The sequence below is a fragment of the Bacillus sp. NEAU-CP5 genome (assembly GCF_026420705.1).
In the GTDB taxonomy this organism is placed as follows: domain Bacteria; phylum Bacillota; class Bacilli; order Bacillales; family Bacillaceae; genus Bacillus; species Bacillus velezensis.
The window spans coordinates 115,343-172,551 of record NZ_JAPMOV010000006.1 but is presented as its reverse complement, the minus strand read 5'-3'; the positions used below and the strand labels follow the sequence as shown (position 1 = coordinate 172,551).

Annotated in this window: 60 protein-coding genes, 7 tRNA genes and 5 pseudogenes (2 of these 72 running past the window's edge); 17 read left to right on the top strand and 55 right to left on the bottom strand. The window is 41.2% G+C overall.

Features of this window, described 5'->3' with window-relative positions; all coding sequences use genetic code 11:
* Positions 1-154, top strand: partial view of a hypothetical protein gene (locus OTK50_RS17830; RefSeq protein ID WP_039062688.1) — the 3' portion only. Its footprint begins 209 nt before the window's first position; only the last 154 of its 363 coding nucleotides appear in the window; the start codon falls outside the window, past its left edge; its stop codon occupies positions 152-154.
* Between the two features lie 47 nt (positions 155-201).
* Here OTK50_RS17830 and OTK50_RS17825 read toward each other — a convergent pair whose 3' ends face one another.
* Positions 202-822: an FMN-binding negative transcriptional regulator gene (locus tag OTK50_RS17825; protein WP_038457067.1), complete on the bottom strand. Its 621-nt coding sequence runs from the start codon at positions 820-822 to the stop codon at positions 202-204.
* Between the two features lie 117 nt (positions 823-939).
* Here OTK50_RS17825 and OTK50_RS17820 point away from each other — a divergent pair, with 117 nt between their 5' ends.
* Complete coding sequence (locus OTK50_RS17820) at positions 940-2,322, top strand: PLP-dependent aminotransferase family protein (RefSeq protein WP_266121993.1); 1,383 nt, start codon at positions 940-942, stop codon at positions 2,320-2,322.
* Between the two features lie 30 nt (positions 2,323-2,352).
* Here OTK50_RS17820 and OTK50_RS17815 read toward each other — a convergent pair whose 3' ends face one another.
* Both OTK50_RS17815 and OTK50_RS17810 read right to left on the bottom strand, forming a co-directional pair.
* Positions 2,353-3,642, bottom strand: coding sequence for a Na+/H+ antiporter NhaC family protein (locus tag OTK50_RS17815; protein ID WP_266121992.1), 1,290 nt, complete (start codon positions 3,640-3,642; stop codon positions 2,353-2,355).
* Positions 3,643-3,866: 224 nt separating this feature from the next.
* A pseudogene (locus OTK50_RS17810) lies at positions 3,867-4,271 on the bottom strand (MerR family transcriptional regulator).
* A gap of 159 nt (positions 4,272-4,430) precedes the next feature.
* Here OTK50_RS17810 and OTK50_RS17805 point away from each other — a divergent pair.
* Positions 4,431-5,480, top strand: coding sequence for an NAD(P)-dependent alcohol dehydrogenase (locus OTK50_RS17805; protein ID WP_007609682.1), 1,050 nt, complete (start codon positions 4,431-4,433; stop codon positions 5,478-5,480).
* 58 nt (positions 5,481-5,538) lie between these two features.
* On the opposite strand, the gene OTK50_RS17800 is transcribed toward OTK50_RS17805, so the two are convergent.
* The 5 genes from OTK50_RS17800 to OTK50_RS17780 all read right to left on the bottom strand — a co-directional run bounded on the left by OTK50_RS17800 (position 5,539) and on the right by OTK50_RS17780 (position 9,450).
* Entirely contained in the window at positions 5,539-6,501 is a 963-nt protein-coding gene (locus tag OTK50_RS17800) for an arsenic resistance protein (protein ID WP_094031535.1), read from the bottom strand.
* A gap of 114 nt (positions 6,502-6,615) precedes the next feature.
* Positions 6,616-6,999 (bottom strand): hypothetical protein, encoded by a 384-nt coding sequence (locus OTK50_RS17795; RefSeq protein ID WP_029326203.1) that lies wholly within the window; start codon positions 6,997-6,999, stop codon positions 6,616-6,618.
* A gap of 109 nt (positions 7,000-7,108) precedes the next feature.
* A complete protein-coding gene (locus OTK50_RS17790; RefSeq protein ID WP_015239246.1) occupies positions 7,109-8,158 on the bottom strand; it encodes a Cfr family 23S rRNA (adenine(2503)-C(8))-methyltransferase in 1,050 nt (349 codons plus the stop codon).
* Between the two features lie 150 nt (positions 8,159-8,308).
* Entirely contained in the window at positions 8,309-8,512 is a 204-nt protein-coding gene (locus OTK50_RS17785) for a hypothetical protein (protein WP_266121991.1), read from the bottom strand.
* A 143-nt stretch (positions 8,513-8,655) separates the two neighbouring features.
* On the bottom strand, positions 8,656-9,450 hold the full coding sequence (locus OTK50_RS17780) for a dihydrodipicolinate synthase family protein (protein ID WP_094031910.1): 795 nt from the start codon (positions 9,448-9,450) through the stop codon (positions 8,656-8,658).
* A 240-nt stretch (positions 9,451-9,690) separates the two neighbouring features.
* Between OTK50_RS17780 and OTK50_RS17775 the strand changes: the two genes are divergently transcribed.
* Positions 9,691-10,170, top strand: coding sequence for a DinB family protein (locus OTK50_RS17775; RefSeq protein ID WP_043021450.1), 480 nt, complete (start codon positions 9,691-9,693; stop codon positions 10,168-10,170).
* A 273-nt stretch (positions 10,171-10,443) separates the two neighbouring features.
* On the opposite strand, the gene OTK50_RS17770 is transcribed toward OTK50_RS17775, so the two are convergent.
* Positions 10,444-10,986 (bottom strand): cupin domain-containing protein, encoded by a 543-nt coding sequence (locus OTK50_RS17770; protein ID WP_224224054.1) that lies wholly within the window; start codon positions 10,984-10,986, stop codon positions 10,444-10,446.
* Between the two features lie 473 nt (positions 10,987-11,459).
* Here OTK50_RS17770 and OTK50_RS17765 point away from each other — a divergent pair, with 473 nt between their 5' ends.
* The gene (locus tag OTK50_RS17765; protein WP_224224053.1) at positions 11,460-12,092 is read left to right on the top strand and encodes a hypothetical protein; all 633 of its coding nucleotides are present in this window, start codon (positions 11,460-11,462) and stop codon (positions 12,090-12,092) included.
* 98 nt (positions 12,093-12,190) lie between these two features.
* Here OTK50_RS17765 and OTK50_RS17760 read toward each other — a convergent pair whose 3' ends face one another.
* Both OTK50_RS17760 and OTK50_RS17755 read right to left on the bottom strand, forming a co-directional pair.
* Entirely contained in the window at positions 12,191-13,228 is a 1,038-nt protein-coding gene (locus OTK50_RS17760; RefSeq protein WP_224224052.1) for a flavin-containing monooxygenase, read from the bottom strand.
* A gap of 63 nt (positions 13,229-13,291) precedes the next feature.
* On the bottom strand, positions 13,292-14,233 hold the full coding sequence (locus OTK50_RS17755; RefSeq protein WP_224224051.1) for a cation diffusion facilitator family transporter: 942 nt from the start codon (positions 14,231-14,233) through the stop codon (positions 13,292-13,294).
* A gap of 191 nt (positions 14,234-14,424) precedes the next feature.
* On the opposite strand from OTK50_RS17755, the pseudogene OTK50_RS17750 reads away from it, so the two are divergent.
* A pseudogene (locus tag OTK50_RS17750) lies at positions 14,425-14,835 on the top strand (VOC family protein).
* A 96-nt stretch (positions 14,836-14,931) separates the two neighbouring features.
* Here the strand turns inward: OTK50_RS17750 and OTK50_RS17745 are convergent.
* From OTK50_RS17745 to OTK50_RS17725, 5 genes are all read right to left on the bottom strand, one after another.
* Positions 14,932-16,278 carry an FAD-binding oxidoreductase gene (locus OTK50_RS17745; RefSeq protein WP_007609656.1) on the bottom strand — a complete coding sequence of 449 codons (1,347 nt, stop codon included), beginning with the start codon at positions 16,276-16,278 and terminating at the stop codon, positions 14,932-14,934.
* Positions 16,279-16,665: 387 nt separating this feature from the next.
* Positions 16,666-16,965 carry a hypothetical protein gene (locus OTK50_RS17740; protein WP_032873045.1) on the bottom strand — a complete coding sequence of 100 codons (300 nt, stop codon included), beginning with the start codon at positions 16,963-16,965 and terminating at the stop codon, positions 16,666-16,668.
* A gap of 242 nt (positions 16,966-17,207) precedes the next feature.
* Positions 17,208-17,393 (bottom strand): hypothetical protein, encoded by a 186-nt coding sequence (locus OTK50_RS17735; protein WP_017419203.1) that lies wholly within the window; start codon positions 17,391-17,393, stop codon positions 17,208-17,210.
* 163 nt (positions 17,394-17,556) lie between these two features.
* A complete protein-coding gene (locus OTK50_RS17730; RefSeq protein WP_044802983.1) occupies positions 17,557-17,922 on the bottom strand; it encodes a cupin domain-containing protein in 366 nt (121 codons plus the stop codon).
* A 35-nt stretch (positions 17,923-17,957) separates the two neighbouring features.
* Positions 17,958-18,434, bottom strand: coding sequence for a DinB family protein (locus tag OTK50_RS17725; protein WP_082999017.1), 477 nt, complete (start codon positions 18,432-18,434; stop codon positions 17,958-17,960).
* Positions 18,435-18,624: 190 nt separating this feature from the next.
* On the opposite strand from OTK50_RS17725, the gene cotR reads away from it, so the two are divergent.
* The 3 genes from cotR to OTK50_RS17710 all read left to right on the top strand — a co-directional run bounded on the left by cotR (position 18,625) and on the right by OTK50_RS17710 (position 20,819).
* Positions 18,625-19,590, top strand: a complete 966-nt coding sequence (cotR, locus tag OTK50_RS17720; protein ID WP_174738360.1) for a sporulation hydrolase CotR — start codon at positions 18,625-18,627, stop codon at positions 19,588-19,590.
* A 355-nt stretch (positions 19,591-19,945) separates the two neighbouring features.
* On the top strand, positions 19,946-20,263 hold the full coding sequence (locus OTK50_RS17715; RefSeq protein WP_012116900.1) for a PadR family transcriptional regulator: 318 nt from the start codon (positions 19,946-19,948) through the stop codon (positions 20,261-20,263).
* Positions 20,250-20,819, top strand: coding sequence for a DUF2812 domain-containing protein (locus tag OTK50_RS17710; protein WP_045206862.1), 570 nt, complete (start codon positions 20,250-20,252; stop codon positions 20,817-20,819). Before OTK50_RS17715 ends, OTK50_RS17710 begins: the two co-directional genes overlap by 14 nt.
* 104 nt (positions 20,820-20,923) lie before the next feature.
* Here OTK50_RS17710 and OTK50_RS17705 read toward each other — a convergent pair whose 3' ends face one another.
* The gene (locus OTK50_RS17705) at positions 20,924-21,604 is read right to left on the bottom strand and encodes an aspartate/glutamate racemase family protein (protein ID WP_224224050.1); all 681 of its coding nucleotides are present in this window, start codon (positions 21,602-21,604) and stop codon (positions 20,924-20,926) included.
* 450 nt (positions 21,605-22,054) lie between these two features.
* On the opposite strand from OTK50_RS17705, the gene OTK50_RS17700 reads away from it, so the two are divergent.
* A complete protein-coding gene (locus OTK50_RS17700) occupies positions 22,055-22,516 on the top strand; it encodes a CarD family transcriptional regulator (RefSeq protein ID WP_032873030.1) in 462 nt (153 codons plus the stop codon).
* Between the two features lie 663 nt (positions 22,517-23,179).
* Here the strand turns inward: OTK50_RS17700 and cspC are convergent.
* Positions 23,180-23,383 carry a cold shock protein CspC gene (cspC, locus tag OTK50_RS17695; protein ID WP_020955377.1) on the bottom strand — a complete coding sequence of 68 codons (204 nt, stop codon included), beginning with the start codon at positions 23,381-23,383 and terminating at the stop codon, positions 23,180-23,182.
* Between the two features lie 772 nt (positions 23,384-24,155).
* Here cspC and OTK50_RS17690 point away from each other — a divergent pair.
* Positions 24,156-25,184, top strand: coding sequence for a fatty acid desaturase (locus tag OTK50_RS17690; RefSeq protein WP_045206901.1), 1,029 nt, complete (start codon positions 24,156-24,158; stop codon positions 25,182-25,184).
* A gap of 574 nt (positions 25,185-25,758) precedes the next feature.
* Here OTK50_RS17690 and OTK50_RS17685 read toward each other — a convergent pair.
* Positions 25,759-26,397 (bottom strand): NAD(P)-dependent oxidoreductase, encoded by a 639-nt coding sequence (locus OTK50_RS17685; RefSeq protein WP_045206857.1) that lies wholly within the window; start codon positions 26,395-26,397, stop codon positions 25,759-25,761.
* A 197-nt stretch (positions 26,398-26,594) separates the two neighbouring features.
* Between OTK50_RS17685 and OTK50_RS17680 the strand changes: the two genes are divergently transcribed.
* The gene (locus tag OTK50_RS17680; protein ID WP_224224049.1) at positions 26,595-27,038 is read left to right on the top strand and encodes an Rrf2 family transcriptional regulator; all 444 of its coding nucleotides are present in this window, start codon (positions 26,595-26,597) and stop codon (positions 27,036-27,038) included.
* Between the two features lie 418 nt (positions 27,039-27,456).
* A complete protein-coding gene (locus OTK50_RS17675; RefSeq protein WP_015239219.1) occupies positions 27,457-27,798 on the top strand; it encodes an MmcQ/YjbR family DNA-binding protein in 342 nt (113 codons plus the stop codon).
* Positions 27,799-28,060: 262 nt separating this feature from the next.
* On the opposite strand, the gene OTK50_RS17670 is transcribed toward OTK50_RS17675, so the two are convergent.
* From OTK50_RS17670 to OTK50_RS17640, 7 genes and pseudogenes are all read right to left on the bottom strand, one after another.
* Complete coding sequence (locus OTK50_RS17670) at positions 28,061-28,486, bottom strand: MaoC family dehydratase (RefSeq protein WP_015239218.1); 426 nt, start codon at positions 28,484-28,486, stop codon at positions 28,061-28,063.
* Between the two features lie 125 nt (positions 28,487-28,611).
* Positions 28,612-28,963: pseudogene (locus tag OTK50_RS17665) on the bottom strand (cystatin-like fold lipoprotein); the annotation flags it as partial.
* A gap of 160 nt (positions 28,964-29,123) precedes the next feature.
* The gene (locus tag OTK50_RS17660) at positions 29,124-29,438 is read right to left on the bottom strand and encodes a MarR family winged helix-turn-helix transcriptional regulator (protein WP_072588824.1); all 315 of its coding nucleotides are present in this window, start codon (positions 29,436-29,438) and stop codon (positions 29,124-29,126) included.
* Positions 29,439-29,776: 338 nt separating this feature from the next.
* Entirely contained in the window at positions 29,777-31,180 is a 1,404-nt protein-coding gene (locus OTK50_RS17655) for an MFS transporter (protein ID WP_082999010.1), read from the bottom strand.
* Positions 31,181-31,218: 38 nt separating this feature from the next.
* Positions 31,219-31,620 (bottom strand): annotated as a pseudogene (locus OTK50_RS17650) (BCCT family transporter); the annotation flags it as partial.
* 907 nt (positions 31,621-32,527) lie between these two features.
* Positions 32,528-33,052: an NAD(P)H-dependent oxidoreductase gene (locus OTK50_RS17645; RefSeq protein WP_224224048.1), complete on the bottom strand. Its 525-nt coding sequence runs from the start codon at positions 33,050-33,052 to the stop codon at positions 32,528-32,530.
* 211 nt (positions 33,053-33,263) lie between these two features.
* Positions 33,264-33,350, bottom strand: a pseudogene (locus tag OTK50_RS17640) (hypothetical protein); the annotation flags it as partial.
* Positions 33,351-33,823: 473 nt separating this feature from the next.
* Between OTK50_RS17640 and OTK50_RS17635 the strand changes: the two are divergent.
* Both OTK50_RS17635 and OTK50_RS17630 read left to right on the top strand, forming a co-directional pair.
* On the top strand, positions 33,824-35,545 hold the full coding sequence (locus tag OTK50_RS17635) for a ribonuclease YeeF family protein (RefSeq protein ID WP_032873017.1): 1,722 nt from the start codon (positions 33,824-33,826) through the stop codon (positions 35,543-35,545).
* Between the two features lie 11 nt (positions 35,546-35,556).
* Complete coding sequence (locus OTK50_RS17630; protein WP_032873014.1) at positions 35,557-36,075, top strand: hypothetical protein; 519 nt, start codon at positions 35,557-35,559, stop codon at positions 36,073-36,075.
* Between the two features lie 329 nt (positions 36,076-36,404).
* Here OTK50_RS17630 and OTK50_RS17625 read toward each other — a convergent pair whose 3' ends face one another.
* From OTK50_RS17625 to OTK50_RS17580, 10 genes are all read right to left on the bottom strand, one after another.
* Complete coding sequence (locus OTK50_RS17625; RefSeq protein ID WP_032873009.1) at positions 36,405-37,910, bottom strand: ATP-binding protein; 1,506 nt, start codon at positions 37,908-37,910, stop codon at positions 36,405-36,407.
* Entirely contained in the window at positions 37,903-38,661 is a 759-nt protein-coding gene (locus tag OTK50_RS17620; RefSeq protein ID WP_032873007.1) for a hypothetical protein, read from the bottom strand. The genes OTK50_RS17625 and OTK50_RS17620 overlap by 8 nt, the downstream gene beginning before the upstream one ends.
* Before the next feature lie 230 nt (positions 38,662-38,891).
* A tRNA-Leu gene (locus OTK50_RS17615) sits at positions 38,892-38,975 on the bottom strand.
* Positions 38,976-39,037: 62 nt separating this feature from the next.
* A tRNA-Leu gene (locus OTK50_RS17610) sits at positions 39,038-39,119 on the bottom strand.
* Positions 39,120-39,127: 8 nt separating this feature from the next.
* Positions 39,128-39,203: transfer RNA gene (locus OTK50_RS17605), tRNA-Lys, on the bottom strand.
* A gap of 33 nt (positions 39,204-39,236) precedes the next feature.
* Positions 39,237-39,311, bottom strand: a tRNA-Gln gene (locus OTK50_RS17600).
* An 11-nt stretch (positions 39,312-39,322) separates the two neighbouring features.
* Positions 39,323-39,397: transfer RNA gene (locus OTK50_RS17595), tRNA-Glu, on the bottom strand.
* A 19-nt stretch (positions 39,398-39,416) separates the two neighbouring features.
* Positions 39,417-39,507, bottom strand: a tRNA-Ser gene (locus OTK50_RS17590).
* 3 nt (positions 39,508-39,510) lie between these two features.
* A tRNA-Asn gene (locus OTK50_RS17585) sits at positions 39,511-39,585 on the bottom strand.
* 135 nt (positions 39,586-39,720) lie between these two features.
* Entirely contained in the window at positions 39,721-40,170 is a 450-nt protein-coding gene (locus OTK50_RS17580; protein ID WP_029326211.1) for a SprT family protein, read from the bottom strand.
* A 99-nt stretch (positions 40,171-40,269) separates the two neighbouring features.
* On the opposite strand from OTK50_RS17580, the gene cmpA reads away from it, so the two are divergent.
* A complete protein-coding gene (cmpA, locus tag OTK50_RS17575; protein ID WP_003156164.1) occupies positions 40,270-40,383 on the top strand; it encodes a cortex morphogenetic protein CmpA in 114 nt (37 codons plus the stop codon).
* Positions 40,384-40,392: 9 nt separating this feature from the next.
* On the opposite strand, the gene OTK50_RS17570 is transcribed toward cmpA, so the two are convergent.
* From OTK50_RS17570 to acpS, 14 genes are all read right to left on the bottom strand, one after another.
* Positions 40,393-42,552, bottom strand: coding sequence for a Tex family protein (locus tag OTK50_RS17570; RefSeq protein WP_224224047.1), 2,160 nt, complete (start codon positions 42,550-42,552; stop codon positions 40,393-40,395).
* Between the two features lie 72 nt (positions 42,553-42,624).
* Complete coding sequence (locus OTK50_RS17565) at positions 42,625-43,227, bottom strand: PP2C family serine/threonine-protein phosphatase (RefSeq protein WP_082999005.1); 603 nt, start codon at positions 43,225-43,227, stop codon at positions 42,625-42,627.
* Positions 43,227-44,015 carry an RNA polymerase sigma factor SigB gene (sigB, locus tag OTK50_RS17560; protein WP_003156171.1) on the bottom strand — a complete coding sequence of 263 codons (789 nt, stop codon included), beginning with the start codon at positions 44,013-44,015 and terminating at the stop codon, positions 43,227-43,229. The genes OTK50_RS17565 and sigB overlap by 1 nt, the downstream gene beginning before the upstream one ends.
* Positions 43,981-44,463: an anti-sigma B factor RsbW gene (rsbW, locus tag OTK50_RS17555; protein ID WP_007609591.1), complete on the bottom strand. Its 483-nt coding sequence runs from the start codon at positions 44,461-44,463 to the stop codon at positions 43,981-43,983. The genes sigB and rsbW overlap by 35 nt, the downstream gene beginning before the upstream one ends.
* Entirely contained in the window at positions 44,460-44,789 is a 330-nt protein-coding gene (gene rsbV, locus OTK50_RS17550; RefSeq protein WP_003156176.1) for an anti-sigma factor antagonist RsbV, read from the bottom strand. Before rsbV ends, rsbW begins: the two co-directional genes overlap by 4 nt.
* A 63-nt stretch (positions 44,790-44,852) precedes the next feature.
* A complete protein-coding gene (locus OTK50_RS17545) occupies positions 44,853-45,860 on the bottom strand; it encodes a PP2C family protein-serine/threonine phosphatase (protein WP_044802655.1) in 1,008 nt (335 codons plus the stop codon).
* Positions 45,861-45,871: 11 nt separating this feature from the next.
* The gene (locus OTK50_RS17540; RefSeq protein WP_003156178.1) at positions 45,872-46,273 is read right to left on the bottom strand and encodes an anti-sigma regulatory factor; all 402 of its coding nucleotides are present in this window, start codon (positions 46,271-46,273) and stop codon (positions 45,872-45,874) included.
* Between the two features lie 2 nt (positions 46,274-46,275).
* Positions 46,276-46,641 carry an RsbT antagonist protein RsbS gene (gene rsbS, locus OTK50_RS17535; RefSeq protein ID WP_007609584.1) on the bottom strand — a complete coding sequence of 122 codons (366 nt, stop codon included), beginning with the start codon at positions 46,639-46,641 and terminating at the stop codon, positions 46,276-46,278.
* A 4-nt stretch (positions 46,642-46,645) separates the two neighbouring features.
* A complete protein-coding gene (locus tag OTK50_RS17530) occupies positions 46,646-47,467 on the bottom strand; it encodes an STAS domain-containing protein (RefSeq protein ID WP_003156182.1) in 822 nt (273 codons plus the stop codon).
* Positions 47,468-47,584: 117 nt separating this feature from the next.
* Positions 47,585-47,935: a type II toxin-antitoxin system endoribonuclease NdoA gene (ndoA, locus tag OTK50_RS17525; protein WP_003156187.1), complete on the bottom strand. Its 351-nt coding sequence runs from the start codon at positions 47,933-47,935 to the stop codon at positions 47,585-47,587.
* A gap of 5 nt (positions 47,936-47,940) precedes the next feature.
* Complete coding sequence (gene endB / locus OTK50_RS17520; RefSeq protein ID WP_003156188.1) at positions 47,941-48,222, bottom strand: type II toxin-antitoxin system antitoxin EndoAI; 282 nt, start codon at positions 48,220-48,222, stop codon at positions 47,941-47,943.
* Positions 48,223-48,341: 119 nt separating this feature from the next.
* Positions 48,342-49,511 carry an alanine racemase gene (gene alr, locus OTK50_RS17515; protein WP_038457028.1) on the bottom strand — a complete coding sequence of 390 codons (1,170 nt, stop codon included), beginning with the start codon at positions 49,509-49,511 and terminating at the stop codon, positions 48,342-48,344.
* A 116-nt stretch (positions 49,512-49,627) separates the two neighbouring features.
* On the bottom strand, positions 49,628-50,635 hold the full coding sequence (locus OTK50_RS17510; protein WP_007410230.1) for a LolA family protein: 1,008 nt from the start codon (positions 50,633-50,635) through the stop codon (positions 49,628-49,630).
* 164 nt (positions 50,636-50,799) lie between these two features.
* Positions 50,800-51,165 (bottom strand): holo-ACP synthase, encoded by a 366-nt coding sequence (gene acpS, locus OTK50_RS17505; RefSeq protein ID WP_007609580.1) that lies wholly within the window; start codon positions 51,163-51,165, stop codon positions 50,800-50,802.
* Between the two features lie 92 nt (positions 51,166-51,257).
* Here acpS and OTK50_RS17500 point away from each other — a divergent pair, with 92 nt between their 5' ends.
* On the top strand, positions 51,258-51,857 hold the full coding sequence (locus tag OTK50_RS17500) for a rhomboid family intramembrane serine protease (protein ID WP_003156193.1): 600 nt from the start codon (positions 51,258-51,260) through the stop codon (positions 51,855-51,857).
* On the opposite strand, the gene OTK50_RS17495 is transcribed toward OTK50_RS17500, so the two are convergent.
* From OTK50_RS17495 to OTK50_RS17475, 5 genes are all read right to left on the bottom strand, one after another.
* Entirely contained in the window at positions 51,854-53,320 is a 1,467-nt protein-coding gene (locus OTK50_RS17495; RefSeq protein ID WP_045206845.1) for a PH domain-containing protein, read from the bottom strand. The genes OTK50_RS17500 and OTK50_RS17495 overlap by 4 nt on opposite strands.
* Positions 53,310-53,789: a PH domain-containing protein gene (locus OTK50_RS17490; protein ID WP_224224046.1), complete on the bottom strand. Its 480-nt coding sequence runs from the start codon at positions 53,787-53,789 to the stop codon at positions 53,310-53,312. Before OTK50_RS17490 ends, OTK50_RS17495 begins: the two co-directional genes overlap by 11 nt.
* A gap of 116 nt (positions 53,790-53,905) precedes the next feature.
* Positions 53,906-55,390 carry a degradosome RNA helicase CshA gene (gene cshA, locus OTK50_RS17485; RefSeq protein ID WP_032872993.1) on the bottom strand — a complete coding sequence of 495 codons (1,485 nt, stop codon included), beginning with the start codon at positions 55,388-55,390 and terminating at the stop codon, positions 53,906-53,908.
* Positions 55,391-55,720: 330 nt separating this feature from the next.
* Complete coding sequence (locus OTK50_RS17480) at positions 55,721-57,091, bottom strand: UDP-N-acetylmuramoyl-tripeptide--D-alanyl-D-alanine ligase (RefSeq protein ID WP_105938069.1); 1,371 nt, start codon at positions 57,089-57,091, stop codon at positions 55,721-55,723.
* Positions 57,092-57,167: 76 nt separating this feature from the next.
* Positions 57,168-57,209: the final stretch of a D-alanine--D-alanine ligase gene (locus OTK50_RS17475; protein ID WP_003156199.1), read on the bottom strand. It continues 1,044 nt past the right edge of the window; only the last 42 of its 1,086 coding nucleotides appear in the window; its start codon lies off the right edge, out of view; the stop codon is at positions 57,168-57,170.

Here is a 57,209-nt window from a genome sequence, read left to right as displayed (position 1 = left end):
CCGCTGGACATTCAATAAACCGTCTACCATTCTATTGAAACTTATCGTTTACTTACTCATACCGTATGCTATTTTTCATTCTTTCTTCATTTTAATGGCGCCGTTGATTTATGTGCTGTTTGAGTCGTTATTCATCCTGAGAAAAGCTTCATAACCTGAAAAAACATACCGCATGCTGCCGGTATGTTTTTAACATGCTTGTCAGTTGTTCGCAGTGATCCGTTTGATGTTTTCTTCCATCAAGCCGGAAATGAGCTGTTCGTTTGTATGAGGAATCTGTTTGAGCTGTTGTACGACCAGCCCTTGTCTTGCAGCTGAATGATTTTGACTCAGCTTTGCTTTCCCCTCTATTTTGCTGATTTTGATTTTAAAGCCTTTTACCCCTTTGTTCATGCCTGCCAGCAATTTCGCATCGACATCCTCTAATTTGTACGGGCTGTCGGGGCTTTCGTATTTCAATACGAGATCACTCATCGACTGCACGGTTTCTTCCTCATCCAAAAGCTCCGCCTCTCCGTAAACATGAACCGCCACATAATTCCATGTGGGAACAGCCTGATTCGTCTCATACCATTTAGGCGAGATATAACAATGAGGCCCTTGAAAAACGGCTAACACGTTTTGGCCATCAATCTCTTTCCATTGGGGGTTCGGCAATGCAAAATGACCGTATAAGCATTCGTTATCCTTACTCATCATCAATGGCAGGTGGGTTGCATACGGCATGCCTTCCGCCGTTGAAAACAATGCTGCGAAACCATACTCTTTGATGACATCGCACGCTTGAGCTTCACTCAGCTGAAATGGAGCCGGAATATACATACAAAACTCTCCTCTCGAACATGGATTGATAAAGCGCTTTCCGCTATAATAAGATATCACCTGACATTTAAAAAGGTACAGTTAGGAATAAATACACATGTCAGAGGAGGACATCTGATGAAAAATATGATTTTCGCTTTCGAAAGCGACACCCCGAAATACAAACAAATTTACGAGCAATTTAAAACATTGATTGAGCAGGGAAATATTCAGGCAGATGAGCGGCTGCCTTCGATTCGGGAGCTGGCAGATTCCCTGCGGGTAAGCCGTAATACAACGCTGATGGCTTATGATCTTCTTTTAGCGGAGGGATACATTCGCGGAGAAACACGCAAAGGTTATTTTGTAAATGAAGTAGAACCTTCTATATTTCAAAAAGAAAACGATGTTGTTTACGCTGAGAAAACCGAATCAACTCAGCCCGTCCTGATTGATTTTCGCGCCGGAGCCGTCGATCAAAAGCATTTTCCTCTGAAAACATGGAGAAAATTATACAATCAAGTTTTGACATCAGAGAAAAGCTTCCTGTACGGTGAACCGTTCGGCGAGAGAGACCTGCGTGAACAAATTGCCGCTTATCTCTTGGAATCCCGCGGAGTGAAAACAGATGCGGATTCCATTATCATCGGCAGCAGCACGCAGCAGATGCTGATATATCTCAGCCGGATTCTGAAAGAGGATTTTTCGGGAATGATCGTTGAAGACCCGGGATTTGACGGTGCCAGAGCGGCTTTTCAATTTCACGGGCTATCTCTGGAAACGATGCCTGTCTATGAAAACGGAGCTGATTTTTCTCAATTACATGCAATGAAAGAAAAATTAATCTATGTGACCCCATCCCATCACAGCCCTTACGGCGTAAGCATGTCCATTCAGCAGCGCCAAACTCTGATCAATTGGGTGAATCATAGAGAGGGTTATATTCTTGAGGATGATTATGACAGTGAATTCCGTTATACACAGCAGCCGTTTCCCGCTCTTGCTTCCATTCAATCAGACCGGGTGATTTATTTAGGGAATTTCTCAAAATCCTTTCTTCCGGGCATCCGCATAAGCTATATGGTTTTGCCGCAGCGCCTTTTGCACCGGTATAAAGAACGGTTTATTCATTTCGAAAGCACCGCTTCTTCGCTTAACCAGCTGACCATGGCTGAATTGATGAAGGCCGGTGAATGGACCCGCCATATTAAGCGCATGCGCATTGTTTACAGGCGAAAAATGCAGCACTTGATTTCACATGTAAAGCAGCAGTTCGGCGGTCATGTGACGATCATCGGCGACCAGTCGGGTTTGTATATATTGATGAGAGTTCACCTGAACTATACAGAAGAAACATTAATCGAACGCGCTTTTCAGTACGGAGTGAAGGTATATCCTACCGCCGTTTATTTCGTTGCCGAAAAACCCGAACCGCCGATCATAAAGCTGGGTTTCGCCCATCTCGATACGGATCAGATCACACATGGCGTACAGCTTTTGAGAAATGCTTGGCTGTCATGAAAGAAAAAAGACGCCGAACGGCGCCTTTTTTTATTTCGTATTTCTTGTGAATTTCGGCAGTCCAAATATGATGGCGGCGATGCCGCAGATTCCGATTAAAACGGGATAGAAAGAGTATGGCAGGATGCTGACTGGTGAAATATTCCCGAATTTCCCGGCTGATAACAGCTGCGCGCCGTAAGGAATCAATCCTTGAATCATGCACGAAAAGATATCCAGAATACTTGCCGATTTTCTGTTGTCGATGTTGAATTTATCAGCGATATTCTTTGCAATCGGCCCGGCTGCGATAATCGAGATCGTATTATTGGCCGCAGCCAGATTCGTCACGCTGACCAGTCCGGCAATGCCGGCTTCGGCGCCTTTTTTCGAACGGATTCGTTTCGTGATGAACTCCAGTAAAAAGTCGATCCCGCCGTTTTGTTTCATCACGCCGACCATCCCGCCGATCAGCATGGACAGGATGATCAGATCGCTCATTCCGGCAATTCCATCCGTAATCGCCTTAAAATAAGAGTCAAGCGTCAGGCTGCCGCCCGCTAATCCGATGATCCCCGTCAAAACCAATCCGCCGAAGATGACAGCCATTACATTAATACCGATTAACGCAAAAACCAACACGGCGACATAAGGAAGCACCTTAATCCAGCTGTAAGATTCAGCACCCGTATGGCCGGCGTGGCCTGCCGGAATAAAAAATAAGATAATAACAGTCACAATGGCAGCAGGCAAAACAATCAGAAAGTTCGTTTTGAATTTATCCCTCATTTGTGTTTTTTGCGTCCGGACTGCCGCGATGGTCGTATCGGAAATAAAAGAAAGATTATCTCCGAACATAGCTCCGCCGACCACAGCCGCAATCGGAATCGCGGCGGAGATGCCAAGCTCGCCGCTCAAACCCGCGCTGATCGGCGCAACCGCCGCAATCGTGCCCATTGATGTTCCCATCGATATAGAAATAAAACAGGCAATGATAAACAGCCCCGGCAGCAAAAACTGCTGCGGAATAACGCTCAAAGCAAGATTGACAGTTGAATGCACCGCTCCCATCGCTTCAGCCGCTGAAGCAAAGGCACCTGCCAATATAAAAATCAAAACCATAATGATAATATCAGGATGTCCCGCACCGGAAGCGAACCATTCTATTTTTTGATTGAGCGATTTCTTCCGGTTAAATAACAGCGCAAAAGCTGACGCAATGATCGCGGCAATCAAGATCGGCAATTTATAAAAATCTCCGGTCACCAGACCAGAGCCGACAAAAAGCCCTACGAATAAGACTAAAGGCAATAACGCCCAAGGATTCTTATGATTGTTCATCTGGGTAAACCACCTCTTTTCAGCATTAAAGTCGCTAATCACAGTCTAAGCAACATTTCACACTTTAAAAGTCTGCAGTAAAAAAGTCAAGCTGAAAAAAGGATAAGTAATGATTGATAAGATAGAAAAGGCTGTTTTCTTTCCACTCTTTAGAAAATAAAAAAAACCAAGGCTCGTTTCCCTTGGTACATTTCATGCGGCCCGGCGCCCGGGACACCTTCTCTTCATTCAGAAATACATTCAGCTTTCAATCTGTTTTTAAGTTTCGCTTCATTTTCAAGGATATCTTCGTAATCCTCAATCTTCCTGTTTAATCGTTATATGGTTTCATCAATTTCCCTCTGTTTCTCCGTCAGCCTTTTCCTTTCATTTATAAGGATGTTTTTTCGGGGTTCAATCGTATGATCGGCTCCTTCAATAAATAAAGCGGTATATTCAATCAGCGCCTCAATCGACAGCCCGGCACTTCTCATGCATTTTATAAATTGAATCCAATTCACATCATCTTCGTCATAATCGCGGATGCCGCTTTCATCGCGTTGTACCGGAGGAATCAGTCCTATACTTTCATAATACCTAAGCGTTGCGGCTGATAACTCAACCTGCTTTGCAGCCTGCGCAATCTTCATATTTTTACCACCCGTCCTTCATACCTTTCATAAGCGTGCCATTATAGAATATCATTTCATAAAAAAATAAACCAAACTCCTTGACTTAAAGTCCGCTTTAACATTTAAAGTAAAATCGAACAGAGGATTCATCACTTTATCTTGGAAAGGAAGATAACCATGTGCAATAATCATCCGACTCGTGTATTAAGCGCTCCGCATGCAAAAGCTAAATTTGAGCGGACAACGATTGAGAGAAGAGCATTACGGCCGCACGATATCCTGATTGATATTAAGTACAGCGGGATTTGTCACTCAGACATCCACAGTGCATTCGATGAATGGGGCGGCGGAATCTTTCCGATGGTTCCCGGGCACGAAATTGCCGGAGTTGTGGAAGCCGTGGGTGAAGAAGTCACCACATTTGCCGTCGGCGACCGTGTGGGTGTCGGCTGTTTTGTAGACTCCTGCGGGGAATGTGAATACTGCCTTAACGGAGACGAACAATATTGCACAAAAGGCGTTGTTCAGACTTATAATAACCTGGACTACGACGGAAACCCTACGTACGGCGGCTACAGCCAAAAAATAGTTGTCACTGACAGATTCGTTGTCCGGATTCCGGATCAGCTGGATTTGGATGCTGCCAGCCCGCTATTGTGCGCGGGCATTACCACCTATTCTCCGCTGAAACACTGGAATGCCGGCCCCGGCAAAAAAGTGGCGATTGTCGGAATGGGCGGGCTCGGACATTTAGCCGTTCAATTCGCGCACGCTTTAGGCGCAGAGGTCACCGTCCTCAGCCGCTCAATGAACAAAAAAGACGAAGCGCTTGAATTTGGAGCCGATCATTACTTTGCAACAAGCGATCCGGATACATTTACTGAGCTGGCCGGACGATTTGATCTTATTTTAAATACAGTATCCGCGAACCTTGACGTAGATGCCTACTTATCCCTGCTTCGCATTGACGGTACATTGGTAAATGTGGGAGCGCCCGCTAAGCCGGACTCATACAGTGTGTTCTCCTTAATCACGGGCCGCCGCAGCATTGCGGGTTCACTCGTCGGCGGTATTCCGCAGACTCAGGAAATGCTTGATTTCGCCGCCGAGCACGGCATTGCTCCTAAAATTGAAGTGATACCGGCCAATCAAGTTGACGAAGCGTACGAACGGGTTCTCCAAAGCGATGTCCGCTACCGTTTCGTCATTGATATTTCAACTTTATAATCGACATAAAAAACATACCAATATTTGTTGGTATGTTTTTTTCAGTTCAAATTATTTTTTATTTCAGCAGCCAACCGGGCACCGCTTTTATATAAACCAATTCGCCTATCAGTTCAACAATCGTCTGTGTGACGATTACAGCGGCGGCTAATGAGGCCCAAGCATCCGGCAAAGCCAGCGCTAACGGAAGGACTGCGAGAGAATTTCTTGTGCCCGTGCTGAAGATCAATGCTCTTCCTTCACCTGTATCCAGACGGAACGCATATGCGATAAACCGGGAGACAAACGGCATAATGAGCAGGAATAACAGATAGATCGGAATCACACATATAATGATGCCAGCATCACTGATGACCTTTCCGATTTGTGTGGCGACGACCGCCAATAAGACCAGAGCCATAAAAGGAACAGGCAGCCACGCCGTCCATTCCAGCACCTTTTCTCCCGCCGGCTTCTTATCAGCCCATAATTGAGTCATCACCGCCGCCAGCAGCGGCACTGCTATTAACAATAAGAATGCTTCCAGAAACGGTCCCGCATGAACAGCCCCTATCACTTCTTTCCCGATAAACAGCCACAGGTATAACGGAAGCAATACCATCTGAACGGCGAACAAAACCGGCGTGGAAGCCAGTATTAATCTCTCATTTCCTTTGCCGAGCTGAGTAAAGACGATGACGTAATCAATACAAGGTGTAAGCAATACCAAACAAACCCCTAATAATATAGGAGGAGATTGAGGAAAAATGGCGGTTAACACCCATACAACGACAGGTACAGCTAAGAAATTACCGATCAATAAAGCCGCCATAAACTTGAGGTTTGACATGGCTTCCCTCAGCTTCAAGAATGGGATTTGGGCAAACATGGCATACATGAGAACAGCGATAAGCGGTGATATCGTCCATCCCCAGCGAAGTCCTGAATCTTTCCCGGCGATCCCCGCTATTCCGCCGATTACAAGAGTCACACCATATATCCAAGTTTGCTGTTTTTCTAATGTCTCTCTGGTTATTTTCATTGGCTGACACCTCTTCTCCGCCCATTATACCTTCTTTTCTGCCGGAATTAAAAAACACCAAGGGTCTGTGACACTTGGTGTTTTTGGAACGCGTGTTATTGTTGTCAAAACCGCTTATGAAAGTTTACTTGTGTTCTCTGTCCTGCCAACGAATAAGGTCACGGCAACACTGGCTGAACTGACCAAAGTCCCCAGTACGGCAGCAAGAATTGTCAAAAAGCCATTGGGGATCAGAAATCCAATCGGAATGAGCCCCGCAAACGTGAGGACGATAAAACATTGATAGACTCCGGATATGATTCTCACAACCAAACTGCCAAAAAAGGACATGACGAATGGAGGAATGAACAAACATAAGATGATTCCGAGTGAGATCAATAAAATCATAGGCTCGTCAAAAGAAATGACACGATCGCCGGGAGACTCTTCAGCAGCCGCGAATACAGCAAATATAGACATTATCAGCGTAAGAAAAACAAGAAAAAACCTTTTCAGCAACGTTATGACTCCTTTTTTTATAAAAACGGGTATCTTTTTTTCAATCACAATAACCATTTTATGTTATCAAATGAAATAATATGAAGTCAAACCGAGTTCTGCACCTGATTTATTGGTTCTTATTTTTTTGATAATTTCCATATAATTGTCCGCAAGCAGCATCTATATCAATGCCAAATTGACTTCTGACGGTCACGTTAATTCCTGCTGACTTTAATTTTTTATAGAAGTTTACAACTTGTTTCTCATTTACTTCTTCAAATCTCATAGGTGAACTAACAGTCGGGTTATATCTAATGATGTTTACATGGAACAAGTTCCCTCTCTTATATCTGCTTCTTAAAAGATTTACTACTTCATTCGCATGATCAATAGAATCATTAACTCCCGGCAGCATAATATAAGCAATATAAACTTTTCTTGAGGTCACACGTATATGCTCATCTAATGTGTCCATTACCTCCAATAACGGGTAGCGTTCATTAATCGGCATTAACTTGCTTCGCTGTTCATTAAAAGGAGAATGTAATGAAAACGTCAGGTTGACCTGCGGATAATCCTGAGTGATTTTTTTAATGCCCGGAATAATACCTATGGTCGAAATAGATAACCTGCGAGGGCTTAAAGCAAACAACTCCGGATTTGTAAGCACATGTAAAGCATCAAAAACTTGTACATTCGCTAATGCTTCTCCCATTCCCATAAAAGAAATACTGTCAATTGAATGTCCTTTTAAGTGAAAGTACAAAATTTGGTCAGTCATTTCATCTGACGTTAAATTGCGTTTCAAACCAATATCTCCTGTTGCACAAAATGTACAGCCAAAATGACAGCCGCACTGCGAGGATATACAAAATGACTCCCAACCGGCTTTATATTTCATATTAACCGTTTCTATTTTTTCGTCTCCTGAAATTTCAAATAAGACTTTTGTAACTTGCTCAGAATGCTGCACTTTTAAAGGAGCAATATTTAAAATTGACTCTCCGAACTCCTCTATTAACAATTTTCTCAAGGATTTAGGAAGAACCGTTATTTCATTGAAATGATTTATTCTCCCTTGGAATACAGCATTTTTGATTTGATTCATTCTAAAATCAGGAAATTTATTTTGCTTCAGGAACTCTTGGATTCTTATATACTTGTTTTTTTGTTGCATGTTTTCTCATCCTTCCATAATACTCTGGTTTGTTTGAGTAAATAGAAGGGAGTGATCATCTAACCTTTTTTTAAAATCAGGCACAAAAAAACACCGACACAATTATCGGTGTTACCCTTAAATAACATCATGCACAAATAAACAAGGACATTATGTCATTGGATTATAGTTTATTTGACATAGAGAAAAAGCACCGATAACTGTTTTTGTATGGTGATTTGGCTTAAAAAAGGACAGACTGCTCCCTTTGTCCGCCAAGATTTTTCCAATTTTTGCATTTTTACCATACAAAATTCCATAAATCGTTATCATTGCTTTCACCTCTTTCTTGTCAATATTAGCAATAATCACCATATCATAAGGTTTCCCTTATGTAAAGCTAAACAAATGCTTACGCCCCCGCTAATGACAGTATTATATAACTTGCTTATTAAGCCTAATCCAAGTACAGAAAGCGCGCTGATCACATTTTTCACTTATCCGCGACGGAACATTTCTTATATAATGGGTGACCGGCAGCTGCCTGCTTGAATCCCAATCTTCCTATAGTGATTTTTTATATTCATGACAGTATGATGATTTGTCACTTCAGCAATCAGATCGTTTATTCGATCCAGATTAATCGGTTTATTTTCTGATAAGCTGCTGAAGCTTTCTCTGATTTCTTCAGGATAGACATTTCCGGCCATGCTTGACAGGCCGTTACACCCGTTACTCAGCATCTTCGGAAATTCAACGTCTCCTGCTGCAAACAAAATAAAGTGATCAGGGAACTCTGTTTGTTTATGACGCAGAACGTCTCCTCCTTCTTTCAGCCCCCTTATCCGGGGATGCCGGCTTATTAAGTCTTTAAGCGCTTTCTCACTCAGATTAAAACCGGTTCGGCCGGGGTTATTATAAAGCACAGCCTCTTTAGAGGTATGACTGAGAAGTTCGTCAACGTAATAAACGGCTTGCTGCTGTGTCGATCTTATATAAGGAGGAAAACCAATCAGTACAGAATCAATATTGGTTTTCTCGATGTGTTTCATCAGTTTGACGGCATCACTGGTTCTTACGGCTGAAACACCGAACATCAGTTCAACATCTTCAAATTTTCGCTGATTAACATACTCAATGATCTGAAGACGCTCATCTATGCTGAGTGAATGCTGTTCACCAGTCGTGCCGCATATGAGTAACGAATGGATACCGCTGTTTTTCAAATGTTCGACAATAGCATCAAATCCTTCTACATATAAACTTTCATCTTCATGAAAAGGCGTAGGGATAGCAACATTAAAATTTCGCATGAGAATGTCCTCCAAGTACATATTCTTGAATATCTGCAGAGTATCATATAACACTGTCTGACATTTAAAAAGGTACAGTTTCAGATAAACAAACATGTCAGATGTATAGGCCGACACACAAAAAAAGCAGGCAAAGAGAGCCTGCTTCATTGCTTCATCCTCTAGCGATTCATTCCCTGGATGGCTTGACAAATATGAGTAATAAGACAAACTGAATATAAAAATTGTGCTAATGAGGTGATGCTGTATTCTGCCGTTAATGAAAATTACAGCCGCTTAATATCCATTGTGTCAGACATGTCACAGCAGGAGATTGATTATAAAGGACCAGATCAAACATACAATAGTACAGCTCAGCTAATAAGACACTTAGCATATGTTGATCTCAACTGGATATTCAGAATAAAGGGTGAACCGATACCAAAGCAGCTTGAAGAGAAGTATGGACCAATGTTAGATCAGAACAATAAGATCCCTTTCATTTCCGGTGTTTCATTAGAACAAATTCTCACTGATTATGAAGAAGTATTCAGCATGTTTAAGTCTGTTTGTTATGAGTTAACTGACGATCAGCTGAATCATACAGTAGATTATGAAGCAGAAAAACAAGCAACCATTCAATGGGGAATATGGCATATGGCAGACCATAATAGATATCATCAAGCTCATATTCATCAGCTTCGCAAATGGTTTGAAGAGAAACAGAAACTTGGCAGTTAAAGCCGCTTATTAGGAGGAGCAAGGATAAATTTATTACAAATTCCCTGCGGATTGCCTATTTTCACTGACTGCCAATCAATTAAAATGTACAGACAAAAAACCACATTTGCTGTTGAAAAGTTGTGGAATAAAGCATCGCATCAACTGCACTATGACAAGCTGAAACGTTAATATTTTGTGTTTCAGCCATTCAATCGCTTTATTTAATGATGCTGTCCAAATACGATTTTTTCCTATAGTCTTTGCAGCAGTAAAGTCCTCTGGAAACCTATACTAATCTTCCGCAGCCGCTGCATCGGCCTTTGTCACATGAACTGTACCGAACGGATGGTTGGGAGGAGCATAAATTGAATATAGTTTTAACGGCGTATTACCCGTATTAATAACATTGTGCCAAGTGCCGGCAGGGACAACAATGGCATAATCATCATAGACATTTCTTCGGAAACTTAAATTATTTTTACTCTTGCCCATTTTAACTATCCCTCGGCCTTGCTCAATCCGTAAGAATTGATCTACGTGAGGATGGATCTCCAAACCGATATCTTCTCCAATACCAAGACTCATCAAAGTAATTTGAAAATGCTCTCCTGTCCATAGGGCCGTACGGAACGTATTGTTTTGTTTTGCGGCTTTATTGATATTCACAACAAATGGTTTTGGTCCATAATCTTTCAAGAGAAGGTTTCTATCTTCGTATGAAGGACGCAAATCACCATAGTGATTTGGAACAGTCCAATAAACAGATCTTCCATCGCTATACATCGGTACATTCACACAATAATAACATTGATGCGAAAAAGGTATATAATACATTTTTCATCCCCGCAATTTTAAATTTTTGTGATATTATCCTATGTTTTTTGTAATGAGAGTGTGCCACACTAAGAAATTCCCTTGTTCAGCCTAAAAGACTTAAGTTAGCAGAAACGTTTTGGCCACAAAATCCGTTTGCATAAAAAATACCAAAGGTCTGTAACTCTTGGTAACACTGTTGCAGCCGAGAAACTTGAACCTGCCCGGGGTATGTACTCACCAGTCCGACAACCAAGAGATGGTGTGTTTTCTGGCTTGTTATTTGGGCTATTTCGACTTTTGCTTGAAAGAATTAAATTAGAGAGTCTGAAGGAGGAGTGAAGCACGCGCTCCATGTGAATCCATTTAGTTCAAACTGAATATGCGCGGACTAAAATAGTTGCACTGATGGATAATTTAGGCACATGCCCTTATCAAAAACAATCTGGGTGCATATCCTGCTCCTAAAAGTCATTCATAAAGGGAGTTTAGATATGTATTATTATTATCCGTATTATGTATATGATTACAGACAGCAGCCTGATTTAAGTCAGGCAAATCATAAAATGCGAAGCCATTTATCTGCGATTCAACAAATTCCAATACACTCATCCTCCTTTCAACAATCAATGGCTGCAGTAGTGAAACACTTGCAGGCTGTCAGCAGAGCACTCGCTCTGGGATGCGGTATGAGTTCAGAATTCAGATTTCTTCCAGACACTTGGGGATTACGAGAACTTCATATTGTACACGCGAAATACCTTACTCCGTTGAGCTATCACGTTTATTCCGCTTTAGGCGCGGCAGAGCTTCTCGCCTCCGGACAAGGCCGGGCTCCTCATTTTCCTCTTATGGTTGGCTGCATGAATTCAATACTTCGTCTATGGTCAAACTTCCCCGCAGCGATAGCAGACCTGCGAAGAGCAGCCGGTCACCAATACGCGTCATCTGTAGACGAGGCGGAAAATCTCCTAAGACCAATGGTTCCAGCCACACAACAGGCATTATCCATCAGTCAATCTGCAGTGAGTCCGGCTATTTGGCGGGCTTCCTTACGTGCCGCGCAGTTAGCTCGGGAAGTACGTCAGAATGTTGCACAATCAATGAGTCAGGGATCTTCTTATTAATTAAGCCAAAAGATTTTTTCGGCTTTACACAGTCACATAACCGGACTTATTCAACACAAAAAAGAGCAGTAAACCCGTAAGTTACTGCTCTCCTCAGTCTATCCACCATTCATTTGTTTTACAATGTATTCAGCATCATTTCCTACACCTTGAAGCAGCGCTGAACCTCGCCTATGCTGCCAAGGCAAACCAATAAAGTACAATCCTTCCACAGCTGAAACACCCCGGTGATGTATAATTCGGCCTTCCTTATCCAAAACACCTTCTATTTTCATCCAACAAAGCGGATTCTTAAAACCAGTTGCCCAAATGATATTGTTTACTTCTAATGAAGATGAGTCTTTAAAAAAGACTTCATTTTGCTTTCCGGCTATGACTCTTTGTTTTAAGATGATCTTCTTCTGTCTTATTGCATGTTTTAATTCATACCCAAAGATGGGGTCGCCTTTCTTTTGAATGAACTTGCCTAATATTGATGTATGACTTGCACGTAAAACTCCTAATTTATCAAACCACCAAAAGATGCTTCTTTTTCCAATCCATAAAGGGAAATAAGCCGGTTTATTACTGCAAGCCAAATATGTAACTCTTTCTTTGGATAATTCAACAGCTATCTGAGCCCCGCTATTCCCGCCGCCGACGACCAGTACATTCCCAGGCACCAGTTGTTTTGAATGTTTATATTGTGAAGAATGTAATTGATGAATATGATCGGCTACATCCCTTGATATTGATGGAATGTTAGGGGTATGAAAAGGACCTGCGGCCATCACAAGATTCTTCGTTTGATATTCTTCCCAGTTTGTTTTTATTAAGAAATAGTTCTTTAATTTTTGGACACTTATTACTTCTGTCCGTAATTGGATTGGGATTTCAAATCTTTCAACATATTTTTTCAGATAAGCAGCAATTTCATTTTTTGAAGGGAGTCCATGCTTGTCTCCTTCAAGCTGCATTCCAGGCAAAGAGCTGTACATTCGAGAAGTAAATAAAACCAATGAGTCATACCGGTTTTTCCAGCTTTCTCCCACTTCATGACTTTTATCCAAAATGATAAACTTTTGTTTCGACTTCTTTAGATAATATCCTACTGAGATTCCTGCCTGACCGGCTCCGATTACTATCGTGTCGTACATATGAATCCCCCCGCGGTTTTATCTAAATTGTCAGAAGACAAAGTGAGTCCCCTATTTCCTCCTTTAATGATGATGATGGTCACGCGGATTCTCAGTTTGAGCCTGACAAAGAATCGTATTGTCGTGATTATGCGCTGCTGTTTCCATTTGAATGGTTACATGTGTAATGCCTTTATCTCCAAGTTCATGTTCAATTTTGCGTAAAATACTTTCGCTTTCTAAAATGGTCAGTTGATCGTTAACAACAGCGTGGCAGGAAAGAGCATTCAATCCGCTTGTGATAGACCATATGTGCAAATCATGAATGCTTTGAATTCCTTCTGTCTCTTCAATTGTATGAATGATGTCAGTGACATCGATATTTTCCGGAGTTCCTTCCATTAATACGTGGATGGAGTCTTTCGTCACATGGTAACCGCTTCTCAAAACAAAAATAGCCACAATGACACTGGCCGCTGGATCTGCCCAGCTCCACCCGAAGAAGATGATAAGGATCGCAGCCAGTATGGCACCTACAGATCCGAGCATGTCACTTATCACATGTAAGTAAGCCCCTCTTATGTTCAGGTTATTCTTTGTATCTCCGCCGTTCAGCATAATCCAAGCGACCAATATATTTACAGCTAACCCGATGATACTAATCGTCAGCATTCCGGTTGTTGCTACCTCCGGCGGATGAGAGAAACGTTTGATTGCTTCATAAATGATATAAAGGGAAATCACTATTAATGCAACACCGTTTATCACAGCTGCGAGAATCTCAAATCGTTTGTAGCCGAATGTCTTATGATGACTTGCCTTTTTTTCGGCCAATTTAAAAGCAATCAGAGCAACCATTAATGAGATTGAATCACTCAGCATATGGCCTGCATCTGATAAAAGCGCTAAACTATTGGTTAAAAATCCGCCTATCGCTTCTATTATCATATAACCTGTAATCACGATAAAAGAGATCAATAATACCTTCTTATTGGATCCGCCAGCGTGATTGTGATTGTGACCCATAAAAATCTCCTCCTTATCTCATACACTGCATTTATTATTTCTTTTCTGTTATGAAGCATTCTAACATGGACACAAAAATAACCGTATATGATTATGTGCTCATATATGAATATATAGGTTCTTTACTGAAATGTCAAAATATTTTCGATGAAATGTCCAATACTTTATATTGCTCTTAATCAATGATTGCTATGAAGCCGCGGATTACAGTAATTACTTTAGGCGCAAACACTTTAGAAAAATCGCTGCACTTCTATCGGGATGGCTTGGGTCTGCCTACAGAAGGAATAGCCTGTACAGAATTTGAACATGGCACAGCTGCTTTTTTTGACTTGCAAACGGGACTGAAACTTGCCCTTTGGGACCGCAAAAACATCGCACATGAATCAAACATTACGTTAACTGCTCCAAGTACTGCGGAATTTACATGAGGACATAACGTCAGCAGTAAAGCTGAAGCCGATAAAGTCATAACGGCAGGAGCAACGATAACTGATCCCGCTCATGATACTCTTTGGGGCGGATATGCCGGTCACTTCCAAGACCCCGATGGACACTTATGGGAAATCGTTTGGAATCCGCACTGGGATGCAATTGAATAACCAAATTTAGCAACAATAAAAACACACCTGAATGTTCTGGTGTGTTTCAACAGAATGCAAACGCAGCATTTTATTTTGTTTCCCAAAACGATCAAACTATTTATACGATGGCGGGATGCTTTGCGGAAAACGGAATACATTTTCGGGATCGTATTTCGCCTTTATTCTTTGAAGCCTTGCAAAGTTTGAGCCATAATATGCTTTCCCGAAGTTCTCGATATTTTGATCCGGAACATTCACATATGAACCTGTTACATATGGTTTCATCAGCTGACGCACTCTTTCAACTGATGCAAGATTCGAAGCTTCTTGTGATTTATTTTTCCAACTGGCCGTCCATTCCGTATAAAACAATGGTCGGCGCCAATAGAAGGCTGTTTCACTGCTTGGAACTCTGCTTATCGCGCCGCCCCAATTGATAAAAAAGAAATTGGTTTCTGTCCCAGTCGCTTTTTCTAAAAATTGTCTCATTACTGCAATAGGTTCTTCCGGCCAAAGATTGAGCGCCCACGCCGAGGAGAATTTAACACTCTGATCCGATCTGCCGGGAATCGGTTCGTCAGGATCTAAGAAATCTATACAATCCGGGTAGTATAGTGTTTTGATTACTGTTTGTGCCGGCGTTCCGGCATTTAATAAAGGTTTTAATAATTGAACCAGCTCTGGTTTTGAGCCGAGGAACAATCCTTCCACATGGCACAAGCCATTTACTTTGCTGTAAATCTCAAGGTAGCATCCTAATCGTTCGTCTGTAAACGGCGCCCATTTTTGCCACGCTTTAAATACCGTTTCTAACTGTTCCCACGGCCAAATAATATTAAAGACGGTTGCGGTTTTAGGGGCACGGTGAACTTTGAACGTATATTGGGTGTTATATCCGAAATTGCCTCCCCCGCCGCCTCTGGAAGCCCACAGTAAATCTTCATTGCGGGATTGATTTGCTTGAATAATCCTGCCTTTGGCATCTACCATTTTCAGTGCGAGAAGGTTATCGCTTATCAGGCCGATCGATCGGGAAAGCACTCCAAATCCGCCTCCCATTGTGATTCCTCCGATTCCGACGGTTGGACTGTCTCCGAACGGGGCCATAAAACCTTCCCGAGCTAAACCTTTTACAAGCGGGCCGACGTGAATGCCGGTTTGAACGGTTGCTACCGCGTTTTTTTCATCTAAGAAAACTTTATTCATGTCGCTCACATCAATAACAATCCCATCACTTACCGTGGAAAGATTTTTATCCAGAGCATGGCGGCCGCTTCTGACACGCATAGGCACATTTTTCTCACGAGCCCATTTAATAGCATTACTTACATCGTATGAATTTTGTGCAAAAACAAAGACAAGCGGACAGACATCAACATAAGGGTTCCAATTCTTAACCGCCTCTGTATAGCCGGGGTCCCCTTTGAAGATGACGCGTCCCGTTAACTGTGCTGATCCCATCTATTTCACTCCCAATAAGCATTTGATTCCGATACCAGTATATGTAGGAATTGGACAAATTCTTAGACAGATGTTCTGCAAATTTAAAAATAGATACATATATGCGAAGATGATATAAAAACAAAAGAAGACAAGAGCGGCAAGCTGCCGAAACTCTTGTCTATCCTGCCTTTATTATCATGATAGGCACTTACATTTATTGGCGTGATATCCCGACCAAACTATGGAAGTCCATAGAAAATTATGTTTGCCCTGCCATGCGTGGTTCTGCTGAGCAATCTTTCTGTTTGATCCCCCAACAAGAATCTTATTCTTTATCGTTTTTGCACCCCTGTACGGATAACATCAATACACATTGAATCTTATCTTTTACATGATGAAAAGCTCTTATTTTTTCTTCTTGTGCTTACGTTTGCAATCCTGTTTTTTCTCTTTCTTATGACGTTTTTTACATTTCGCTTTTGCTGCTAATTTTGCCGCTTCTACCTTTGCTTCTGCTGCTCTGGCTCTTGCTTCTTCCGCTCTTGCTATTGCCTCTTCCGCTCTGGCTCTCGCTTCTGCTTCTCTTGCTGCTTCCGCTCTTGCTTCATCGTCCGCCATATCAAAATCATGGCCAAGGTCACAGGCTTCGTTGTATGGCTTTTTCTTCTGAACGTACTGTTGATCTTCACCTTCGTTATAATACATTACGCCACTCCTTCTCTCATTTTTCAATCTTTACATACTATGTAAATAAATAACTGCAGCTTGGACTGGTATTTTGATGAACCGGCACATTTTAGGGCAATTTCCATTTATCGATGCAACAGATTCTGGATGCTTGATGAAATTTAAATGATTTATGATAAGCAGCGTAAAAAGAGAGACTGCGAAAAAGGATGCTGCGCGCTGCAGCATCCTTCTTTACCAACTTTTTGTGTTTTTGACTTTTAGTTTGCTTGCTGTGTTTGTTTTACTGGTTCTTTGCTAAAAAGTCCGACAATGTTCCACAAGATAATTGCAGCAGCTATGATCAAACGAGCCGTACTGACTTCTTGGTTAGTAAACAATTTATAGCCATATATTGATCCCAATGCTGCTATGCAAAAAATATTGAACCATTTACTCCAACGCAATTAGAAAACTCCTTATAAAATGATTACATTTCCAAACAATGTATTATAATATTAACAAATTTTTTCAATATTTAACCTTAAATCTTTCTTAATTGGTTTTCCTGATCATTTTCTCTCATCCTCATTCGATCTTTCGGAGTTTTGATCGTTTTTTTGTTACAGGCTAGACCCAGACATCATTTTCAGCTGTTTGATCAGTTATTTCCTGCCCGGTATTCACAACACCTTTAGGTTCCACAAGCAAAATGTTACACTCTGATTCTGCATAAGGTTTATGTTCAACATTTTTGGGAATGACAAACATTTCACCTTCATTTAATTTTACTTCTCCATCACGAAATTCAATGATTAAATTACCCTTAATGACAATGAAGACTTCATCTGTTTCGTCATGCTTATGCCAAACAAAATCCCCTTGTACCTTAACAAGTTTAAATTGATAATCATTCATTTCAGCAATTACTTTTGGAGACCATTGATCTTGGAACGCAGCTAATTTCTCTTGGAAATTAATCGGTTTATATTCCATTATTTCCCTTTCCTGTGTAAAACTCAATCATTTAACTAGTCCCAAATTAAAGGCCTGTCCACTTCAGCAGTTCTGAGATAGTCTAAAAGCTGACCGGTATGTACGGACTCATGGTAAGCGATTCTTAATAACATGTCTCCTAGTTCGCGAATATATCCAACATCAGACCTGTCAATCTTTATATTTGTTAAATCTGTTTCGTTTAACGATTTGATGAATGTCAAAAACTCGGCCCGATACGGTTTTGCAAATTCTAATTCTTCGGTTACTGTGGTAAACGTTTTTGATTCATATGGGTTTTTAGATTCCTCTGAAGACTCATTCATTTGTTTTAGTAAAATGTGATGATAAAGAAATTCCGCTTCTAATACATGTCTTATCATTTCCTTACACGACATTGCTTCAGAATCCGGGCGCCAGTCCAGTTTTTCCTCAGGTATAGCTGTCCATAACTTGATGCTTCGCCGTCTTACTTCTTCAAAATTTAAAATAATAAGGTCAATCGTATTCAAGTGTTTTCCCCCTTTTATTTTTAAATAATTCTCCTTCTTCCCGGAAAAAACCTCTTTAAATAAAAAACGTATTCTTTCCCGACTCGCTGGATTGGTAATTTAAGATAAGAAGATATTCATTCATCCATACAATAGACTCTGGCTGAACATATACTGAATGATAGTTTTCATCAGAAAGGAGAAATCAGCTTTGGCAAAATATCGGATCATGACCTTTGACGGGGGCGGTACCTTAGGTGCTTTAAGTTTACAACTATTGAACAGACTGGCTGAAGAAAATCCAGCATTAATAAGCCGAACCCATGTATTTGCGGGAAATTCAATCGGTTCATTTACTGCCCTGGCATTAGCAAGCGGAAGATCTCCGAAGGAAACACTTCAGTATTTTGAGGATGAAATCCTGCCCGCATTCAGCACTTCCCGGCCGGGCGGACCTGTTTTCAATCAACAATTACCATATTCCGGTTTTATTAAAGCGGTACGAAACTTTTTCCCGCCAGGCCTTCGTCTTAAAGATGTAAGAAAACGAATTGTTGTCCCTTCATTCAAATTATACTCCCCCGCACTGGATCGTTGGACGCCCGTATTATTTCACAACTTTCCCGGCTCTCCCTATTTAAATGAGAAAGTGAGTGATGTCATACTGCGGAGCAGCGGTGCCCCCGCGACGCAGCGAGCCTATCAAAACTACGTGGATGGATATGTAGTGGCAACGAACCCCAGTACGGCCAGTATCGCGTTTGCGGTTGGTAAAGCCAACGTGCCATTGGATCAAATTGCGGCGCTATCCATCGGTACAGGTGAAGCCCCGACTCGGTTAAGAAGAGATACGAGGGGGTGGGGAATGGTAAGTGCGGATAACATACGTCCCGAAAACCTGAAGAACCTCCCTCCAAATTGGGGAGTTCTTTTGGACAGGTCGCCTAATGAACCTTTACTGCCATTTCTTCAGATGATCGCCGGCGGAAATGGCTACTATGAATCCATGGTCAGCGCGAACCTTCTGGGAGACCGCTTTTTCCGGTTAGATCCGCGGATTCCTAACTTCTCCAAAACAGACCCTTCCGTGGTGCCCGCTGTCATTGAAATTGCAAACAAAACCAACTTACAGCCAGTGAATACGTTTATAGAGAAAAACTGGAACGACAGCCATTAAGGAAATTCACATCTTAAAACAATGAACAAAAAATACCAAGGGACTCAAAACCCTTGGTATTTTTAATGCGGCTGAGAGGGTTTGGACCTTCACGGGTTATTTATACGCTGGGCATTTGATAAAGTGAAAGCTTATTACGCCCGGCATTTCAAGCACTGAAGTTAAGCATTACATCCAACAATCGGGCTATTTAATTGAATAGGACTACCCAGAAGCCGCTTCCCATTACGTAAGAAAAGCGACTTTTTAGATTTGATTTTCAAGTTCCTTTGACAAATTTTGAAAAGACCATTGACTATTCAGTTGCACTGTATTAAGTTTAACTATATAGTCAGACTGAATAGAGGATGAGGATATGAAACATAAATTATTACCGCTGTCTGAAACCATGCATTATATTTTATTAGCTTTGCGGGAGCCGCTTCATGGCTATGCCGCCATGCAGAAGATCGAAAAGATGAGTAACGGAACTGTTATTTTAGCAGCCGGCACATTATACGGCGCGATTGAAAACTTGAATAAGCATGGCTGGATTGAACCTGTTGGAGAGTCGGGCCGGAGAAAAGTTTATATGATAACTGCGGAAGGAAGCGCCATTTTGAAAATGGAACAAAACAGGTTACTGCATATTTTATCCCTGTACGAAGGAAGTGAATCGAATGAAGACATTTAAGATGTTTTTTGATATTGAAAAAGAGGAGCAATGGCTGAACGAGCAATTACAAAAAGGCTATCGCTGTACAAATATCAGCGGATTAGGAATATACACTTTCGAAAAAACCGACAAGAGATATGTGATGAGACTGGATTATCATGATTATTTATCAAAGAAAAAGTTCAAAGACTACAGAGAGATCTATGAAGACTTCGGCTGGAGTTATATAAACAGCCCATGGCTTAGCGGAACTCGATATTGGCAGAAAGAAGATGATGGTCAAAATGAAATCTTCTCGGATCGCCAATCAAAGAGTAGTTATTATAAAAGACTAATGAGTTATTCATCTTGTTTTGGTTTACTTTGCTTATTTTATTCTTATTTGATTTACAAGGATTCAGGTTTGTATTTAGCTGAAGGTCTGTGGAGTATGGAAGGCGCAATGTTTTGGAAAGCATTTTTATTTGAAACTCCATTTGCCCTTTTAAGGTCGCTTCCCGCTCTTATGGCTGTTATCTTCGGCATCAGTTACTATAAAGCGTATCGAAAATATTCAATGTTAAAGGAACAATAACACGGGGAAGTTACATTCAAGAAGTAATCGAGGATCATGTATTTGCCGAATCCGGGCGCTTTAACGGAAAAAAGCGCCCTGAATTTGCTGATAAATCAGACGGCTTATTTTGTTAATGATACATACTTATTTACAATGGCTTGAGCGAGACAAGCTGATGAATCAACAAAGGTAAGTTCGCTTCTTTTTTGATCCGTGACCATATTTAAATCCGTACATGCAATGATAACCGTATCAACCTTTTCTGCTAAGTCACGGTGTAATTCATCATATAATGTACCAGCCTCATCGATTTGACCTTGTTTAATCTTTTCTATTATGTGATCGACATAGATTTGCCAACTATCTTGATGTAAAAAATCATAACCTTCTCTGTTTAACGCTTCTTGAAATATTCCAGATTGAACCGTAGGAACGGTGGCTAAAAGAGCTGCTTTTTTTGAACCTTTAGATATTTTTTTTATGGTTTCATCAACCATGTTTAGTAAAGGGACTGAAAGCGATTTTTTTATTTGATTAAAATAGATATGTGCGGTATTACATGGGATTGCAATAAAATCAACACCCGTTTTTTCAAGCTTTACAGCCCCCTCAATAATTGCCTTTTCCATGTCCGTATGATTGAGAGGTTTATTCATATAGAAAGGAGTCGGACAAGAATAAATCATCATATGAGGAAAATCCATATCATGTACTGCTCCATATATTTTTTGGCACTCGTCTACTACCTTATCTACAAATGGCCCAGTAGATTTTGGCCCCATTCCTGCCAGTATTCCAATCATAATTGTCCTCCTCTGTAAAAATATGTACGAATACGATCACGATGAGTTATTCTTGTGTTACTCATCTGAATCTGCTCTCATTTCTTTTTGGCTGTCTTCTCCTATTTTATCATTTCATTAATTGAATTATGGTTAAAAATCGGTGATTAAATTGTGCCCATATAGATTAGTAAACGTGTCGTTGATGTCAAGTCATGAACTCCTAAAGGAAATTTAATAACTCATTTTCAACGAAAAACTGATCTCTGTTAATTAGTCGAGATTCCAAGATATACACGGACCAATTGATCTTTCCTTTTTTGGGAATCCCACAGGTTCCCTCTTATTTTGATGTTGTTTTTTAAAAAAGTTATTGACACCAATAAATGACCATGTTATCATTAAAAATTTGATATCTCACTCCATATATGGTAACCTTAAGTTAAGTTCCCATATATGGAGGTGGATTATATGTTTCAAATTGGCGATAACATTGTTTATCCAATGCACGGAGCAGGTACAATTGAAGCCATAGAAGAAAAACAATTCTTAGAGGAAAAACAACAGTATTATGTCATAAGAATGTCAATAAGTAATATGACAGTTATGATTCCAACGCGTAAAATATTGAGTTCAAGTATACGGCCAGTTACTGATATACGTGCATTAAAACACATTATACACATTTTTCAGCATGGTGAATCAGATAGGTTACTGCCATGGAAGCAAAGGTATGTAGTAAACACGAACAAAATAAAAACGGGTGAAATACAAGAAGGCGCTGAAGTTGTACGTGATTTAATGCGAATGAAGAAAGAAAAAGCACTTAATTCAAGCGAAAAAAAAATGTTGGATAATGCATATGAATTTTTGATTAGTGAACTGGAAGTCATTAAAGGAATCACTGAAAAACAAATAAAAAGTTTCTGCTAAGGTTAATTTTAAATAATGTTTTGCATTCCAAAAAGCACCCACGAGTTTTCGGAATATTACGATTAAAATATTTCGAAGACGCTTAACTTCATCAACTTACTTTTAGAACATTAACCTCTTTTATTATTCCTACAATCTAATCTGTTTTTATTATTAAAAATTTCTTCAACGAACATTTGATGTTTTATCAAAAAACTCGATGAAATAGTCACTTGATTTTTGTAATCCTGATTCACACTGGCACGGACATGGAGCCGTAAGGATGGAAGAGAGGCAGGGCTTTCATTGTTTTAGGTCTAAGTGATTATTTCCAGAAGAAAAAACAACCACTCTCCTCTTTATCTTTAAGAATTTCTTACATCTGCTTCCACAGTGAATAGCAGTTGTTTATCTTCTTTTCATAAAAGAGATATGCGAAATGTAACAAACAATAACATACAGTTATATTGAGAACATAAAAACAAATCATTTATATATATTCCACATATCGTCAATCCGGTATGTTATACTGTAAACAATCCTTTGAGGTTTTAAACCTTTTTCTTACCTTGTAGCATCTGTCCCTACTCGAACGTTGAGTAGGGTTTTTTTATTCAGTATGATACAGAGAACATAAAAAAACAGGCCCTATATAAAGAGCCTGTTTGTATAAACGATTAAAGATTAAGCAGTTTTTTGAACGTTAGCAGCTTGAGCTCCACGAGCACCTTGCTCAACGTCAAACGATACTTTTTGACCTTCGTCTAAAGATTTGAATCCGTCACTTTGGATTGCAGAAAAGTGTACGAATACGTCATCTCCATTTTCACGTTCGATAAATCCAAAACCTTTTTCTGCATTAAACCATTTAACTGTACCTTGTTCCATTTTTGTTGCCTCCTAGTGTGTTACACATTGTATTACTATCCTTGCCCAAAGTATCATCAAGACGAAAAGTCGATATTCATACTATCCTTTACACGAACAAAAATAATTCTCCTTTATCATATCACGAAACGGAAATAACTGCAAATTAATAATGTGTTCATTCATGTTTTATTTGTTAAACCTGCCGATACCAGTGCAAAATAAGATGCTTATTAATAACAATGGTTTGAAAACACCTGAAAATGAATCACGAGTGTCTTCAAACCCAGTACTTCATATTGATTGTTAAAGGTTTCTTTAAAAAGCTCAGCTGTTTCTTGTTCAAGTACAAGATATTCTTGGCTGTTCACTGGTATAGCTTTGTTTCTGCACATGTTTCCAAACGATCACTCAGGTATACCCCTATTTTAACGGTATTAACTTGTCATGTTTGTTCCTCAAACAATCAAAGTTCACGGGCTGATTCCCATAGAGACCAAGAGAGAGTTTATCCCGATTAAAAGCTGGGTATAATCTTCATACGCTTTGTATATCCCGGTTGGCTCTGCTCATAAAGATGAATTGAGCCAGGAATCAGTTTTCGCAATGCCAATCAATTTACAGAGGGAAAACCGATTCATTTAACAGCTTTTGAAAAGGCTCCTTAGCTGACGGGCAAGTTAAAACAAAACCATAATACTTATCATAAATGTATGACAGCTGGGACTTCAAAGGCAATAAAACATTTTCTATACGCAGATTGAGAACATCAAGGGAGGGGAAGCTTTTAAAAATGAATGAACAAAACCTAAGGACTTTGAGAAAACTGGTTACCCCTTATGAAAAGTCCGATTTACAAAAAAGTATTTATCAAATCATTAACACATTGGTGCCATTTTTCCTGTTATGGTGTTTGGCCTATAAGAGCTTGTCGATTTCTTATATCCTTACATTAGCGATTTCTGTCGTTGCAGCAGGTTTTTTAGTGAGAACCTTCATTATCTTTCATGATTGCTGCCACTATTCCTTTTTTAAGAACCGAAAGGCGAATCGAATCCTTGGAACAATTACAGGAATTCTGACTCTGCATCCGTTTGATCATTGGGCACACGATCATTCTGTCCATCATGCGACAAGCAGCAACCTGGACAAACGCGGTACGGGCGATATTTGGGTACTGACTGTTGAGGAATATAAAGAAGCCTCAACTAAGACAAAAATAATGTACCGTTTGTACAGAAATCCGTTTGTTATGTTTATTATCGGACCGATTTACGTCTTCGGGATTACCAATCGTTTTAATCGTAAAGGGGCAAAACGCAAAGAACGGATGAATACATATGTAACGAACCTGGGGATCGTCGCTTTGGCAGCACTTTTATGTTGGGCTATCGGCTGGCAAAACTTTCTGCTGGTCCAGACGCCAATTTTTATGATATCGGGATCCCTCGGAATTTGGATGTTTTATATTCAGCATACGTTTGAGGATTCATATTTCGAAGAAGATGAGCATTGGGAATATGTAAAAGCAGCCGTTGAAGGAAGCTCTTTTTATAAGCTTCCAAAAGTCATGCAATGGTTAACAGGCAATATCGGTTTCCATCATGTTCATCATTTAAGCCCAAGAGTCCCAAACTATAAGCTTGAAATCGTGCATAATAACACTGAACCATTGCAAAACGTTCCAACCATCACACTGGCAACAAGTATTAAGTCGTTAAAGTTCCGCCTATGGGATGAAGAAGGCAAAAAATTTGTTGGTTTTACCCACTTAAAAAAAACTTCTAAAAGCCAGGTATCAGCTCGGGTAAGAACGGATTAAATAAACGCCCATAATCGATGATAATGGGCAGTGTATCTTGCATAATAAAAGTGCAGACTCGCGCAAAGATTTTGTGCAGAGGTCAGCACTTTTTTAATGCCACATGCACTTACAACAAAAAAATACCAAAGGTGTCAAAACCCTTGGTATCATTGGGATGCGGCCGAGAGGACTTGAACCTCCACGGGTTATTCACCCGCTGGGCTCTCAATAAAGTGAAACTGTGTTTTCTGTTATAAAACCTTTGTTCTAAACACATTTGCCGCACTAATCGTTATTTATGTCTTGATCTATTCAATCAAGTTTAATCGATATTATTCGAAAGTGACATTATGAAGTTTTGACTGACCCCTTACCGTACTTAATAATAAATATCATGTTGATAGATGTATTTAAAAAAGCCCACTCACGAAAACGAGTGGGTTTACAAAAGCTCTAAACGTGATAAATCCCCTTTTTCATAAAAGTAATCCGCTACTCTGATTGCAAAGTTTTCAATGTCTCCGTACATTCTTAGAAGGAAAATACCATTAGCGATGACACTAATGGTACCCCTTTGTTTCTACTCAATCACTTATTCAGCTTCTCCAACAACTGTAAAGCGTTCATTTATATGTTTTGGATTTTCAATTTCATCCAATACTGCAATTGCATAGTCTGCATAGCTGATATAACTTTCGCCTTTCGAATTCACAAGAAGATGATCTTTTCCCGACTGATAAGATCCAGTTCTTTTCCCGTCTGGGTCAAATACCGCTGAAGGACTGATAAATGTCCAGTTAATATCAGAAGTTTCCTTTAGTTCTTGCAAGTTACGACCTTGCCCTTTAGCTGTTGGAATAAAAATCTCCGGGAAATCAGGTGTATCCATTACACTGACAGTTTTATTTTCGTCTACATAAAGACTCCCTGCTCCGCCTACAATTACAGCTCTTGTACCCGTTCCTTTTAATGCCCTAATTAATGCCCGGCCAGCATCTACATGTGCCTGTTCTTCTCCTAATGGAGCACCGAAGGCATTAACTATTACATCTAACTTTTTTAGATCATCCGATGTAAGATCAATTATATTTTTTTCAATGATTGAAATCTTTTCCTCTTTAAGTTTTGCAGCATCTCTTACAATTGCAGTTACTTCATGTCCCCTGCTTACCGCTTCTTTCAAGATAAGACTTCCAGCTTTTCCGGTTGCACCAATGATTCCAATTTTCAATTTAAAGTCCTCCTAATCCTTCAAAATTTTAAATGTAACCACATTGATTACATGTAATAATTTTAGTTACACCTTAGTTATTTGTCAATACTTTTATCATCTTGTTAATTGAGCATATTAGAGTAAAAGAACTTGTAATACATTCAGTTACAAGTGTACTATAAAGAGTGTAATGTAATTAGGATGGTGAAGAAATCATGTCTATTAGCAGCCGTTTTGCTGTAGGAATTCATATATTGGCTCTTATTGAAATAAATGAAGACGGAACTAGCACTTCTGAATTTTTAGCTGGAAGTGTAAATACAAATCCCGCCTTCATAAGAAAAATTATGGGAATGCTGAAAAAAGCAGGTTTAGTAAGTGTACGGCCAGGTATTGCAGGAGCTGAATTAGCGAAGGATTTAACTGAAATCACCTTACTTGATGTTTATAGAGCAGTTAATGTTGTTCAAGATAAAGAATTGTTTAGTATACATGAAAATCCCAATCCTCAATGTCCTGTAGGCCGGAACATTCAAAGTACAATTGGTCCAATATTTGAAATCGCCCAATCTGCCTTGGAAAAAGCTCTTGGGCATATCACAATTGAGGATGTGGTAAAGGATATTATTGAAAAAGAAAAATTGACCAATAATTGCTAAATGATTTCACAGAAAATCTTTTATCAGACTGGGAATAAGAAAAATCAATAAAACAAAAAGGGACTGGATCATATTGAATCCAGCCCCGAATTGATATTGATTTTTTGATTAATAAAAAATGGCTTTTCATGAACAAAAAAAGAGCAGACATAAAGTCTGCTCCTTTTGATGAAAGATTTAGATTACGGTAAGGGATATAAATAAGCTCATGGTACAGAGGAAAAATTAACGACAATGCAGACGATGCCAGATTCTTTAATAGGGCGTTGAGTATTACTATCCAACAACTCAAGGTTCAGAAGCTAAGTTCAAACAAAGACTTGAGGAAATCTCGGATTGGTATAAAAGAAACCGCAAATCTTAGTTTGAATGAATATGTTCTGTATATAAAAATAATGAGGTATGGAGTGAATTGATAATGAATTATGATGAAATTAAAGATTACTGCCTAACCTTTCCAAACTCTTATGAAGACCATCCTTTTGGAGATGGTTGGACTGCAATTCGGCACAAAGGGAATAAGAAAATATTTGCACTTATCTTCACTCGCGACGAACACTTATGTGTCAACCTTAAGTGCGAACCTGAAAGGGCTGATTTTCTACGTGGTCTTTTTGAAGAAATCAAGCCCGGTTACCATATGAACAAGGAGCATTGGAATACTCTTACCTTAGATGAGGGACTCCCAGAGCACCAAATCCATGACATGGTAAAGTACAGCTTTGAACTGACAAAACCAAAAAGTAAAAAGGAAACATAACATCGAAGGATAGAACGCTCATTATAGATATTCATCCGGTGCAATGGTACAGAGGAATATGCAAAAACTTCAAGGCAGCAATGTTTAAATTCGTATTTACGAGATGATTTTTTCGTTATTGTTAGTCCTTTGTTTCTTGACATGGGTTGAACAAATAAAAAAGAGCAGACTCAAAGTCCACTCAATTAATTAAGATGATTGCTCAATTCATCCAGACACCTATAAAAAATGAAAGGTGACGATGATATGCCACAAAGGTCATTTAGCGTTTAATTAATACTGATAACTCACCTTCAAACACTTTTTCCTCTTTCTGATTATAGGTAGATAACAATACAGTAAGTATCCCCGTCTGGCTTTTATTTGGTTTTTTATCAATAACCTTAACAATAGTGTTCAGTTTATCATTAGGGTAAACGGGTGCTAGGAATTTTATATTATTCATTCCTGTCCCAGCAATAATATCGTCTTCATGACGCCCTTCTTCAATCCAAAGCTTAAAAGTAATAGATAACGTTTGTATTCCAGAAGCAATAATTCCATTAAATCTGCCCATTTTTGCTTTTTCTTCATTTAAATGCATGTATTGTGGGTCATACACTTCTGCAAAATTCATTATATTCTCTTTTGTTAATTCAAAAGATTTAGTTTGAAAAACCTGCCCGATGGTGAATTCATCCAATTTCATAAATAAATCTCCTTGAATCTAAACTTTATTATTAAATCTACGTAGCATTTTAACATACTGGCTCTCACACAACAACTTAACGGTAAAACAATTGTTCCCCTATCAGGAATGAACAAGCACATTGTTTTTGTTTCCTTGCCTTTAACCTCTTTATAATCAGGTGTTTTCTTATAAAGACCAAGGCGGTCGCCATCACCATCACCCGGCATATGTGCCATTTCCTCATAAGAATCTCCAAGCTTCTCATAATAAGAATAAGCAGTCAGCCTACGAGAACTTTCTTCTGGCTGATAAAACGCAAGTTGAATATATTTCCCGTCATCATATACACGAATTATGGCGTTATCTCTTTTGTGCTCATCTGAATCTGCTCGCATTTCTTTTCTGACTTTCTTCTCCTGCTTCATCACTTCATTAATCATTATCATATTTACTGCCGCCGCACGCAGTCAGCAGAAGGATGAAGGTGACTGACAAATCATACGACCTACTATAAGTAAGTGGACAGTAACAGATAAATTTTTATAAACAAAAAATACCAAGGGTGTCAAAACCCTTGGTATCATTGATGCGGCCGAGAGGACTTGAACCTCCACGGGTTATTCACCCGCTGGGCCCGCCATCTATATTCATAAAACTATTGCTCAGTTGTCAGCATGTTAAGTAAATTACGAATTTCCTTGTTATAACTTTTAATTTCTTCTTCATTACAACCGGTTTTATCAAATACTGCATTAGGTATCATTGTGACTTTTTCTTTAAACTCATTCCCTTCAGTTGTTAACGTAATAATTACACTTCGTTCATCCTCTTTTGAACGCTCTCTTATAATAAGACCTCGCTCCTCAAGTCGTTTTAAAACTGGAGTTAATGTTCCGGAGTCTAGATATAATTCTTCGCCTAAACCTTTAACAGATATTTTTTCCTTCTCCCATAAAACAAGAAGAACCAAATACTGTGATTAGCGTACAAGTTCTCGTTTTCTGCCTTGGACCCCATATAGAAAATAAAAAGCCAGCTCTCCTTCGGGAGAAGAACTGGCATAACAAAGCTTCTTGCTTCTTATTTTGCTGTATTGCTCGGTCCTTTTAATTTCTCTTCGTTCTTGCGTCAATTTTTATTATTAGGACACAACCAATAAAATAATGACGATCGAGAATAGCAACGCTGCTTTTGCAAAGCAGTAAGCCCTCCAGAATATAAAAGAGCTGCAGTTATTGCTGCTCGGATAATCCCAGCTTATTCTGAGTCTGTATTTCGAGTAGCCGGTCAATTAAATGGATGTTTTTTTCATTCCTTTTCTGTTTGTTCCATTTTCCACCACAGTGAATCTTTTGGATTTTCAACAGCTTCTTGAAACTCAGCTTTAGAAGCAACTGTTGGGTAAGAACCTTTTAAAGATTTACCTGAAGTATCTTTAAATAAGGTTAACACAACTATTAAGCCAATTAAACTAACTGCTAATAAATAGAAACCCGGCGCCAAATTGTTTCTTGTCACATGGGTTAACCAAGAAGCAACTAAAGGTGTTGTTCCACCAAAAATAGAAACTGATAAGTTGAATGTCCAGGATAATGTACGATATCTAATGTCAGTATGGAACAACGTAGGTAAAGATCCTGGCATAGTACCTTCGTATACAGATAATACAATCCCTAACATTAAAAGTCCTATAAATAAGAATGTTAGACTCCCCATATTAAGAAATTGAAAAGAGATAATCGAAAATACAATTCCTAATACTAATCCAATTGTTATAACTTTTTTATTTCCTAATTTATCTCCTAGTTTACCGAAAGTTAAAGCGAACGGTACCATAATAATCAATACAATTGCTGTAACCGGTGTACTTATATTATCACTTATACCAAGGTTCTCATCTAAATAAGAAGGCATATAACCTAACAATAGGTAATTGGTTATATTGAAAAACGCCACAAATACGATACATAAAAAGATATCTTTTTTATATGTTTTAATGACTTCTAATAAACCGGGTTGTTGTTCTTGGTTTTCAGAGATGTCATTTTCAAAGATTGGTGATTCATCTAAATGACGTCTCAAATATAAACCAAATAATCCTATTGGAATACTTAAGAAGAAAGGAATTCTCCATCCCCAACTATTCATTTGAACATCAGATAAAGTCCAGAAAAGTACTGTAACTAAAACAGAAGCTACTATATAACCAGATAATGTGCCGATTTCTAAACCGCTGCCTAACCTTATACGCTTATTATCTGGAGAAGATTCTGCGATATATACCATTGCACCAGCGTACTCTCCACCCACAGAAAAACCTTGCAGAATACGAGCTAAGAGTAATAATATAGGGGCCCATACACCAATCTGATCATAGGTAGGAAGCACACCAATTATTAAAGTAGATAAAGCCATCATTAAAATAGTAATTGTTAATACTATTTTCCGACCAAATTTATCACCCATTTTACCAAAAATAATTCCGCCTACCGGTCTAAGTAAGAAGGCAATTGCAAATGTAGCAAAAGTAAATATTAACTTTAATTCATCGTTTTGAACTGGACTGAAAAAGTTTTTACTAATAATAACTGCCAAATAAGAATATAAAGCAAAATCAAACCATTCCATCGCGTTTCCTATCCCTGTAGCAAACACGCTTTTCTTCGCTTTTTGAATGTCTACAACGTTAATTTTTTTCTTGTTAAACTTCATTTAATAATATCGACTCCTTAATTATCAAATCCACATTATACAAGCGCATAAACGGTCCAAGCATACAGTCCCAGAATGTATAGCGTAATGCTTCTCTAAAAGTCTGGGGGTTTCTGTTTCACCTGATGGAGAGCTAACGGCATAGTGGATGATTGGTTCAACTGTACCTTAAAAGACTAGACTAATATCCATATCAGCGCCAAATAACATTGTAAACCAGGAAAGAAGGATGAAATTCAGTTTTTTCGCTGGTTTCCTTAACTTATTTTTGCCGATTGGACTAAAAATAATACAAAAAGCAACAAAAAGAGAAACATCCAACAGATAATACCAGCCAAAGCGGTTAGTGATATATCCTTGGGCTGTGGTTGGTATTTTCTGCAGACTATTTGGAGAAATGATTCCCCTTAATATAGCTCTATTGTGAATATTATCACAATCGAAAAAAAACTTTTATTTCTTCAAAGTATCCTAAACCTTTATTTTAGTTCTTCCATTACGTCTTTATTTACTGATTCTATCTTTATTACCCCACAATCAGGTGAAACAAAACACTATAAACGTACCATATCTTTTTAAAATCTGACAAGCTCAACAGGGTGATAGAAACCCGGCTAAAGCCAAGCTAGTCAATGGATAGAAGAATTTTTTTTTGTTTTTCCCAAGGAATAACCGTCTGCGTTTAATCTAGCCCAATTAGAAAGAAAAAGAGCAGGAGTAATCCTGCTCTTTCATTCAAAACTTTAATTTGTATGAAGAATTTCGTATACCTTTTCGACTTTCTTTACCTATTAATCAGTATACAGACTACAACAGAAATAAGTAGCACCGGGTATGAAATAATGGATGCATTTAAACAGGCCAATCACCGACAATTTATTGCATGACACCTAACAAAATTATTTTTTAAATCCAGCTGGAAGGCATTAGTAGCTAACTATAAATGATGAAAATATTTGTGCGATGTCTACTGCAGATGACTTACTTTAGGTAAGTGGGCAGATTGTGGGCAGTAGATCATTTAAAAATAAGCACAAAAAAATACCAAGGATCTCTCTATTACCCTTGGTATCATTGATGCGGCCGAGAGGACTTGAACCTCCACGGATTATTCACCCGCTGGTCCCTCAACCTAGTAAAAACCTATCATGAGTTACAAAAACTTTTATTCAAAGCATCTGTTTATTTTATTTATACTTATTTTCATCATTTTTCATGAATTCTGAGCACAAACTGGGCACCTATTAGAGACCAAGGAAATCTGCATTTCATCAAGAAATATGTACTCATCGCCCTGCTGTAATTAGTTTCACATCATTTATTTCAGCTTCCCTCGCGAATACCGGATCAATGCTCAGCTTTAAGATAGTCAACCAATTTCTCCGCACTGTTCTTAACATCTTCTTTTGAAAGGTGAAGTGTCCCATATTGTGTAAAGGCAGGAAGAAAACGCATTCCTATATAGTTAGCAGTGACTTGAAACGGTCTGATAAGCTCGCTGATCGTGATATTATATTCTCCGCCTGCTTGATAATCAGATTCCTGTGCGCCTAAGGAGATAGCTAAGAGTAGTTCTTTTCCATGCAATTTAGTACCTCCAGTTCCATAAGCCCAGCCATGTGTTAACACATCATCTTCCCATTGTTTGAGTAACGCGGGACTGCTGTACCAATACATTGGGAACTGAAAAACGATACGCTCATGATCTAACAGGAGCTGGTGCTCTTTTTCTACATCAATGATAAAATTAGGGTATTCACCGTACAGATCATGAACCGTAATGTCATTCTCTTGCTTTAAACGATTCATCCAGGTTCTGTTGACAACAGACGTTTCCAAATTAGGGTGTATAACGATAACTAATGTTTTCATTTGACTGTTATCCTTTCTTCGCCGATTAGTTATTATTGCTTTTGTGATAAAGAATTGATTCTAATTTTAAAATAACAACTTAATTACACCTATTTTATCCTTTTTCATGAATTCAGGGCAACTAATTGGACACCGATTACATTTATAGCCCAAAAAAGGCTTAACCTTTTAAAAAAGATTAAGCCTTTTCAGTACCTTTATGCCCCTACCCTACTATCTCGTGTCTAAATTCTAATAGCTGATAATATAACAAGGCATCTTTGTTTTCCTCCATGCTTAGCAATACTTTCTCTGCTTTTGCAAATTGGAGTTTGAGGCATTAGTAACTATCTATAAATAATGAAAATAATTGTGCGATGTCTACTGCAAATGACTTACTTTAGGTAAGCGGGCAGTTTGTGGGCAGTAGATCATTTAAAAATAAGCACAAAAAAATACCAAGGATCTCTATAACCCTTGGTATCATTGAGATGCGGCCGAGAGGACTTGTACCTCCACGGGTTACTCACCCGCTGGGCCCTCAACATTGTAAATCCGTATCACTGATTATGAAAGCTTGTTTTCATTACACTTTCTAACACCACATTACATCATTTCTATAGGTTTGAATGAATTATGGTTAATAATTGGTGAGAAAAAAAACCCCCTTAATTCCCCACTTCTCGAAATCTCATTACGTTCAATTCATTACCTCTTCTTCAACAATTTTTTCGAACTTCACATCCTATCCATGGTAATATTTAGATATAAACTTACTGAAAGGATTGTCCAATGAAAGTATTTGAAGCAAAGTCTTTGTTATCTGAAGCTGAAAACCGAGCAAACGATTATAAAGAGTTGAAAAATCAAATGATTAATTTAAGAAAAGCCTTTACGGCAGTTGCTGATCTTGATGATAGTGAGTTCTCTGGGAAGGGAGCAAACAATATTAAAGCATTTTTTCACGATCACACCGGTGTAGCTGATCAATGGATTGATTTAATTGATATGAAAATCGCTTTCCTTACTAGCATCTCCGGTATTCTGGAAGATGCCAGCTTATCTGATGCATATATCGAAGAATCCTTCTTAGAACACGAACTGGCAAACGCATATAGAAAATCACAAGCAATTATGTCCGAGCAGAAGAAAGCAATGAAAGATATACTGAGTGATATTGATGACATTCTTCCACTTGATTTATTTTCAACAGAGGCTTTTAAGGATGAGCTCTCGTCCGCCGAAAACAAACGAAAAAAAACTATTGAGAAAATAGGCGATACAGACGAGAACTTAAAAACTGAATATGCAATGACTGAACCTAACGAACAATTTATTAAAGCAGACTTTCAAAAGTTACAGGAGTCAACAGGTAGGGGCAAAAACGCTTCACCTATACATTATAATGCCAAGGCTTATCGCGAGAGTGACATACATAAGAAAAAAGGCGATATCGAAAAGCGGTCTGAAGCTTATTTAAAGCTCAAAAAAGAGGAAGCTAAACAACGCGAAATTAAAGATTTGAAAAAACAGCTTGTAAATGTAACAGATCCTGACGAGTATTTAAAAATTGCTGAAAAAATTGGATACGAAAATTTGGAGCCTGACCAAAAAGTTTATTTCCGCCAGCTCGAAGAACTTCAACAAAAAGCCGAAATCGGAAAAGGTATTGCAGTTGGAATGTATGAAGCAGGTAAAGATACCGTGATGGGTCTCTATCAACTTGCAATGCACCCTATTGAAACGCTTTCTGGAACGGTGAACGCCGTCTTACATCCAATCGATACTTATAAGATCATAGCAAAAGACATAGAAGACACTTTCCAACGTGATATGATTAATGGAGATAGCTACAGCAGGGCAAAATGGGTGTCCTATGTCGGCAGCACTGTTGTTCTTGCAATAGTTGGTCCAAAGGGTATTGATAAAGTATCCAAAGTTGCAAAAGCCGGTTCAAAATTTGCTGCAATTAAGACACTTGAAGTTTCAAAAACAGGAATAAAAAAAGGGATTGAATACGTTAAAATACCAAATGTTTTTGAACAACAATATGCAATGGCTGGCGGTTCAGGGACTTTTCCTTTCAACACAATTGATGGGGAGAGTTATAAAAACTCTGCACTTGAAGTTTTTAAGAACCAGTCTGCTACACATGGTATAAAAAAAGCAAAGCCGCATGAAGTTGTAAACGAATTAGAGACTTTTCAAAGCAGGAAATACATTTTTGGAGGACAATCATTTCTCATTGATAAACGTGGAATGAAGCATATTTTAGAGCGCCATCATCCTAGTTTATGGGATGGTTCAGTTAAGTCTCGTCAATCTTTTCTCAATAAAGAGATGACTGTTAGCGATGTTGCAGATGCGATAGAATCAATCATGAAACAAAACCGTGAAGAGTTAGTACAAAAAGGAACAAAATTCAGTTATCAAATTAGAGGAACGTATAAGGGTCAGCAATATGTTGTAGGCTTTCAAAAAGGAAGAGTAGGTCAATTCTATCCGGAAAAATAGGAGAGGTAAGAATGTTTTATATACAATCATTAATTCTCAAGCCAAATAAGAAGATAAAGGATCTTTCAGTCTTAAAAAAGAATGTTAACGATTACTTTGTCCCCCTTAACAATATAGAGGGACTAAAGAGCATAAAACCACAGTTAGACTCTTACTATTTATGTGGGGCGATTATTTTAAAATATGGTGAACAAGATTTGCTTGATGTCACTATGTGGGACTTGGTTGACCAATTGTGGGCTTATTTTTTAAATCTAATTGAAGAAGCTATTGAAACGGGAAAAAGCGAAACTTATTTTCCAGATCAACCCCTTCTATTGAAAATGAAATCAATATCGAATGATATGTTGTTATTTGAAATTGACCAAAAACAAAAAGTATTACTACCGAAACTTGATTTTTTTGAATCACTTTTAAAGAATGCGAAAAGTTTCTTTGAAACTATGAATTTTGTTTTAGAAGAAAACTGTGATTATGAGTATGAACTTAATAAGATCGATGAATTGCAAACCAAAATTAAATGTATGTGAGGTTAAATGTGAATTACTCTGGAGTGAAAAAGTTCTTTGAAGAGAATAAAAAATATTCAATTCTTACTGAAAGCGTCACTGATAAACAAACCTTTTTCATGGTTAGCATCCACGCATTTTCTTATTTTATCCATCAAAACAAAAATTTTCTGCTGAAAAATCCCTTTAGGGCATTGTTCAGCTGCCTTTTCTTATGGTTATTTATTCTCTCACAAATAGCACAAGATAGTGGATAAAAAGATGAAGAGTAGCAACTTGCCTACTCTTCTTTTTAAATGGGAAATATTTAAGATAGAGGTTGGGTTTTCCGACCCACTCACCAATATAAATTACATCCAAATAGCTTGCCCAACAACACTTTTTATTCGACCTAACCAGTGGTCTCCAATTCTCTCTAATTCTAGTATTTGATCATCATTCGCGTCAGCTAAATCCCCAACTGTTTTGAAGTTACTACTCTCTAAAATTTCTATTCTTCTAGAAGTTAAGCCATACGGATATGCATTTGATTTTTTAAGCACAGAGATTGGTTTTTCTAAAATCCCTAGAGACCCATTTCCTTTTAATTCAGGAAGAATTATATTATCTAATACACCTCGTTTATATATTTGAGGATATTCCTTTTCTATACTATTCCATTTTTTGAATAAATCCGTCGTGAGTCTATTCCCCGGGATAACTTCCAACAAACTTGATAAATTCAAAATATACCTAGTTCCTCTTCCACCACTTTTCATTGCTCTGGATGAATCTCGTTTTACAATAAAACCAGCATACTCCATTATTTCGAAAAGTTTTTTTAGCCGTTCAATTACATCTCGATGAATTAAACAAGAAGGACCATACCCCGGCCTGTCCACAAAGTAACTAACTTCTTTATATAACGTCTCTGTAAGCTCTCTAGTAGGCCTTATTAAGGGTTCATATTTTCCAAGCTTCGGTTCTAATTCTTCAAGTAAGGGCCAGTAGTATTCTGTTGCTAAATGTTTTAATGTTGCTTCAATTTCACGGAGCCCAATTACTTCATGTTCTTCCGATATTTCAATAATGTGATTAATTGCATAAATAAATGCTCTAACATTACCCGTAACTGCTCTACCAACAAATCCCGAAAAATCCTCAATAGAAACTTTTAAGAACTCTTGAAGCGAGGAATTTGAATACCGCCTTTCTAATATTTCCTTAAAGAATGACGTAAAAGATGGGTTTTCCTCATTCCGTGAAATATCTATTACTGTTGCATCATTAAGCAAATCAAATCTAGAACCGAACTCTGTAACACCTGGATAAATAGTCGCTTTACATGAAATAGTATTGCTTGATAAAGTTCTGAAGATATCAAAAAATTCTTTTAAAGATGTTTCTCTACCTATATGTGCAGCATCATCGAAAAACAGTATTATACGTTTTTCAATTTTCTCAGATAGATTCGTAAGTTCACTTTGAATAGTCCCGATCTCTGAAGCAGGACTGAAATCATCAACAGGAATATCTATATACTTGTCAATAGCAATTCTTATTTTATCTATTAGTAACTTACAAAATATATCTTCATAATCTTTCCCTTCTGCCCTAAGTAAGGGAAGGTGCCTAACGCTCACATAAACTCCCAGAACATTTTCAGAGAGATCTCCTTCATTCGATCTAAAATAAGCTTCTTTTAATAATGCACTTTTTCCACTTCCTCGCCCTCCCCTTATAAGTACCGGTCCATGAGCTATTAATTTTCTTATAATTTTATTTTCGTACTTAGAAAAAGTATGATATTTACGAAACTCTTCATCTGGAAAATCTTCTGCTGCCAATATTAATTTGCTATCAAATAAATCACTCATAATGATTCTCCACCCAATTATATAATTTTTGATAGATTACAAAAGCGTTATCATAAGGCAAACGACAAATACAAGAGTCTATATAATGACTAACAAGTCCAATAATAGAACAAAATTTCACAGCATCTAATAATAATTCGACTACAGTTGATTTATCATATATTATTTCTGGTTTAATCAAAAATTCACTATGTACCCCCTTGGAAAGGGATGAATAAATTTTAGACGATCGTGTTCTTAAAAACTCTGTGAATTTATCTGGGTCAACTGAACTTCGGTAATAATCTAATGATTCATCATCTTGAATGGTCTCATCATCAATCAACATCTGATAAGCAGGATTCCAAAATGTATCACCATATGCATCTCCAAAGAGGCCTCGCCCTACCTTTTGAAATTCTTTATCTGGGTTCCATATAGCACCGTTTGATTTTTTTTCAAAAACATCACCATTCCAATTTATCGCTCCACTTGATTTCTTACCAATACTATAGCTATCTAAAGATTGAATTTTGTGCACGTAAATCAATCTAAAAGGATCAAATCTTCCTATTAAAGCTGAACATGAAGATTCCAATATGTTTCTTGCATAAAAAGGGCCTAATAAGGTCAAATCATCACTATCATTAGTTAGCAAAACATTAATTCTTGTTTCCATGTTTTTTATATTATTAAAGAGTACATCATACAGACTTTCAATTGATTTATGTTGAGCATAGTCACCACAAATCAATCTTGCTAGATCATCCATAATTTCATAAATCCTCCATGTTATTTTAGATCAATTCTACCACAATTGAGGTTAAATGAGGATGACCTTCATTTCTAATTTATCTCTTCTTGTTTCTAATCGTCTATTACAAAATAACCGAATTCCAAAGGAAGTTTACTATGTGGTTAATGATAAAATTTTCTACAGGGTTGCATTTTATACATAAAAAAATAATACCAAAGGTAGTTAAACCCTTGGTATCATTGAGATGCGGCCGAGAGGACTTGAACCTCCACGGGTTATTCACCCACTAGGCCCTCAACCTAGCGCGTCTGCCATTCCGCCACGACCGCGTGTTATGAAGCTGTTTTTCCACTAAGCATGTAAGCTAGTGATCAGCACTTTGAAAAGAAAGTGCGGGTGAAGGGACTCGAACCCCCACGTCGTAAGACACTAGATCCTAAGTCTAGCGCGTCTGCCAATTCCGCCACACCCGCGTGACAAGTGGTGAGCCATGAAGGACTCGAACCTTCGACCCTCTGATTAAAAGTCAGATGCTCTACCAACTGAGCTAATGGCTCGCTCTAAAAGTGAATCAAAATTTTTAAATAAAATGGCTGGGCTAGCTGGATTCGAACCAACGCATGACGGAGTCAAAGTCCGTTGCCTTACCGCTTGGCTATAGCCCAACGAAGGTAAATGGTGACCCGTACGGGATTCGAACCCGTGTTACCGCCGTGAAAGGGCGGTGTCTTAACCGCTTGACCAACGGGCCGTCTGGTTGAGAACTTATCTGGCGGAGAAGGAGGGATTTGAACCCTCGCGCCGCTTACGCGACCTACACCCTTAGCAGGGGCGCCTCTTCAGCCACTTGAGTACTTCTCCATATGGCTCCACAGGCAGGATTCGAACCTGCGACCGATCGGTTAACAGCCGATAGCTCTACCACTGAGCTACTGTGGAATAATCAGACTTTCTTTATTATAAATGATGCGACATATTGTGTCAAGAAGCAACATTTATTTTTTTAAGAAAGTGTCGTTGTCTCTCAACGACTTTTATAATTTAACATAGAACATTAAAATGAGTCAAGCCTTTTTAAAAAATTCTTTTGATTTTCCCTCTGCATTTTCCACAGGCATATCTTTCCGGGTTCATTGCCCGCTTCTTTATATACTGTTGGCCGCAAGCCGCGCATCTATACATATATGTTTTCTTTTGTGGCTTTTTGGTTTGCAGCGGCGTGCAGAATCTCGGCGCTCCGACTTTCTGAAGCAATTCTCTGAAGTCCTTGTCTCTGTGCTTGTACCCTTTTCCTTCAAGGTGAAGGTGGTAATGGCACAGCTCGTGTTTAATGATTCCTTCCAGCTCGCTCTGCCCGTGTTCGAGAAGATATTTTCGGTTTAATTCGATGTTATGGGAAGACAGCATGTACCGGCCGCCTGTCGTTTTCAGCCGGTCATTGAAAAAGGCCCGGTGACGGAACGGTTTTCCGAAATCCTGTGCAGAGATGTCTTCCGTCAGCTTTTGAAGTTGTTCGTTATCCATATGTGCACCCCGCTTTAAAAACATTGAACGGGACAATTCACCGTTCGCATACAATGAGTTAAAACCGACCTCTAACTAAAAGCTGAGGAGGAATGAGCCATGCCGAATTGGCTGATGAAACAAATGCAAAAAGCGTTTTTAGAAAAGGACAATTACCAAATCAAACTGCTGAACCAGTGCTGGTATTTCTACAGAAAAAAACACTGCTCGTAAGCAGTGCTTTTATTTTACCATAGACAGCGACACTCTGCCTTTTTGCACGTCCACCCCTTCGACCCATACGGTGACGATGTCCCCGACCGATACGACGTCGAGAGGATGTTTGACGTATTGATTGCTCAGTTTTGAAATGTGCACAAGCCCGTCCTGTTTGACGCCGATATCGACGAAAGCGCCGAAGTCTACAACGTTGCGGACGGTGCCCTGCAATTCCATTCCTTCCTTTAAATCCTCAAGCTGCAGAACGTCTTTTTTCAGCAAAGGCTTCGGTACTTCGTCACGAGGATCTCGCTCCGGCCTTGTCAGCTGCCCGCAAATATCTGCAAGTGTAATTTCCCCTATACCGAGCTCTTCAGCCGTTTCAGACAGCGGCAGTGCGCTTATTTTCTCTTTTGCGTCCGCGCTTCCGATCTGATCCGCAGTGAGCTGCAGTTTTTTGAGCAGCGCCTTTGTCTCTTTATAGCTTTCCGGGTGTATCCCGGTGCGGTCGAGCGGCTCCGGTCCCCCGGGCACTCTCAAAAAGCCGATGCACTGTTCATATGTTTTTGCGCCGAGACGCGGGATTTCTTTCAGCTCTTTGCGATTTGTAAATTTTCCGAGCTCTTCCCTTTTTTTAACGATATTACCGGCAACGGTTTTGGATAACCCGGCTACATATTGAAGCAGCGCGGCTGATGCTGTATTGACATTCACCCCGACTTGGTTGACGACGGTCTCTACGACAAAACGGAGTGATTCATTTAAATGCTTTTGGCTGACATCATGCTGGTATTGCCCGACGCCGACGGATTTAGGATCAATTTTTACAAGCTCGGCCAGCGGGTCCTGCAACCTCCGCGCGATGGAGACGGCGCTGCGCTCTTCGACCTGAAAATCCGGAAATTCTTCACGGGCGATTTCTGACGCGGAATACACGCTTGCTCCGGCCTCATTGACGATGACATAATAAATGTCCCGCTCTGTTTCTTTCAGCACATCAACGACGAATTGCTCTGTCTCCCGTGATGCCGTGCCGTTTCCGATCGCCACAACCTCGACTTCGTACCGGTCCAGCAATTCTTTGATTTTTTTCCGGGCTTCCGCTGTCTTTTTTACGGGAGCGTGCGGGTAAATGACGTCGATTTTCAGCACTTTTCCCGTCTCATCAACAACTGCCAGTTTGCACCCCGTACGGAAGGCCGGATCGACGCCGAGCACAACTTTCCCCTTCATCGGCGGCTGCAGCAGGAGCTTACGCAGGTTTTCAGCGAAAATATGAATCGCCTGCGCGTCTGCTTTTTCTGACAGCTCTTTGCGGATATCGCGCTCAATAGCCGGCTGGATCAGGCGTTTGTACCCGTCCTCAATGGCTTCTTTCAGCGTTTCTTTCACAGGCGTTTCACGGTGTTTGATGATTTGCTTTTCTAAATAAGCTTTTATCTGATCGGCGGGCGGTTCGATCGCAATCTTTAAAATGCCTTCTTTTTCACCGCGGTTCATCGCAAGCACTCTGTGAGGAACGACCTTTTGGATCGGCTCTTCGTACTCGTAGTACATTTCATAGACGTTTTTCTCGTCATCTGCGGCTGACTTGCCTGTTGCGGAAGTGAGAATTCCTTTTTTATACGTTTCCTGGCGAATCCACTTTCTGAAATGAGGATCATCCGAGATTTGTTCGGCTATGATGTGCTTCGCGCCTTCGATGGCTTCCTCTCTTGAAGCGACTTCTTTTTCTGCACTGATATATTGATCAGCGATGTCGTGAAGGCGGTTTTCTTTCGGGAGAGAAAGAATATAGTCCGCAAGCGGTTCAAGGCCTTTGCTTTTGGCGACGGTGGCTTTTGTTTTCCGTTTTTGTTTGAAGGGACGGTATAAATCCTCGACTTCCTGAAGCTTGACCGCTTGTTCGATTTTTTGCTTCAGCCCTTCCGTCAGCTTGTCCTGCTCAGAGATCAATCTGATGACTTCTTCTTTCCGCTGCGTCAGGTTTTGTATGTATTGCCACCGCTCGGAGATTGCCTGAATCTGCACCTCGTCCATTGAGCCGGTCTGCTCTTTTCGGTACCGTGCAATAAACGGGACGGTATTGCCGTCTTCCAGCAGGCGGATGACACTTTCGACATGTTTTTGGGATAACGCTGTTTCTTCAGCAATTTGTTTTTTCAAAAGGGCTAACGTTTCCATATCACAAAAGCCTCCATCTCTTCATTCTTTCTCTAGTGTATCAAAAAACGGCGGAACATAAAAAAAGCAGCCTTACGATAAAAGCTGCCCTAGAATATAGGTCAAATCATCACGTCTGGATGTTGTGTACGGATGAAGTGATTTTGATATATCTTTTATTGAGTGTCCCTGCTTTAAGCAGGTGCGGATATGCGGAACCTCAAGCCCATCCGTGTAGATGATGAACCTCGCCCCTTTTTCGTATGATGACGTATACGTTTTGTATCTTTGCGGTTTGCCTGAGAGGTAACCCGAAATCGGCAGCGGATGAAAGACTTCGCCTGATGGGGAGTGCAGGAAGAAACGGACATTGCCGATCGAGCAGTATGTCAATTCCCTTTTGATGAAATTGATTTTTAAGATGGAGGCAGTCGCCCCTCTTTTGTTTTTCATCGCTTGATTGCAGCGCTCAATGATGCTTTCCACATCCTCATCCGCATACGTTTCCACGATGTCTTTAATGGCTGACGAGGATTCGTTGGCAAGAGATCCGCTGCCGAGACCGTCCGCTACCGCGCAAACTAATTCTTCTTCATTCGCCTTCATAAAAAAGCTGTCGCCGCATATGGACTTGCCTTCTTTATTTAATTGGTATACAAGAGTTTGAACATGTTCATTTTCTTCAACCTGAATCATTACATTAGCTCCATGGAGGGATCTCCAATCAAGGCCTCTCTCAGTTTTTTCACCGCTTTCCGCTGCAGGCGCGAGACGTGCATTTGAGATATTCCGAGAATGTCCCCTGTTTCTTTTTGGCTTTTATTTTGCACAAATGTTAGATCGATAATTTGTTTTTCGCGGTCGGACAGCACATGAAGCACGCTTTTGATCATCATCTGCTGGTTGACGCGTTCGTATCCTTCCTCCTGCGAACCGACGATATCTAAAATCGTGACGGTGCTTCCGTCCGCATCCGCTTCGATGCTGTGATCGACAGACAGCGCCTGATAGCTTTTTCCCATCTCCATCGTTTCAAGCACTTCCTCTTCTGACACATCGAGAAAGGCTGCGATTTCTTCGACTTTCGGCGACCGCTGCGTCTCTGTCGTCAGCTGATCCACCGCCATTTTAATGCGCGGCCCGAGTTCTTTAATCCGTCTCGGGACGTGTACGCTCCATGTTTTATCTCTGAGGAAGCGTTTGATCTCGCCGATGATGGTCGGAATCGCAAATGCTTCAAAGGATTTGCCGACCTCGGGATCATACCGTTTAATGGCTCCGAGAAGTCCGATCATCCCGACCTGGCGGAGGTCTTCATGAAAGCTTTTTCCTTTTGAATATTTCTTTGCCAGCATTTCGACGAGATTGGTATACACCTCGACGAGTGTTTCCTGGGCTTCTTTATTATCATGTGTTTGAAAGTCGCGTATGAGCCGATCAACTTCATCTTTAGTTAGTTTCGTAGTTTTTGATGGTTGTGCCATGATCAACTCGCTCCCCATTTAAATACTTTGTCATCGCCACGGTTACGCCAGAGTTGCTTTGAACTTTGACTTCATCCATGAGCGTTTCCATTAAATACAGACCGAGCCCTCCTTCTGACAATTGATCGACTGTGTGCGAAGGTGTGTACGGCCCGAGATCCTGCTGCTTCTGATCAAAATCAAAGCTGTCTCCCTGATCGGCGACAATGACCTCCAGCCGATCCTCAAACACACCGAACCGCACGGATACTTCTCCCTTATTTTCATCGTTGTATGCATGCTGGACAGCGTTTGTACAAGCTTCGCTGACAGCGATTTTTAGATCTTCAATGTCATCATAGGTATAGCCCATTCTGCTTGCGACCCCTGATAACGTAAGCCTGACGATTCCTACATATTCCGGTTCAGCCGGAATTTTCATCTCTATATAATCAACTGATGTACTCATTGCACGCCACCTTCTGACTTTGCCGAAATGTCGATGATGTCCTTAAGCCCCGTAATTTCAAACAGACGGACGAGCCGGTCGGAAAGATTCTCAAGCTTGAGAGAGCCGCCTTCCTTGCTCACCGTTTTAAACACGCCTACAAAAACGCCTAAACCCGTACTGTCCATATAATTTACATCTTTTAAGCAGATTCTCATGTCTTTCCCCTCGTTTGCCAGGGGCATCAGCTTTTCACGAACCACCGGAGCTGAGTATACATCGATTTCTCCAGCGATATTGATTTGTATATCTGAAAGATTCTCCTTCATATCTACCGTTAAATTCATCGTATCACCTCTGAAAGTTATCCTTACTCGTGCTAATGGCTTTTTACCCGTGCTGCTGTTTTTTTAAACCTTTCTTTTCAAAACAATTAACGTAAAATCGTCATGAAGCTGAAAGTCCTGGAGTCTCAGCAGGCTGTCGTAAATATTTTTGACCATATCCTGCGCGGAGCAGTCCATATGTTCTTCCAGCATGCGCTGAATGTCGCTGCGTTCTAAGAAACCGTTTTCGGTACGGCATTCGGTGACGCCGTCAGAAAAAAGAACGATCATGTCTCCTTCGTCCATGTGCTGTTCATATTGGCTGTAATCAAAATCCTGAGAAATTCCCAGCACCAATCCTTTTGCCTCCAGATCATAAAACTTTTTTTCTTTTTCAGAGTAGTAGAAGCCCGGTTCATGCCCCGCAGAGGCATATGTAAATTGGTGATTTTTCATATTGTAGTTTGCGTAAAACATGGTGATAAACATGCTTGAGTCCACGTTCTGTTCTACAACGCGGTTAAGATTTTTCAGCACTTGGGAGGGGTGAATGCCGGTCTCCGGAAGAGAGTCCATGGCATACTTGATCATCGACATGCACAATGCGGCGGGTATTCCTTTTCCAATGACATCGGCTATCGCGATGTTAATCGATTCCTTGTCTTTGACAAAGTGATAATAATCCCCGCTCATCTGTTTGGCGGGGACGCTGATCGCCCCGATATCCAGATCTTCTTCTTCAGGAATTTTTGTGCCAAGCAGCGTCTGCTGAACATTTGCGGCAATTTCAATTTCTGAACGAAGCTCCTGCTGGATATCTCTCAGACTTTGATGTTCCTGATAAGCCATCCCGTAGCCAATCATGACTTCTATTAAAAAATCCAGCGAATGAAAAACATCTTCCGGCAGATCCGGATACAGTTCCTTTACTACTTTTCGGTGGATGCTGATGATCTCCTCCGGAGGAACCTGATGTTCAATCGTTTTTCGGCTGAATTTTTGGGCTTGATATAAAGATGTTTCTGTTAATTCGGCTATATATCGGCTAAGCAGCTGATGATACCGCTGCTCTATAACCTCCCTGAAATCCACGTTCTAACCTCCTACCGAAGCCATTTCACGGCTTGAATCTCTGTTCCTTCCTCTGCAACAGATTGCAGGCTGAATTCGTCCATCAGCCTTTTGACGCCCGGAAGGCCCGCTCCCAGTCCGCCTGACGTTGAAAAGCCGTCTTCCATCACTTTACGGATGTCGGGGATTCCGGGTCCTTTGTCTTCTGCTATAATTTTAAGGCCTTTTTTCCCTCTGTCGTTTACTTGTTCTATGCTGACCTGGCCCTTGCCTGCATATAAGTAAATGTTTCTGGCCAATTCTGAGATAGCCGTCGTGATTCTGGCCTGGTCCACCGTGCCGAAGCCTAATTCCTTCGCAACGTTGCGGCCAAGCTGTCTGGCGGCTACGATATCCCATTCTGTCATGATTTTCACACAGGATTGGTCGTTCATCGCTATTCCCCCAATTCCCGCTTCAATGTCTCAAGCCCTTGCTCTAAATCGAGCGCTGTTTCGATTTCCTCAAGTGAGATTCCGAGTTCAATCAATGTGACCGCCACAGCCGGCTGAATTCCCGTCAATACGACATTTGCGCCCATCAATTTAGACATGGTGATGACATCGCCGAGCACTTTCGCGATAAATGAATCGATCATGTCAACGGATGTCAGGTCAATGACGACCCCGTTTGCGCCGGTTTCATAGATTTTGTTCAGCAGATCTTCTTGAAAATGCAAAGCTGTCTGGTCGTCAAGTTCCCATTGGATGGATACCAATAAGCAGTTATACAGTTTCAGGATCGGGATTTTTGGATGTCTCACAATGTTATTCCCCCAATGAAACGATTTTTCGATTTGTCATTTCAAGCGCTGTTTGAATTCCTTTTTGAAGGGTATTCTTCGTAATAACCTGCGACAAATCAATTCCCAGATTAACGATCGTCTGCGCGATTTCCGGACGGATTCCGACGAGCAGGCATTTCGCGCCGACAAGCCGCACCGCTTCCGATGCCTGGATAATATGGTGCGCCACCATCGTATCAACGACCGGCACGCCCGTGATATCAATTAATACAACCTGTGAACGGTGCTTCACGACGCCGTTTAACAGATTTTCCATAATGTGCTTTGCGCGCTCCGTATCAATCGTCCCGACAAGCGGCATGACCGTTACATGCTCAAATACCGGGATCAGCGGAGCCGACAATTCCTGAAGCGCGATTTTTTGCAACGTAACCGTCTTTTCCCAGGAGATAGAATACTGATTTAAGATCTCCGTGTTGATCGGATTGAAAAAGCTGTCTATTTCCAAAATCAAATCTGCTCTGTCCTGATCGGCCATATTAAGGTCGACCATCGTTTCGTAAAGCAGTTTCCAAAACTCTGACAGGGTGGCTGAAAGAAGTTTCAGTGACAGGCCGAGCTGAACGGCGCGCAGTGCGAGTTCACTGATCTGCTCTTCCGTAGCCTCGTCATTTTTAGTCGATAATAAAAGAATGTCTATATAATCTTTACAAATATTTTCACATATGTGATTCGTAAGCTGATAGTCTTCCTGATTGCCTACTTCTTTTAGTTTGGCTGTCCAAGTATCAAGCAGTTCATCATGCTGATCAATGATGAACTGATACACTTTCTGATTCGACATGGGTTTCACTGACCTCCCGACACAAAACAACAAATTTTGTTTGATTATCTCTTTATTATAGCGCTTATGTTTTTCGAAAACAAAAAAAGTTGCTCTATATGAGCAACCAAAATATGACTAAAAATCAATGAGTGCCAAACTGATTTGCAAGGCTTCATCAACCTTATCCATCATTTCATCATCCAGATGAGTTATTTTATCCGTTAATCTTTGCTTGTCAATCGTCCGAATTTGCTCCAGCAAAATAACGGAATCTCTTTCAAAACCGTAGCGTTTTGCATCAATTTCGACGTGGGTTGGTAATTTCGCTTTCTGTATTTGGGCTGTTATGGCTGCAACAATAGCAGTCGGGCTAAAGCGATTTCCGATATCATTTTGGATCACTAAAACCGGGCGTACGCCGCCTTGCTCTGAGCCAACAACAGGAGATAAATCAGCAAAATAAACATCGCCGCGCTTTACAATCAAAATGATTATCCTCCGCTGACTAAGCGCTCAACGGTCGTTTCTGCTTCGCACTCAGCATAGTGAGCCTCAGAAGAGATATTCAAGTTGATTTTCGCCATTTCCATATACCCGCGTCTCATCAAATCACGGTTATGGCGAGTTGTCCGTTCGCTGACATACGCTCTCACTGCTTGTGATATCAGTTCGTTTCTGCTTCGTTTCTCCCGCATCGCTACACCATCCAATTCAGCTACTAAGTTTTCAGGCAAGCTGATTTTCATTTCGGTTCTTGCGCTGGATTCAGACAAAAAACATACACCTCCACCAAACTTACGGATACGACCAATACATCCATCCAGACATAATCATACCATTATTCAAACGTCAAGCAAAGCTGTTTTATAAATTCTCTTTTTCCGGATGACGGCTACTTGTTTGTATTATCTTGCAGTAAAGGATTTCTTACTTCCATTATACTCTCATTTTCCAAAAACATACGGGGAACGCGGGAACTAATGGTACAAGGGACCTCGTAATTAATCGTCTCAAGCCGCCCTGCGATTTCATCCATCGTGATCGTTTCTTCCTTCTGGCTGCCGATCAGGGTGACTTTGGTGCCCGGCGGATAAGATTGATCTAATTCGACCATCAATTGATCCATGCAGATTCTTCCCGCGATGTTCATCCGTTTGCCTCCGATCAGCACAGACGTGCCGCTCAGCTTGCGGAGCCACCCGTCCGCATAGCCGATGGGAACCGTTCCGATCCATTGATCCTTCTCTGCCGTATATGTTGCGCCGTAGCTGACGCTTTCCCCTTTGCGGATCTTTTTCACATGGGATAAAACAGAGTGCAGCGCAAAAGCCGGTTTTAATTGAAACGGAATTTCGCTTTGGATGTCAGCAGAAGGACGAAGCCCGTACATACTGATGCCGAAACGAACCGCGTTAAAGAAGCCTTTTTTAAGACGAAGTCCGGCAGCGCTGTTCGCGCAGTGCACCATCAATTCTTTTAAAGGGAGCGGAGCGATCAATTTTTTAAAGCGGTCAAACTGGAAGAGGAAATAATCTCTGTTTTTCTCATCCGCGGTAGCAAAGTGGGTGAATACGCCTTTACAGACTAAACCGGGATTTTGGCTGAGGATTTTTAACACGCTTTGGATTTCTTCCTCCGTTTTGACTCCGAGTCTGTTCATGCCGGTGTCGACTTTCAGATGAAACGGCACTGTTTCACTTCCGAGGTGGCGCGCAGCTTCCTGAAGCCATTCAACAGAATACCCCGTGAGTGTTACGTCATACTCGGCAGCTGCTTGTACATATTCGGGCGGCACGGCGCCAAGCACGAGAATCGGCGCTGTAATGCCCCGTTTTCTCAATGAAATTGCTTCATCCAGTATGGCTACGGCAAGACAAGAGGCACCCGCTTCAAGCGCGGCTTTCCCAACTTCCAAATCTCCGTGGCCGTAAGCGTTCGCCTTTACAACCGCCATGAGATGGACGTTTTGCCCGATGTGTTTTTTCATATGCGTGACATTTTCTTTAATCGCGGACAGGTTGATTTCCGCCCACGTTTCTCTGTAAAAGGATGCTGTGTTCATTCGATACACTTCCTAGCATTATTTTCAATTCATATTGTTATTATCATACTAAAATTATTCTGCAAAGTGAAATGGAATCAAAAAAGAGACCGACAGCGGCGGCCTCTTTTTTGACGTTATTTTGACGACTGTCCCTGCATGCTTTTGGCGGCGGCCACCATTTCATCTTTTGTCAGATCCTGTGATGACAGAAGATAATCCACTCCGTCATATGTCCACGTTAAAGACGTATCAGATAATGCGGCCACCGTGAAGCCGAGATTAACCGGTTCGCCTTTCAGCGTGACGGCAGAGGCGGCTTTTGCGATATGGGCTTTTTCTTGAATAAGGGTGAATGATTTTTCTCCGCCGTAAGTCATGACGATCCGTTTGCCGTCCGCCGTTGAAATATCTTTCTCTTCAAGCTTTTTGACGCCGGCCGGCACTTGAAGCGGTGTTTTGACCGCAAATGAATCAGACGGCTTGGCGCTTGTGGCGACGTCCATCTGGGAAAGCGTCATATTTTTCTTCTCGTCAAAAGAGTCTTTATCAAACGGCTTGTTGAATTCAAAGCTTTTGAATTCGACTTTTACCATCACTTTCCGGTCTGTATCCATGACTTTGACGAGCGATGGGCTCATGTCCTTTTTGTTGAAAGTGATTTCCTGAGTCGGAAGCATTTTGTTGTGCTGATAGTTTGTTTTTGTTTCAAACGTGTACTTTTTATCTTTGGCGGAATAGACGGCGTCTTTGTCATGCTGCACGTCCTTTACAAGTGACTCAAACAAATATACTTGGCTGCTGTTATTCGGCCAGTCGCTTTGGAAGCGGAAGCTCTTATTTAGAGACGGCGTGAGGACAAAGACTCCGTTGGCGTTCCGTAAGATGACTTGGTTTTGGTCTTTTTTCGGATTTTCCAAATAGACCCGGTACAGGGAAGGTTTTTTATGCCAGATTTCCACATTGTATACTTGTGGATCACTCCCCGTTTCGATGGTCATTTTGGCTTTCGCTTTGTACGAGGTGTATTCTTTCGCCTTCTTATCTAAACCGTTCACGATATCTTCCTGTGATTTTTGGCCGCAGGCCGAAAGAATAAGGACGGCAAGCAGTCCCGTTAAAAGCAAAACAAAGCTTTTTCTCACCTTTTTTCAACCCCTTCTTCTCAATTGATGTAAAGGGAAGAAATCGCTTGTTTGACTTTAACGGTACGCCCTGAACGGACGGACGCGTACCATAAAAGCCTCAAACAACTTGTCTCCCTTAATGCACTATCAAATATATGAAGGGGTTCCGGCTAATATGCAGACTAGCGTGACAACCTTTCAATCACGACCTGTGCCGCGGCGTATTCTTTTGTATGGGTAATGGAGACGTGAACCGCCGCGCCGTCAAGCTTGGCGCAGGCCAGCACAGGCTTTCCCGCCGTGTCGTTTCCGGTTTCAATATCCTGAAAGCTGAGCTCTTTGCCGATACCTGTGCCGTATGCTTTCGAAAAAGCTTCTTTTGCCGCAAATCTTCCCGCGAGAAATTCAATTTTCCTTTTGTCCGACAGCAATGTAAAACGAGCGTATTCAGCCTCCGTCAATATTCTTTGCGGAAACCTCGCCTGCCGGCTGAGCATGTTTTCAATTCTGTGCAGTTCAACGATGTCGATTCCGATTCCGAAAATCATGTGAATTCCTCCTAAAAGTCCGTACTAAAAAACGGTTTATGTCATAAACGTGTTACTATATATGTAACAAATCAGATGCAAAGGGGCTTGCGATGTTTATACGAACGGAAAATTTCCAGACTTTTATCAGACGTTATCCGGCCGTCAGCTGTATTTTGGCGCTGCAGGCGTTCTTGTGGCTGTTTTTCAGTATGCCGCTTCATTCCGTCATGATGTGGTCAGATGCTGTGACCGGCTATAATTACGGCGTTTCCTCGGGAGAATGGTGGCGGCTGGTGACACCGATGTTTTTACACGCGAATTTCACTCACCTTTTGTTTAACTCCATGTCTCTCTTTTTATTCGCGCCCCCGCTTGAGCAGATGCTCGGAAAAGTCCGTTTTCTGATTGTGTACATCGCATCGGGCATCATCGGCAATATCGGCACGTATCTTGCCGAGCCGCTTGATTATGTGCATGTCGGCGCATCCGGCGCGATCTTCGGACTTTTCGGCGTGTATGTGTTTCTGACTGTTTTCCGCAAGGAGCTGATCGGCCGGGATCAGTCGAAAATGATTATGACCCTGCTTATCATCGCGGTGCTGTCGACGTTTATCAACTCTAATATTAACATTATGGCGCATTTGTTCGGACTGGCAGGCGGATTTTTGCTTTCCTTTTTATGCGTGCAGCAAAAAAAGCGGCGGTATTAACCGTCCGCTTTTTCATATGAATACCAGCGCCCGATGCGTTCGGCATCTTCCTCGCTGACATCCTTCAGCATGACATGCTCCATGTGGTGAGCTGATTTCACTGCGGTAGCCACAGATGCGAGCCGCCTTCTTTTTTGCAGAAAGGAGCGGCTGACTTCAAACATCTGCATTCTTCTTCTCAGCATAATCGTGGTCGTCTTCCCGACCAGCCTCGTGGTGATCTGAAGCCTGCCGCCGTTGATGCACCATGACGCTGTCCTAAACGAGGCATATCCAAGCACCAGTTCGGCAGGAAGCACGAGGAGCGATGCATATCCCCACGGTTTAAACAGAATACAAAGCGGGATGATCACGAAAACCGAGAAGATTATGGATCGGAATAAATACCGGCGCAACGCCCTTTTCGGCAAATGATTCCGGTTTTCTTCCAGCACGTAATCCGGTGTGAAACCGTTCAGCATCACACCGAGCTTTGATTTGCGGATGATAGGAAACAGAATCGTCTGAGCTCCTTCTTTCTCATTCCCCGCACTGCCGGCGCTGACAATCGCAACCGTCGCGTATCCGAATAATTGCCTGATCACATTTTCTTTCATTTTAATGGCTTGGATTTTACGGAGCGGGATCGTCACTTGATGTTTTTCAATAATTCCTCTGGTAATGACCAATTCGTGTTCTTTTTTTTCTATCTTAAAGTTGGCATGCTTGATCATCATACCGGCGATGCTTAACAGCCAGGCGATGAACAATCCTATGAAAATGATCACGGCGTATATGCCGATGCTCGCATGCTTGAGAAAGGAGAACCTGTCATAGAGCCAGTCCATCGGAAGTACTTCATCAATCTGAGAAAAGAGGGCGAATACCGCTGAGATGATGACACCGATTCCCCCGGATGTTGAGGCGGCCATAAGCAGCTCACCTACAGACAGGCGGTAAACGGATTGCACATCTTCCCCGCGCATCGGCTCCTGCTCTGCTTCGGTCTCCCCTCGTTCTTCTTGCTCCGCTTTTTGCTGAAAAACAGCCGCTCTGATCCGTTCCGCCTCTTCCACAGTAATGGCGGATAAGACAGCCTCGGCGTTTTTCCCGTCGCCGGCCGTTTCGATTTGAAGCTTAACAAGCTTAAAAAGCTGCTGAATGATGCCGGCACTCGTATTCATTGATTGAATCCGGTCAATGGAGATGTATCTCTTTTTCGTAAAAAACAAGCCTTCTTCAATTCTGAATTCTCCGTCCTCAATCCGGTATGTAAATTTTCTCCACTCGATCACACTAGCCGTAATCAGCCAGATAAGCAGGACGGCGAGCGCAATGCCTCCGTAAAAGCGGATGAAGTGGTTGGAATTAACAATATAGACGAGAAAAAATGGCAGAATAATGTTTTTAATGGTTTCGATAATAATATGGAATAAGTTCAAAATCACGGCCGCCGGGTGCAGACGTTTCGGCTCAGACATCATCTTCCGTCACCCTTGCCAGACGGGAAATGGAATCCCTCAGCCGGTCAGCTTCCTCCATATCAAGCGCCGGAATGGAATGAACGGTTGCCGCCGTGGAGATTTTGACTGAGGCCAGACGATACCTTCTGAGGAGCGGGCCTTGTGAAGTATCTACGTGCTGCACCCTCACCATCGGCACAATGACCCGTTTGACAATAAAAATGCCGGATTGAATATCAATTTCATTTTCATGGACTTCATAGCGCCAGATCCTGTGCCTGATTTTCGGTATGGCATAGACGGATATCACTGAACCGAATATCCAAATGATGCCGAGGACTCCGGTGATCCAATACGGCCAATGGAAGAAATAGCTTAAAACAGCTGCTGCTATAACGGCCAGAAGACAGAAGGCGGACAGGATGATTTCCTGAAGACGCCAGACTTTTAAGCCGCTTGGACTGATTCGATTTTTTGGCTGTGCTCTCAACATACCTACCTCCCATTTTTTATCATACATACAAATACGGCTGATTTGCAAAAAAGATTCACTTTCCGGCATATCAAAAAAAAGCGGACCCCGTAAAAGGGTCCGCTTCCTGTGTCTTAGTATGATTTTTTCTGGCGTCTGTCACCTGAAGAACGGCGGTCGCTTGAGCGTTTTTTATCGTAGGAAGAACGGTTGTTGGTTTTCCCTTTGCCGCCGCGGTAGCCGCCGCCTTGGCCTTCTCTGCGCTTAGAAGTACGCTGGTTTTTATAGCGTTTGCTGACCATCGGCGCTTCATCAGTGAGGCGTACAGGCGTGCTGTCCGGCTCTTTTGTCGCCATTTTAATGGCTGCAGCCACAACTGTCACTGCATCATGATCTTCTAACAATTCCGCAGCTGCCGTCATGTAGAAGTTCAGGTTGTTTTCGCTGATCGCCGTGCGCAGACGGTCAACCGTCATCTGCTGCTGACCTTCTAATGCTTCGTCAAGCGTCGGCTCTTTCATGCGGTCCATTTTGCGTTTTGTCGTTTGTTCGATCGCGCGAAGCATGTTTTTCTCACGCGGTGTGATAAACGTCATCGCCATACCCGTTTTTCCTGCGCGTCCCGTTCTTCCGATACGGTGAACGTAACTTTCAGGATCTTGAGGCACGTCAAAGTTGTAAACGTGGGTAACGCCTGAGATATCAAGTCCGCGGGCGGCAACGTCAGTCGCTACAAGCACTTCGATCGCACCTTCTTTAAATTTACGAAGCGCAACCATACGTTTCGCCTGCGTTAAGTCGCCGTGAATTCCTTCGGCCGCATATCCGCGAAGGTTCAGGGCTTCAGCAAGCTCATCGACACGGCGTTTCGTACGTCCGAATACGATCGCAAGTTCCGGAGACTGAATGTCAAGAAGACGAGTCAGGGTATCGAATTTTTTGCGTTCCTGCACTTCCAAGTAGAACTGCTGAATGTTGGACACAGTCATTTCTTTCGCTTTTACTTTTACGTGTTCCGGCTCAGTCATGAAACGCTCTGCGATCCGTTTGATCGGCGCAGGCATTGTTGCTGAGAATAAGAGCGTTTGGTGCTCGCTCGGTACATTTGAGAGAATGGATTCAATATCATCAATGAATCCCATGTTCAGCATTTCATCAGCCTCATCCATGACAACCGTATTCACGTTGTTTAAACGGATCGTACGGCGGTTGATATGGTCAAGAAGACGCCCCGGCGTACCTACGATGATATGCGGGTTTTTCTTCAATGCGCGGATCTGACGTCCGATATCCTGTCCGCCATAAATAGGCAGCACTTTCGCACGCTTATCTTGTCCGATTTTATATAACTCTTCAGATACTTGAATGGCTAATTCACGGGTTGGCGCGATTACGATTGCTTGAATATTAGGAGACTCGGGGTTCATTTTTTCAACAAGGGGTATACCAAACGCAGCTGTTTTACCTGTACCTGTTTGCGCTTGTCCAATGACGTCTTTATTTGAAAGTCCGAGCGGAATCGTTTGTGCCTGAATCGGCGTTGCTTCTTCAAACCCCATACGATTAATTGCCTTCATGAGATCAGAACTTAATTGAAAATCTTGAAACGTTATAGTCAAATTATTCAAACTCCTTCTAATTGCTGTTTCAGTAATGTCGTGATTTACCACTAAAAACCGCCCTTTCATCCAAAGGACAGGATCATACGTATACAAAGCCCGAATTACTTTACGTTTAATCTTACCATTACACTATGTGTTTTTCAATAAGGCGAGATGGTCAGGCGGCCGGAAGCGGCCTGACCGGATTCTTCCCGCGAACGAGGCCGGCCCCCGCGCCGGACGGGATTTCCCAGCCGGCGGTCTTTCTTTTTCATACGGACAGAATTATTTCACCCTGAATTAGTTTCTTCATTTTTGTATATTTTTATAATGCTGATCAGTATTTTTTCAGTTCTTCTCTAATAAATCTTTAACGATTTCTTCGAGCTTCATACCTCTCGATGCTTTAAACAGAAGGAGATCGCCGGAAGCGGCCATTTCCTGTATGGCGTGAAGCAGTTCTTTTTTGTCAAGATAATGGCTGACGCGCCCTTCTTCAAAATGCCGGCGCGCTCCGTCAGCGATGAATGCGCCGAGTGTGCCGTAAGTAAATACATGGTCGATTTCCGCCGGATTGACCGCAGCTCCGCATTCTTCGTGGAATGCTTTTTCTTCATCACCAAGTTCAAGCATATCACCGAGCACGAGCATTTTCTTCCGATAGCCTTTCATCGTTTCAATTAATTCTACCGCCGCTTTCATTGACGTCGGGCTCGCATTATACGCGTCGTTTACGATCGAGATGCCGTTGTCCGTTTTGACCAGTTCCAATCTCATCCCCGTCACCTTCAGGCGGCTCAGTCCCAGAGCGGCATTTTCCGGCGTAATGCCGAAATAGATGCCGGCGGCGTATGCGGCCATGGCATTCATCACATTATGTCTGCCGAGAACGGGAATAAAGAAAGAACGGTCGATCCCGTCGATATTAAAGTACGTGCCTTCTTCCGCCTGTTTTATTTCTTTCAGGCGGAGATCATTGTCCGCGCCTGCGCCGTATGTCGTTGTCCGGCAAGTGTACGCCTTTTGGCGAAGCAGCGGCTCATCCCCGAAATAAAACAGAACGCCGTCTTCCCGAAGTCCGTTTATAATTTCAAGTTTCGCCTCCGCAATTCCTTCTCTTGAGCCTAAATCCTGCATGTGGGATTCGCCGATATTGGTAATGACGGCAGCTTCCGGTTCAGCAAGACGGCTCAGAAAATCAATTTCGCCCCTCGCGCTCATTCCCATTTCTAAAACGGCGATTTCTGTATCTTCAGGCATGGCAAGCACAGTCAGCGGCAGGCCGATATGATTGTTGAAATTGCCGGCGGTTTTGTGAACGCGGTACTGAGTGCCGAGAACGGCGTGAAGCATGTCTTTCGTTGTCGTTTTTCCGTTGCTCCCGGTCACCCCGATAACCCGTGTGCCGAGCTCTTTTAAATAAGCTTTTGCCAATGTTTGCAGCGCCTCCAGCGTGTCATCGACCAGGATGACAGCACGCTCTTCCGGCGGATTCGGTTCAGAGCGGTCCCACAATACCGCGGAAACGCCTTTTTCGAATGCTTGCGGCACAAAGGTGTGGCCGTTAAAATGCTCGCCTTTTAAAGGAATGAACAGCTGATTTTTTTCCAAAGTCCGCGTATCGGTTGCGGCGCCCTCAATCATTGTTTGTTCAAATACGGGATTTGTCAGTGTGCCTTTGACCATGTCTGCAATTCGCTTTACAGTTCGCTTTATCAAAGGTGGCACCTCGCTTTCTGAAAATGTTATCTGTTACGGGAAAAGACACTGCCCCTTCAGGCAGTGTCCGTCTTCATTAAAATGTATGTTTAATCAGCTGTTTTTCGGCATGGCGTTC

Excerpts from the sequence above, each read along its gene's own strand:
- OTK50_RS17655 (WP_082999010.1), bottom strand. The coding sequence starts at position 31,180 with ATGAAGTTTAACAAGAAAAAAATTAACGTTGTAGACATTCAAAAAGCG.
- OTK50_RS17800 (WP_094031535.1), bottom strand. The coding sequence starts at position 6,501 with ATGAAAATAACCAGAGAGACATTAGAAAAACAGCAAACTTGGATATAT.
- OTK50_RS17530 (WP_003156182.1), bottom strand. The coding sequence starts at position 47,467 with ATGTCGAATCAGAAAGTGTATCAGTTCATCATTGATCAGCATGATGAA.
- OTK50_RS17745 (WP_007609656.1), bottom strand. The coding sequence starts at position 16,278 with ATGGGATCAGCACAGTTAACGGGACGCGTCATCTTCAAAGGGGACCCC.
- OTK50_RS17635 (WP_032873017.1), top strand. The coding sequence starts at position 33,824 with ATGAAAGTATTTGAAGCAAAGTCTTTGTTATCTGAAGCTGAAAACCGA.
- OTK50_RS17570 (WP_224224047.1), bottom strand. The coding sequence starts at position 42,552 with ATGGAAACGTTAGCCCTTTTGAAAAAACAAATTGCTGAAGAAACAGCG.
- OTK50_RS17790 (WP_015239246.1), bottom strand. The coding sequence starts at position 8,158 with ATGCAACAAAAAAACAAGTATATAAGAATCCAAGAGTTCCTGAAGCAA.
- OTK50_RS17580 (WP_029326211.1), bottom strand. The coding sequence starts at position 40,170 with ATGGATAACGAACAACTTCAAAAGCTGACGGAAGACATCTCTGCACAG.
- OTK50_RS17820 (WP_266121993.1), top strand. The coding sequence starts at position 940 with ATGAAAAATATGATTTTCGCTTTCGAAAGCGACACCCCGAAATACAAA.
- OTK50_RS17710 (WP_045206862.1), top strand. The coding sequence starts at position 20,250 with ATGAAGACATTTAAGATGTTTTTTGATATTGAAAAAGAGGAGCAATGG.
- OTK50_RS17620 (WP_032873007.1), bottom strand. The coding sequence starts at position 38,661 with ATGGATGATCTAGCAAGATTGATTTGTGGTGACTATGCTCAACATAAA.
- OTK50_RS17785 (WP_266121991.1), bottom strand. The coding sequence starts at position 8,512 with ATGGTGATTATTGCTAATATTGACAAGAAAGAGGTGAAAGCAATGATA.
- OTK50_RS17680 (WP_224224049.1), top strand. The coding sequence starts at position 26,595 with ATGTCTATTAGCAGCCGTTTTGCTGTAGGAATTCATATATTGGCTCTT.
- OTK50_RS17705 (WP_224224050.1), bottom strand. The coding sequence starts at position 21,604 with ATGATTGGAATACTGGCAGGAATGGGGCCAAAATCTACTGGGCCATTT.
- OTK50_RS17770 (WP_224224054.1), bottom strand. The coding sequence starts at position 10,986 with ATGTATTATATACCTTTTTCGCATCAATGTTATTATTGTGTGAATGTA.
- OTK50_RS17690 (WP_045206901.1), top strand. The coding sequence starts at position 24,156 with ATGAATGAACAAAACCTAAGGACTTTGAGAAAACTGGTTACCCCTTAT.
- OTK50_RS17730 (WP_044802983.1), bottom strand. The coding sequence starts at position 17,922 with ATGGAATATAAACCGATTAATTTCCAAGAGAAATTAGCTGCGTTCCAA.
- rsbW (WP_007609591.1), bottom strand. The coding sequence starts at position 44,463 with ATGAGTACATCAGTTGATTATATAGAGATGAAAATTCCGGCTGAACCG.
- OTK50_RS17625 (WP_032873009.1), bottom strand. The coding sequence starts at position 37,910 with ATGAGTGATTTATTTGATAGCAAATTAATATTGGCAGCAGAAGATTTT.
- OTK50_RS17700 (WP_032873030.1), top strand. The coding sequence starts at position 22,055 with ATGTTTCAAATTGGCGATAACATTGTTTATCCAATGCACGGAGCAGGT.
- OTK50_RS17670 (WP_015239218.1), bottom strand. The coding sequence starts at position 28,486 with ATGAAATTGGATGAATTCACCATCGGGCAGGTTTTTCAAACTAAATCT.
- OTK50_RS17740 (WP_032873045.1), bottom strand. The coding sequence starts at position 16,965 with ATGTATTATAACGAAGGTGAAGATCAACAGTACGTTCAGAAGAAAAAG.
- alr (WP_038457028.1), bottom strand. The coding sequence starts at position 49,511 with ATGAACACAGCATCCTTTTACAGAGAAACGTGGGCGGAAATCAACCTG.
- OTK50_RS17775 (WP_043021450.1), top strand. The coding sequence starts at position 9,691 with ATGCTGTATTCTGCCGTTAATGAAAATTACAGCCGCTTAATATCCATT.
- OTK50_RS17765 (WP_224224053.1), top strand. The coding sequence starts at position 11,460 with ATGTATTATTATTATCCGTATTATGTATATGATTACAGACAGCAGCCT.
- OTK50_RS17630 (WP_032873014.1), top strand. The coding sequence starts at position 35,557 with ATGTTTTATATACAATCATTAATTCTCAAGCCAAATAAGAAGATAAAG.
- cmpA (WP_003156164.1), top strand. The coding sequence starts at position 40,270 with ATGCCGAATTGGCTGATGAAACAAATGCAAAAAGCGTTTTTAGAAAAG.
- OTK50_RS17805 (WP_007609682.1), top strand. The coding sequence starts at position 4,431 with ATGTGCAATAATCATCCGACTCGTGTATTAAGCGCTCCGCATGCAAAA.
- OTK50_RS17825 (WP_038457067.1), bottom strand. The coding sequence starts at position 822 with ATGTATATTCCGGCTCCATTTCAGCTGAGTGAAGCTCAAGCGTGCGAT.
- OTK50_RS17500 (WP_003156193.1), top strand. The coding sequence starts at position 51,258 with ATGTTTATACGAACGGAAAATTTCCAGACTTTTATCAGACGTTATCCG.
- OTK50_RS17540 (WP_003156178.1), bottom strand. The coding sequence starts at position 46,273 with ATGAACGACCAATCCTGTGTGAAAATCATGACAGAATGGGATATCGTA.
- OTK50_RS17755 (WP_224224051.1), bottom strand. The coding sequence starts at position 14,233 with ATGGGTCACAATCACAATCACGCTGGCGGATCCAATAAGAAGGTATTA.
- OTK50_RS17780 (WP_094031910.1), bottom strand. The coding sequence starts at position 9,450 with ATGCGAAATTTTAATGTTGCTATCCCTACGCCTTTTCATGAAGATGAA.
- sigB (WP_003156171.1), bottom strand. The coding sequence starts at position 44,015 with ATGGCACAACCATCAAAAACTACGAAACTAACTAAAGATGAAGTTGAT.
- rsbV (WP_003156176.1), bottom strand. The coding sequence starts at position 44,789 with ATGAATTTAACGGTAGATATGAAGGAGAATCTTTCAGATATACAAATC.
- OTK50_RS17675 (WP_015239219.1), top strand. The coding sequence starts at position 27,457 with ATGAATTATGATGAAATTAAAGATTACTGCCTAACCTTTCCAAACTCT.
- OTK50_RS17565 (WP_082999005.1), bottom strand. The coding sequence starts at position 43,227 with ATGATTCAGGTTGAAGAAAATGAACATGTTCAAACTCTTGTATACCAA.
- OTK50_RS17715 (WP_012116900.1), top strand. The coding sequence starts at position 19,946 with ATGAAACATAAATTATTACCGCTGTCTGAAACCATGCATTATATTTTA.
- OTK50_RS17760 (WP_224224052.1), bottom strand. The coding sequence starts at position 13,228 with ATGTACGACACGATAGTAATCGGAGCCGGTCAGGCAGGAATCTCAGTA.
- cspC (WP_020955377.1), bottom strand. The coding sequence starts at position 23,383 with ATGGAACAAGGTACAGTTAAATGGTTTAATGCAGAAAAAGGTTTTGGA.
- OTK50_RS17815 (WP_266121992.1), bottom strand. The coding sequence starts at position 3,642 with ATGAACAATCATAAGAATCCTTGGGCGTTATTGCCTTTAGTCTTATTC.
- acpS (WP_007609580.1), bottom strand. The coding sequence starts at position 51,165 with ATGATTTTCGGAATCGGAATCGACATCGTTGAACTGCACAGAATTGAA.
- OTK50_RS17495 (WP_045206845.1), bottom strand. The coding sequence starts at position 53,320 with ATGATGTCTGAGCCGAAACGTCTGCACCCGGCGGCCGTGATTTTGAAC.
- OTK50_RS17645 (WP_224224048.1), bottom strand. The coding sequence starts at position 33,052 with ATGAAAACATTAGTTATCGTTATACACCCTAATTTGGAAACGTCTGTT.